Origin of the sequence: Mesorhizobium sp. B4-1-4, from assembly GCF_006439395.2 — a bacterium.
Lineage (GTDB): Bacteria > Pseudomonadota > Alphaproteobacteria > Rhizobiales > Rhizobiaceae > Mesorhizobium.
In genome coordinates this window covers 4,317,152-4,374,236 of record NZ_CP083950.1, presented here as the reverse complement: position 1 = coordinate 4,374,236, position 57,085 = coordinate 4,317,152, and the positions used below count along the sequence as shown (strand labels likewise).

Sequence of the window (57,085 nt, the reverse complement as noted above, 5' to 3'; positions counted from 1 at the left end):
AACTGGCCAGGGTGATGTACGACCAGGCGATGGCGCTGTCCTACAACACGCCCTGGTACACGATGAACGCGCCGTCGGCGGAACTTGCCATGCGCATCGCCGGCCACGCGCCCGGCGATCTCAGCCACGTCTTCTACACCACTGGCGGCTCTTCGGCTGTGGAGACGGCGCTGCGCTTCATGCAGTTCTACAACAATGTGCGCGGCCGGCCGGAAAAGAAGCTGATCCTCAGCCGGGGCGGCGCCTATCATGGCTCGACCTATCTCTCGGCCTCGCTCAACGGCCGCCCGCGCGACCGCGACTGGATGGACGGCGCCGACGAGCTGGTGATCAAGCTGTCCTCGCCCGATCCGTTCCGCCGTCCGCAAGGCATGAGTCTTGCCGCCTTCACGGATTTCCTCGTCGACCAGTTCCGCAACACCGTCGCCCGCGTCGGCGCCGACAAGATCGGCGCTTTTGTCGGCGAGCCGGTGCAGGCCTCCGGCGGTGTCGTGGTGCCGCCCGACGGCTATCTCAAGCGCATCCGCGAGATCTGCCGCGACAATGACATCCTCTATGTCTCCGACGAGGTGGTGACGGGCTTTGGCCGGCTTGGCCATGTCTTCGCCTCGGGTGACGTCTTTGGCATCGATCCCGACATGATCACCTTCGCCAAGGGCGTCACCTCAGGCTATTTCCCGCTCGGCGGCGTCATCATCTCGGAACGGCTGCTGGAAGAATTGCGCCGCTCGAACCATCCCGACGCATTGTTCGGCCATGGGCTGACCTATACCAGCCATGCCGTCGGCTGCGCCGTGGCGCTGAAGAACCTCGATCTGCTGGAAGAAGGCGTGCTGGCGCATACGCGAGACGTCTCGCCTTATTTCCAGGCTCGGCTGAAGACATTGGAGGAATTGCCGCTGGTCGGCGAGGTGCGCGGCATGGGGCTGATGGGCTGCGTCGAATGCGTGGCCGACCGCGAAAGCAAGGACCCGCTGCAGCTCGACAAGGACGTTGGCAAGCGCATCGACGCCCATTGCCACGAGCTCGGCCTGCTGGTGCGGCCGCTGATCAACATGTGCGTGATGTCGCCGCCGCTGGTCATCACCCGCGAGCAGATCGACGACATGGTCGGCATCCTGCGCGAAGGCATTTCGCGGACCATGGATGATTTGCGCAGAGAAGGTGTATGGCGGGGGTGATTAGTATCTCCCCCCTTGAGGGGGGAGATCGCCAAAGGCGACAGAGGGGGTCGTCTCACGTAAATCGCCAGCGCTATCTATCGTTCCAGCGCTATCTATCGTTCCGAAGCGTTGGCGCTTCACGCGCAGCGACCTCTCTGGCCGCTTCGCGGCCATCTCCCCCTCAAGGGGGGAGATTGGCGGCTTTACCCCTCGACCTCAGCGCGTCGTTCAAATTCCACATGTCCTTCTCCTCCGGCGCGGTCTCCAGGCCGAGCACCGGCAGCATCTTGCGCAGATGGTCGTGGTGGGTGCGCACGCCATATTCGAGGTCGGAGAGATAGAATCCGCCGAAGGCTTCGGACAGCATGGATTCGTTCGACCACACCGAAAGCTGCACGTCTTCCGACATGGTGTCGCGGTCGATGCGGAAGGACAGGTAGCGGGCGGCGGCCTGCTCACGGCTTTCGTCGCGGTAGCGGTAGATGGCGCCGCGCAGCAGGGTCTCCCCCGTCGACAGCGGGAATTCCTGATAGAACTGCACCGATTCCGGCATCACCGAGAGGACGGCGTTGGGGAAGATACCGTAATAGACCCAGGCCTTCTTCAGGTGTTCGGGCAGGTGTGTCGGCTCGGGCGCGATCTTGACGTAGTTCCTGACGCTCCAGCGGCGGCCGGCATGCGGGTTGTAGGTGGCGAAGGAGCGCGACACGCCATTGATGAAGGGCTCGTCGAAATAGGTCGCGCCATAGAGGTCCTGCAGGGCGGGATGCGCCATGGCGACGTGATAGCCTTCATTGTCGACGTCGCGCACCGACTTCCAGTTGACCGGGGTCTTCTGGGTCCAGATGCCCCGGGACGGCACCATGTCGGCGGCCTTGTAATGCGCGAATTCGGTCTCGATCGGCCTCATAAGCTCGGCGACCGAAGGCTGGGGCCCGCTATTGCGGAAGCGGATGAAGATGAAGCCCATCCAAATTTCCAGATCGAGCTGCATCAGGCCGAACTCGGTCTTGTCGAGATCGGGGAAGGAGCGCGGGCGCGCGGCGCCACGCAGCGTGCCGTCGAGATTGTAGACCCAGCCATGAAAGGGGCACACCAGCGCGTTCTTGCAATTGCCCTGACTGTCGGCGACGACGCGGCTGCCGCGGTGACGGCACATATTGTTGAAGCCGCGCACGACGCCGTCCTTGCCGCGTACGATCAAGGCGCGTTCGCCCACCACGTCCATGGTCAGGTAGTCGCCGGCATTCGGGATGTCGCTGATGTGTCCGGCGATCTGCCAATGGTTGCGGAAGACATGCTCCTTCTCGAGTTCGAGAAGGGCGTCGGAATGGTAACTCCAGCCCGGCAGGCCCCGCCGGTCCCAATCGTTAGGGATCGCCACGTCACGGAGGTGCGGGGTCATAGAAGTCTCTTCTATTTGTTGAATACTCATTCAATAAAAGCGTATTTTGCATTGAAATGCAATGACTTGTGAAGATCGGTATGGTTTTGGGGCGGAATTTTCCTGTTATCCAGCGCCGTCGCCGGTCTGAAAAACCCCGGAGAATCCGGATGTTAGCCTGCGGTTTCAAAGCCGCTTCCTGGTTGCATGGTACCCGGAATGACTGATTTTGCCCGATTCTGCCCGAAGTCCTGTTTCAAAACCGTTACAAGCCTGACCTTACGTCATCGCTCTGCTGTTACAAGGCGCGATTAGGTTCACTTTATTGGAAAAAGAACATCAACGAAGGGAACTGGGATGCATGCGAAAGTTCAGATCCTCAACGGCGACCGTCGGCTCCAGGCTCCGGAGCGCGCTGACCGCCGCCCGAAACTGGCCCTGCGTCAGCGCGCCAGCGATCACCCGATGGCAATGTTCATGGCGCTGGCTGCTTGCGCCTTCGCCTGCCTGGCGTTCACGCCGGCGGCCGGCCCGGCCTTCGCTTCGCTCAATCCCCCAGCCAACATCGTCGAAGGCGCGCTGACCACCACAAGGACCGCGCGCCTGCCGATGTCGGCGGTCGACTTCGCATGCAAGGGGCAGGCCTGGGGCGCCGAGAGCGTGGATTGTCTGCGCGCCATCGCCGAGCAGTCCGGAACGCACAAGGCCCGCGCGATCCGCATGATCGCCAACGCCGCGCCTCTGACCTACACGCCGAACATCTTCTGATTTCCAGGCTTGATCCCGAAGCCGGCTTCCGGGCCGGGGTCATGCCGCGATCTCCCCGAGCGCTGCTCCAGCGCTCCCTTCGGCTCCCGCCGCACCGTCGGTCGGGAGCCTCTTTTTCAGCCTTTCAATGCCGCCTGCTCGGCGATACTCGAAAGCACGCTTCGCACATCCAGCGTGCTGAATGGCTTTTCCAGGATCTGCGGCCGCTGCTGCGCCGGCAAGGCCTCGATTTCCGCCTTCGCGCCGATCAGGTCGCCGGTGACCAGCACGAAGCGCCGCGCGAGGTCAGGCCGTTCAGCCAGCAATTCTCGGTAAATGGCGATGCCGCTGATGCCAGGCATGCGCAGGTCCGAAAAGACGATGTCCGGCGGCATGTGGCCGCTCAAGGTGGCGGCGCCCGTCTCCCAGACGGGCGCAACCCGCGACTTGATGCCCATCAACTCGAGAATGTCGGACAGCGAGCCGGCGACATCAGGTTCGTCATCGATGATCAGGGCATGACGCAGGCCGCTCGAGCGCGGCTGGGTTTCGCCGGCGGCGGCGATGCCCGCGGAGATGGCCGGCAACTGGACGACGAAACGCGCGCCTCTGGGCAGTACCTCCTCGAACCTGACATTGCCATTGTGCCGCTCGATGATCGATTTCGAGATCGACAGGCCGATACCGGTGCCGACGCCGACCGGCTTGGTGGTGAAATAGGATTCGAAAATGCGGTCGCGGATCGCTTCGGGAATGCCGGGTCCGTTGTCCTCGACCGAAAAGCCGGGATTGCCCTGATCGCCGCGGAATGTGCGCACCTTGATCAGCCGATCGCCGGCAATGCCGGCCAAAGCATGCTGGCTGTTGATCAGGAAATTGGCCGCCACCTGCGTCACGTGGTCGGCATCGGCCATGGCCAGCAGCGGACCCGGCGCGAAATCGGTGTCGATGATGATACCGCTGGAGCGGGCGCCATAGGCGGTTACCTCGAGGGCGGCGCGGATCACCTGGTTGAGATCGGTCTCAGCCTGTGCCGCGGGATGGAGGCGGACCATCGACAGGAAGCTCTTGACGATGCGGCCGCAGCGCTCGGCGGCGGCACGTACTTTCTCGGCGCGGATCTTGGTCTGCGGATCGGGCGCGAATTCATGCAGCAGCGTCGACTGGGCGACGACCACGGCCAGCGGGTTGTTGAGCTCGTGCGAGACACCCGCCAGCAGCGAGCCCATCGCCGCCATCTTTTCGTTCTGGTGCAGTTTTTCGCGCTGCCGGTTGATCTCTTCCTCGGCGCGCAGCTTGTCGCGCAGGTCGCGGATCGAGCCGAAGATCAGGCGGCGGTCGGCGACCCGCATCTCGGTGGCCGTCAGTTCGATCGGGAACACTTCCCCGGCGGCGTTCTGCGTCACCGTTTCCAGCCGCTGGCCGACCATCGGCGCGCCGCGGCCGGACATGTACTCGGCTCCCGAGGAATAGCCCTTGCGGTAGTAGATCGGCACGATGGTATCGAGCAGATCCTTGCCGAGGATGTCGCTGCGCAGGAAGCCGAACATCTTTTCCGCCGCGGGATTGAATTCGATGATCGAGCCGGTCTCGTCGATAACGACGATGGCATCGAGCGAGGCCTGCAGCATCGTGCGGCGAATGACCTCGCTGGCATGGGCGTCGGAGGGCGAGCGTTCGATGGCATCGCCAATGGCGAGCGCGATGATATGCAGCGTCGCTTCTTCCTCGTCGGTCCATTCGCGCTCCTCGACGCAATCATTGATCGCCAACGTGCCCCATAGATGGCCGTGCGCGAAGACGGATACCGACAGGAACGACTTGATGCCCTGCTTCTCGAAATCGCCTCTCAGGAAGCCTTCGAGATTGCGCGTATGGCCGGCAAAGATCTTGCCTTGCCGCTCATCCTCGGCCAGCCGCTCCAGCAGCGGATCGGAGTTGACGATCGACTGCATGATGACTGTCGGTGAGGCCAGTTCGCCGCCGAAATCGGAGTCGATCCAGTAGGCGGCGACCGACTGGGCGAACCCCTGACCGGGCAGTTCGCGCAAGCGGAACAGAATGCCGCGCTGGCAATCCATGGCGTGGCACAGCGTCGCCAGGATGCCGTCCATCTCGCGTTGCCAGTCGCCGGCCTCGCGCAATCGGCGCACGACACGCACGGCCGCCATCGCCGCGCCCTGCCGGTCTCCCTGTGTACCCGTGCCTGCTGGTTCAGCGGTCATCTTCAGCCGTCATTGCGCTGCCATGTCGAATCCCGTCCGGGCCAGGCGCCGGAAAGGAAGCCTCCTGCGCCGGCGTTCAATTGCCGTCGCGGGCCGGCAACGAGAAGATATAGCCTTCGCCGCGCACCGTGCGCAGGAATTTCGGGTTGGCCGGGTCTGTCTCGATCTTCTTCCTCAGGCGCATGATGCGGATGTCGACGGCGCGCGACGATTCCGGATCCTCGGTGAAGCCGATCGCTTCCGAGATCGCGGCGCGTGTCAGCAGCCGGTTGGCGCGGGTCAGGAAAACCTCCAGGACGTCGAACTCGCTCTTGGCCATGTCGATCACCGCGCCGTTGGCGCCGGTGACCAGCCTGCCGTCGAGATCGGCCTGGAAGGGGCCGAAAGCGACGGAGCGGCGCTCCGTCCTGGCTTTCCTGTCCCCCAGCTCCGTCGGCTGCGGAACACGGCGCAGCACGCTGCGGACCCTGGCCAGCACCTCGCGCAGCTCATATGGCTTGACGATATAGTCGTCGGCGCCGAGTTCCAGCCCGACGATGCGGTCGATCGCGGTGCCTGCGGCGGTCGCGTAGATGATGCCGATCGGCATTTTCGAGCGCAGCCAGCGGCCGAGCGACAGCCCGTCTTCGCCCGGCATGGCGATGTCGAGGATGGCCAGATGGAACGCCTGCGTTTCGACCAAGCTGCGTGCCGCGGCCGCGGTTTCGGCGGTCGCAACGTCATAGCCGGCGGCGCCAAGATATTCGGCGACCGCGTCCCTCAGGTCAGGCTCGTCCTCGACGATGACAATTCTTGCCCGCACGACGCCTTCGCTCCCACTTTCAGTGGAAAGTAGATTGGGTATAAACATGATGTCCAGCACTCATATCCGGTTGCCAGGGAACGGTTGGAGAACATGGCCGCACGAGCCGTCATCGCGCTTGTTTCCGTCGCCGACGTGGTCGCGACCGAGCTTGCCGACCATCTTGAGCGGCGGGGCCATGATGTGCGTCAGGCGCGGCAGCCCTGGGAGGTGGAATCGCTGCTGGCGGGCAAGGGCATCGATGTCGTCGTCGTCGGTGACAGTCTCAGTCAGGCGGAAGGGCGGGATCTGCTCAGGCGCCATGGGGGTGAGGATGGGCCGGATTTCATCCTGATCTGCCGGCCGGCCGATCTCGTCGACAAGGTACTGGCGCTCGAACTTGGCGCCGCCGACGTCGTCGAAAGCCCGCTCAATGTGAGGGAACTCGCAGCCCGTGTCGGCGGCCTGCTTTCGCGACGCGGCAGGGGCACCCAGGAACTGATCGTGCTGGAGAATGCGACCGTCGATCTGCGATCGGCGATCGTCATGCACCGCTCCGGTGCCGAGGAACAGCTTTCGCCCGGTCAGGTGGCGCTGCTCAGGCTGTTCCTTGCGAGCCCCCGCAAGGTGCTGACGCGTGACGACATCATCGCCGCCGCACCGGCCGAGAATGCCGACGCCTTCGATCGTTCGATCGATTCGCGCATTGTGCGGCTGCGCCGCAAGCTCGACACCGAGACCATCACCACCATACGCGGTGCAGGCTACCGGTTCGATCCGCCACGGCAATTCGCCGACTGACGACCGGGAACCCGGTCTGTCTTTCTGGCTGAGCATCGGATCTTCCATTTTCGCACCGATGCTCCGAGGTTCAGCGTACCACAAGCAGCGATGGGCCGGATGGCATGTGCTTGCCCGTGGCGAACTCACTTGCGTGGGCACGCTCCTTGAGGAGCACGGTGGCAAGGGCGGCAAAGCCGAGCAGGCCCTGCGCATAAAGCAGTGCTGAAAGCACTGAGGCTGCGAATTTCGTTTTCATCGGACCAATTCTCCAGAAATGGATGTGTCGCGGGTCGCTTCAGGAAACTCCCGAAGTGCCCGCGCCGCCCACGGAGCCCCCCGTCGCGGCGCGGGCCTTCGGTCCTCTCGGCAGCAAGTTGCCGGAGGGGCCGCGCAATGCCAGCAGCCGAGGGCCAACCCGCCAGAGGGCCCAGAGCCGGACGATGCGCGGGCTGGAAACGATCCAGACCGTGGCGGAAAACAGGGCGGCATGCAGGGTCGAGATCTCGCTCGAGGCCATTGCCGCCAGCCGTGACATGGGGCCGCCGGCAACCGGGCCGGCGCCGCCGACTGTTGCCGACGCGATGCTGATTCCGAGAAGCCAGAACCGCGTGTTCGTTTTCGTTCCCATGGCCATTGCCGTCTGCTTTCGTTGCGTCAACTTTGCTGGCGGCCTGTATCCGTATCATGCCGCCTGGGGCCGCGCTTTGTTGCAGATCGGTTTCGAAATCAGTGAAATTTCTTTCATATAGGGATAATACGCGCTTTCGTTTCGGGAATCAGGCGTATAGGCCGACAGCATATCATCGTGGTAGCGAAGTGGTGGGCAGCTGCGCGCCCTTATTGGGAAACATTACCGAAGCATAATCACGCGCATAACGAAATTAATCCGAAACAGTGAACGACGATAAGCCCCTGCATCAAATTGGAGCCGGCTGGACCGGCAGAGAGAGGGGATGTCATGCACACCGCCATTGCCGCCAAGTTGATCAATATCACCGCAGCCGTGCTCACGGGCATCGCGCTTCTGTTCGGTGCCAACAGTGCTCATGCCGCCAACAAGATCGTGGCGCGGGTGTCGCTTTCGCAGCAGGTCATGGAGGTCTCGGTCGATGGCCGGCCGACCTTCGCCTGGAAGGTTTCCACCGGCGACAGGGCGCATGTGACGCCGACCGGTTCGTTCAGGCCGACGCGGATGCATGAGATGTGGCATTCGAAGAAGTACGACAACGCACCGATGCCGCACTCGGTTTTCTTCAGCGGCGGCTACGCGGTGCACGCGACCTATGCCAATCAAGCGTCTCGGGCAGCCGGCCTCGCATGGCTGCGTGCGCTTGCATCCCGTTGCCGCCGCCGATTTCTATCAGTTGGTCGAGACCTTCGGGCCAATACCAGTATAGTCATCGTCAAGTAGCAGGCTGGGAACGGTTGTCGATGCGCCGCCGCGCATCCCGTCCAAGGCTCCCGCCGGAACGCTCTCCAGTGATAATGAGCTCAGCTCGACCCGGCGGTATCGAGCCCAGCCAAAAAAGAGGCCGGAAAATCTCCAGCCTTTTTCAGTTGTTTGTTTGCGCAATCCCGATCGGAAAACCGTTACACACTTTTTCCTGGAATTGCTTCAGGTCGGCAATGCCGGCATCAGCTTGGGATCAGGCTTCTCGGCAAGCTGAGGCAGATCCTTGCTGGCGATGAAGGTGTAGAACATGGGCACGACGAAGAGCGTGAACATGGTGCCGACCAGGATGCCGGTGAAAATCACCAGGCCCATCGAATAGCGGGCCGCGGCACCCGCGCCGCTGGAGACAATCAGCGGCACCACGCCGAGCGCCATCGCCGCCGTCGTCATCAGGATCGGCCGCAGGCGCACCTTGGCCGAGGCGATGATGGCGTCGCGCCGCCGCATGCCGTGGATCTCACGCTGCTGGTTGGCGAATTCCACCAGCAGGATGCCGTGCTTGGTGATCAGGCCGATCAGCGTGATCAGACCGACCTGCGTGTAGATGTTGAGCGTGCCGAGGCCCAGATTGAGCGGCACGATCGCACCGAAGATCGACAGCGGCACCGCCATCATGATGATCAGCGGGTCGCGGAAGCTTTCGAACTGCGCCGCCAGCACCAGATAGATGACGATCACGGCCGCCGCGAAGGCGATCAGGATCGTGTTGCCCTGCTCCTTCTCCTGTCTGGACTGGCCGGAATAGTCGATGAAGAACGTATCGGGCAGGCTTTCACGGGCGATGTCCTCAAGCACCTTCAGGCCGTCGCCCGTGGTGACGCCGGGCAGCGGAAGCGCTGATATTGTTGACGAGTTCAGCTGGTTGAACTGTTCGATCGCCGCCGGCGCCGCATTGTTCGAAATCTTCACCACCGCCGACAGTGGCACCATCTCGCCGGTGACGCTGCGGACGAAATATTCGCCGAGCTTTTCGGGATTGTCGCGGAATTCCTGCGGCACCTGCGGGATGATGTCGTAGCTGTTGGAGTCGCGGTCGAACTGCGCCACTTCGGCGCCGCCGACCAGCAGCGTCAGCGTTCGGCCGATATCGGCGATCGGCAGATTGAGTGCCGCGGCGCGGTCACGATCGATGGTCACCGTCACCTGCGGCGCGTCATAGGCCATCGAGTTCTGCACGACGATGAAGCGGCCGGAGGCTTGCGCCTTGTTCTTGATTTGCTCGGCCGCCTCGTAGACTTCCGCTGAGCTGCCCGTCGAGCGCACCACCATGGCGATCGGCAGGCCGCCGCCGGAGCCGGGAAGCGTCGGCGGGGCGAAGACGAAGGCCTGGACACCGGCAACCTTGGCGATGCGGGCCGTGATATCGGCCTGCAATTGCTTCGAATTGCGCTTGCGATCCGCCCAGTCCTTGAAGGCGAAGCCGACGAAGGCGCTGTTGGTCGTGCCGCCGAAGGCGACGGCGGAGAACTGCGCCCGCGTTTCGGGAATGTCCTTCACCAGGCCCAGGATCTGGTTGACGTAGGTCTCGGTGTAGTCGGAGGTCGCGTACCGCGGTCCCGTTACGAGCGAGAGCAGGAAGCCCTGATCCTCTTCCGGCGCCAGTTCCGTCGAGGTCTTGGTGAACATGAAGCCGGTCACGCCGACGAGCGCCAGCACGATGATCAGCGTCAGCGGGCGATAGTTCAGCGAACCGGTGACCGCACGCTCATAGGCATGCTCGACCCGCGAGAAGGTGCCGTCGACGATGCGCTGGAAACGGCCGGCATTGCCGGGCTTCAACAGGCGCGCCGACATCATCGGGGTGATGGTGATGGCGATGACGCCCGACAGCACAACCGACCCGGCCAGCGTCACCGCGAATTCGCGGAACAGCGAGCCGGTCAAGCCGCCGGTAAAGGCCAGCGGTGCGAACACGGCAGCCAGTGTCATGGTCATGGCGACAATGGCGGTGGCGATTTCACGCATACCGTTGAAGGCCGCCTGCATCGGCGACATGTGGTCTTCTTCCATGTGGCGATGGATGTTCTCCACCACCACGATGGCGTCGTCGACGACAAGGCCGATCGCCAGCACCATGGCCAGCAGCGACAGAAGGTTGATCGAATAGCCCACCGCGAACAACAGGAAGCAGACGCCGATCAGCGACAGCGGGATGGTGATGATCGGCATCATCACCGAACGGAACGAGCCGAGGAAGAGCAGGATGACGAGCACGACGATGGCAACGGCCTCGGCGATGGTCTTGAACACCTCGTCGATCGAGGCGCTGATCTGACCGGTGGCGTCGTAGACGATCTCGATCGTCATGCCTTTCGGCAGCGTTTCCTGGATCTGCGGCACGAGCTTGGTGAGCGCGGCCGCCGTGGTCAACGGGTTCGCGGCAGGCGTCGGGAAGATGGCGAGAAAGGTGCCGGGCTTGCCGTTGAAGCTGACCCTGGTGTCGGTGTTTTCGGCGCCGAGTTCGACGCGCGCGACGTCGCGCAGCCGCACCACATTGCCGTCGCTCGAGCGCAGCGGCAATTCGGCGAACGCCTCCGGCGTCTGCAGCGTCGAACGCACGGTGATCGAGGAGACGACATATTCGTTCTGGGTGTTGCCCGGCGCCGACAGGAAGTTGGAGTTGTTGATCGCCGTCAGAACTTCGGCGGCCGTCACGCCGCGCGCGGCAAGCCTGACCGGATCGATCCAGACGCGCATGGAATATTGCTGGGCGCCGAAAATCTGCACGTCGGCGACGCCTTCGACGGTCGACATGCGTGGCCTGATGACGCGTTCGATATACTCCGTCAGCTGCTCCTTGGTCATGTTCGGATTCTGCATCGAGATGTACATCATCGCGAACTGCTGGCCGGTGCCCTTGACGATGACGGGATCCTTGGATGCATCCGGCAAGGTGCCGCGCACGCCCTGGACCTTCGACAGCACTTCGGTCAAAGCCACGTCCGGATTGGAGCCGAGCTTCATCTGCACCGTAACCGTGCTGGAAGACGGGCGGCTCGACGAGGTGACGTAGTCGATGTTTTCGGTCGAGGCGACGGCGCGCGCGATCGGGGCGGAAATGAAGCCCTGGATCAGGTCGGCGCTGGCGCCCGGATAAGCGGTCGTGATGGTGATCGCGGTTTCGTCGACCTTCGGATACTGCCGGATCGACAGGTTGAAGATGCCCTGAAAGCCCAGGAGCAGGATCATGCAGGCAAGAACCGTCGAAAGGACGGGCCGGCGAATGAAAAGATCGGAAAGGCTCATTGCTGGTCGGCCTGCTTGTTTGCCGATTTGGTCGGGTCGACCGTGTTGTCGACGTTGACGGACATGCCGTTGAAGAGGCGGTTCTGGCCCGCGGTGACAACCTCGTCGCCGGCCTTCAGCCCTTCGACGATCTCGACCATGCCTTGATTGCGGCGGCCGGGCTTGACGAAGACCTGCGACAGCACCAGCGCGGGCTTGGCCGGGTCCGCGGCCGGCTTTTCGGGCTTCGCCGCGTCGGCCGCCTTGCTTGCATCGGCCGCCGGTTTCATCGCATCCGCCGGCTTGGCATCCGCCGCCTTGCTGTCCACCGGCTTGCTGTCCGCAGGCTTGTCGGTGGCGGCTGCCGCGGGCTTTTGCTCCGGCTTGGCAGGCTGCGTGGGTGCGGCTGCGGCGGGCTTCGCCGGCTGCACCACGAAGATGTAGTCGCCATAAAGGCTGGTGGTCAGTGCCGTCTGCGGCAGCACCAGCACGTTCTGCTCCTCGGGCAGTTCGACACGCACCCGCACGAACTGGCCCGGGGTCAGCTTGCCATCGGGATTGGCGACCTCCGCCCGAATGTTCACCAGCCGGCTGGACGGGTCGATCTTGGGATCGATGCCGCGAATGGCGCCCGCGAAGGGCATGTCTCCACCGCCGCCGAGGCCCAGCCGAACCGTCTGGCCGATCTTGAGCAGAGGGAGCTGCTGTTCGGGGACAGAGAAATCGACCCGCATAGTATCGAGATCCTGCAGCGTCACCACCGCGGTGCCGGGCGCCAGATACTGGCCGATGTCAATCTTGGGAATACCGGCCGTGCCGGCGAAAGGCGCGGTCAGCTGCTTCTGGTCGAGCACGGCCTGCAATCTGTTGACTTGCGAAGCGGATGCGCTTGCGGCCGCCCGCGCGGCATCCAGCGTCGCGTCGGTGCCGACGCCGCGCCGCTGCAATTCGATGGCGCGCGTGAAGGCAGCCTGGTCGGATACGGCCTGCGCTTTCTGCGCCTCGAGATCGGCGCGCTCGACGGCGTCGTCGAGCTGCAGCAGGACGGCGTTGTCGTCCACCTTCTGGTTGGCGTGGAAGAGGATTTCCTTGACGATGCCCGTGGTCTCGACCGTCAGGTCCACACCGCGCACGGCTCTCACCGTGCCGATCGCCTCGACGCCCGGCGTCCAGCTCGACGGCTTGGCGATGGTCGTCGATACGGTCGCCGCCGGCGGCTTCATCGTGGCGAAATACTGCTTGATGCCGTTGTCGCGCAGGAAGTTGAAGCCGACAATGCCACCGACCACGACCACGAGGACGAGCAGAACCAGGAAGACGATGACGATACGAAGTATGCGCTTGAACAAGAAAGACCCCTCAGCCGTTGTCCGGCGCGAAGCACGGACATCGGGACACATATCGACTGCAGGTCCCGATTTCAAATAGCGGCGGTCTTACTGTACCGTCTGGACGGTCTTGTCAATTGGGCCTAAGCTTGCGATGGGAGGCGCCATGAGAGCCCGAAGAACGAATTCGCGCGAGAAAATTCTCGCCGCGGCGGCTGACGTGGCACGGGAGTCCGGCCCCGGAAGCCTGTCGCTGGAAGCCGTCGCCAGCCGCGCCGGTGTATCGAAAGGCGGGCTGCTCTACAATTTCCCAACCAAGGCCAAACTGATGCAAGGGCTGGTCGAGGGCTATCTGCGTGAATTCGAGCAAGCGCTGGAGGCAGCCAACAGCAACGACAATGGCGAAAACCCGCTCGCCGTCTACATCAGGCTGTCGGCCAATGATTGCGAGGAAAAGCAGCCCTCGGCCTCCTGGATCTTTTCGGCGATCGCCGAGGATCCCGATTTCATGACGCCGATAAAGACATTCAAGCGGCAGCTCTTCGAACGGCTGAAGGGCGAGACGAACGACCTCAGATCGCTGCTGGTCTGCTATCTCGCCATCGAGGGGCTGCGCAGCATGAACCTCTTCGATTCCGATGTGCTGTCGAAAGACGAACGCGAGCTGCTGGTATCTTCGCTGCTGGAAATCGCCAAATAGATAGAGCCAAATAGATAGAGCTTGAGCGCGGCGAAAACGGAGCGAGAAAGACGATCGCTGTCTAGAGCCGGATGATTTCAGGTCGAATCGACCCGAAATCTGAATCCGCCTCTAAATCAAAGAGGTAGAGCATGATGTCGTCCGAAAACCGTTTCATACTTTTCGGCATCATGCTCTAAGAGATCACTCCACGGCGCGTTCGATATCCCTGCGCAGGACAATCGCGGTCGTCAGGTCCTCGACGCCGCCGAGCGTGGCAATGAGGTCCCGCACCGTATTCAGCCTGTCGATCGACGGCACCTCGACCTCGACGACGAGATCGAGCTGGCCGCTCACCGATGACACCCGCCGCACTTCCGGATAGCGCGCCAGCTGGTCGAGAATGCCGATGGAGGGCGTGCGGATCAGCGTGACCAGCAGGAAGGCGCAGACCAGGCCTTTGTCCATCTGACCGATATCGGCCCGGTAACCCCTGATAACGCCGCTCTTCTCCAGCGACGCCACCCGCTCGCTCGTCGCGCTGCGCGACAGACCGATGCGCCCGGCAAGCGTCTTCAGCGGGATGCGGGCCTCCTTCGACAGGATGGCCAGAATGTCCCGATCCTTGGCGTCCAGTTCCCTCATCGTGCCACGCTCCCCCGGCTCAGTTAATGTGCCGGCCAATGCGGTCATTGTGCCGGCGCAACCGACGCTTTGCCGGATGCCCGATTTTTTGACCCATGCCAAGCTTTGACAAAGCAGATGCGGATTTCAGATGACCAACGTCTCTCACCCAGCACCTCAATTCTCGCCAGGCGAGGCGGTCGATCTCGCCACGCGGCACTTCGGTATTGCCGGCAGCGTCACGCCGCTCGATAGCGAGCGCGACCAGAATTTCAAGCTGGCTGCTCCCGACCGCTCGCTGTGGATCCTGAAAATCGTCAACGCCAGCGAGCCGCTGGCCGAGAGCGAATTCCAGACGGCATTGTTCGACCACCTCGAGCGCAACAGTCCGGATCTCGCCGTACCGCATCTCAGGAAGACGGCTGAGGGCGCCTCGCTCGCGCATGCCAGGGGCACCGGCGGCGAAGATCATGCCGTGCGCATGGTGTCATGGCTCGCCGGACAGCCGCTGGCAGAGAGCCAGACCACGCCGGCGCTGCTTGAAAGCCTCGGCGGTGCGCTTGGCCGGCTTGACCGCGCCCTGCAGGGCTTCATTCATCCCGGCGCGCTGCGCTCGTTCGACTGGGACATTCGCCAGGCCGGTCGCGCGCGGCAGCGCCTTGACCACATCGGTGATGACCGGGACCGCGCCTTGGTGGAGCGGTTCCTCGATCATTTCGACGCCGAGGTGGCGCCGCGCCTGCCGGCATTGCGGGCACAGGTGATCCACAACGACGCCAATGACTGGAACGTGCTCGTCGATCCCGAAAAGCCCGAGCGTGTCGCCGGGCTGATCGATTTCGGCGATGCCTTGCACAGCGCGCTGATCGCCGAGGTCGCCGTCGCCTGCGCCTATGCCATCCTCGATGCCGAGGATCCGATTGGCGCGGCCGCACGGTTGGCCGCCGGCTTCCACGCCGAGTATCCGCTGCGCGAAGAGGAACTCGACCTGCTCTTCGACCTCATCGCGATGCGTCTCGTCACCTCGGTGACGCTGTCGGCGGCGCGCAAGGAGCGGACTGCCGACAATCCTTACCTGTCGATCTCGGAAGCGCCGGCCTGGCGGCTGCTCAATCGTCTGGGCAGGATGAACCGGCGCTTCGCCACGGCGATCCTGCGCCACGCCTGCGGCTTCGAAGCCGCTCCCGGAGCCCGCGCCGTCACAGGTTGGATCGCGGCAAACCGCGCGCATCTTGCGCCAATCCTCGACCGCCATCCGGCGACGCTTGCCAAGGCGCTTGTGCCCTACGGCGATCCGCGAAATCCGATGACGGTGACATCGGCCGCGCAACAGCCCGACAAGGCGACAGCATGGTGGGATGCCTATTGCGCCGAGCATGGCATTGCGCTCGGCATCGGTCCGTGGGGGGAGGCCCGCACGGTCTATACCAGCGACATCTTCGAGTCGCGTTTCGTGGAAGGCGCGCGGCGCGCCAACCATCTCGGCCTGGACCTTTTCATGCCGGCGGGCACAAGGCTTTACACGCCGCTCGCCGCCACGGTCAGAAGCGTCGAGATCGAGGAGGATCCACTCGGCTATGGCTGCCTGGTGGCGCTGGAGCATGCGCCGCCGGGCTGCCCGCCCTTCATCACCCTTTGGGGCCACATGGCGCAGGAGGCTGGACGGCGGCTGAAGGCCGGCGACCGCCTGGAAGCGGGCGCGCTTGTCGGCGAGATGGGCCTACCTGCGGAAAATGGCGGCTGGGTGCCGCATCTGCATTTCCAGATATCGACGGATACCAGTCTTGCCGCACGCGACATCCTTGGGGTGGGTGAAGAGCGCTATCTCGACGTGTGGAAGGAACTGTTTCCGGATGCCGCCGAACTCGCCGGCATTCCGCCCGAAACCTTCCGGCAGAGTGGCCGGTCACGCCCGGAGATCGTTGCCGCGCGCAAGGCGTCGCTGCTGCCCAATCTCTCCATCTCCTATTCCGAGCCGATCAAGTTCGTGCGCGGCGAAGGCGCCTGGCTGATCGACGATCGCGGCCGCGCCTATCTCGACTGCTTCAACAATGTCTGTCATCTCGGCCATGCCCATCCTGACGTGGTGGACGCGATCGCGAGGCAGGCGGCAAAGCTCAACACCAACACACGCTACCTGCACGACGCGATCGTCACCTATGCGGAGCGGCTGACGGCGACGTTGCCGGCCGGGCTCTCGGTGGCGTCCTTCGCCTGTTCGGGCAGCGAGGCCAACAGCCTGATGCTGCGCATGGCGCGCACCCATACCGGCCGCAGCGAGGCGATCGTGCTCGACTGGGCCTATCACGGCACGACGCAGGAGCTGATCGACCTCAGCCCCTACAAATACAAGCGCAAGGGCGGCAAGGGGCGCCCGGCGCATGTGTTCGAGGCGGCCATTCCAGACAGCTACCGTGCACCGGTCGAATGGCCTGATGACGAGCATGCGAAGCGTTTTGCCGAAAGCGTCGCCGAGCAGATCGCCGACATGGCGAGGCAAGGCCGCGCGCTCGGCCTGTTCCTGGCGGAATCGATCCCCAGCGTTGCCGGCCAGGTGTTCCTGCCCGACGGCTATCTCAAGGAAGTTTACGCGATGGTGCGCGCCGCCGGCGGCATCTGCGTCGCCGACGAGGTGCAGGTCGGCTTTGGCCGCGTCGGCAGCCATTGGTGGGCTTTCGAAACCCAGGGGGTAACGCCAGACATCGTCACCATGGGCAAGCCGATCGGCAACGGCCACCCGATGGCGGCCGTGGTGACCACCGCCGAGATCGCCGCCTCGTTCAACAACGGCATGGAGTATTTCAACACTTTCGGCGGCAATCCGGTGTCCTGCGCGGCAGGGTTAGCGGTGCTCGACGTCATCGAGCGCGATGGGCTGAGGCGCAATGCGCAGGAGATCGGCTGTTATCTCATGGCGCGCTTCAAGGCCTTGCAGGATCGTTACGAGATCATCGGCGACGTGCGCGGCCAGGGGCTCTTCCTCGGCATCGAACTGGTCGAGGACCGCAAGAGCAAGGCGCCGGCGACAGCTCTTGCCCGCCGCATCAATGACGGCGTTCGGGCACGCGGCGTGCTGATCGGCACCGAGGGACCGCATGACAATGTCCTGAAGATGCGCCCGCCGATGATCTTCAGCCGGGCCAATGCCGATCATCTTGTCGGCGTTCTCGACGAGACGCTGGCGGCGGTTCTGGCGCAAGAGGCTTAGGACAGACCAGCGCACCGCCTGGCGGTGCGTGAACTGACAGAAAACAGCGATTTTCACGAAGGTCCGGTGCTTCACGTGCCGGCGGCAGGAGAGGCTTTGCCTCATCAAGGGAGGAACCATGAGACATGCATTGATTACCGCGCTCGCGCTCATAGCGGCCACGCTGGCCGCTCCGGCGAAGGCGGACACATTCGACATCGTCAAGCAGAGGGGCTCGATCCTGTGCGGCGTCAGCCAGGGGGTGGCGGGCTTCTCAGCACCCGACGACCAGGGAAAATGGAGCGGCTTCGACATCGATTTCTGCCGCGCGGTTTCAGCCGCCGTTTTCGGCGACCCCGACAAGGTCAGCTACGTGCCGCTGTCCACCAAGGAGCGCTTCACGGCGCTGCAAGCCGGCACCGTCGATATTCTGTCGCGGCAGTCGACCTGGACCTTGTCGCGCGACACGGGCATGGGCATCCATTTCGTCGGCGCCGTCTATTATGACGGCCAGGGCTTCATGGTGCGCAAGGATCTCGGCGTGGACAGCGCGCTGAAGCTCTCTGGCGCAACGGTGTGTGCGGAACAAGGCACCACCACCGAGCAGAACGTCGCCGACTACTTCACCGCCAACAAGATCAAGTACGAGGCGGTCGTCATCGATTCCGCCGACAGCATCATCAAGGCGTTCGACAGCGGCCGCTGCGATGTCTACACCACGGACGCTTCGGCGCTTTATGCGCAGCGCCTGAAGCTGACCGATCCCGCGGCTTTCACGGTGCTGCCGCAGATCATCTCGAAGGAGCCGCTGGGTCCGGCCGTGCGCAAGGGCGACGACAAGTGGTTCGATGTCGTGCGCTGGACGCTGTTCTCGCTGATCGAGGCGGAAGAGGACGGCATCACGCAAGCCAATGCGGAAGCCTCGCTGAAGTCGCAAAACCCGACGATCCGCCGGTTCCTCGGTGTCGAGGGCGACAACGGCAAGCAGATCGGGCTCGAGCCGGCCTTCGCCTACAACATCGTCGCCAAGGTCGGCAATTATGGCGAGATCTTCGAACGCAACCTCGGCCAGTCGAGCCAGCTGAAGATCGCGCGCGGCATCAACGCGCTGTGGAATGCCGGCGGCCTGATGTATGCGCCGCCCGCGCGCTAAGGCCTGAAAGCCGAACGCCTGTTTGGTGCCGGGCCGGCAGCTGGCCTTGGGCTCCTTGCCCGGCCATTCCACTTCACGGAACGGAGCGGTGATCTGTGCCGTCGCGCATCATCGCCGCTCTTGTCCTTCGATCGATGTTCGAATCCGCGGTGTATAAAAACGTTTTTATTATTCTTGAAAACGTTTTACCCGATGTTACGGATGCTGACCTCTTGGGTTAGCAGCGGTCCATGGCAGCGAGCAAAAAATCTGAACACCGGGAACTTTCGCCGACGATCAAGACGTTGGCGGCCCATACGGGTTTTTCGATCGCCACCGTCTCGAAGGCTCTGCGCGGTTCCCCCGTGGTCGCCCAGCAGACCAGGGACGCCATCGTCGCCGCCGCGCGAAATCTGGGCTATCAGGCGAACATCCGAGGCATGGCGCTGAGGACCGGCAAGACCTATCGGGCGGCGGTGCTGATGCCGATAACGTCCGCTGCCGGCTATGAGTGGGACGGCGTTGAATACACACAGATCCTGAGCGGCATAAGCCAGGCGCTGGAAAACAGCGATTATCAGCTCTCCGTTCACGGTTTCCGGGATTTCGGCGACGCCTTCGACACAGCCCGTCGCATCGTCGACCAGAGCGCGGCCGACGGCCTGATCTTTTCCGGCGTGCAGGCCGACGATCCGCGTATCGACCTGCTGGTCGAAAGCGATTTTCCGTTCGTGTCGCTCGGCCGATGCCGCAAGCCGCTCACCTATGCCCATGTCGATGTCGACAATGAATGGGCGGCATTCACCGCCACGGCCCGGCTGATAGCGGGCGGACATCGGCGGATAGCGCTGATCAACGCGGATCGCCGTCTTTCCTATGCCCTGGACAGGATTGACGGCTTTTCGCGCGCCTTCGACGAGGCAGGGCTTGCCACATCGATGGACCTTGTGGCCGACGGCGATCTGTCCACCCGCTTCGGCCGTGACAGCGCGCTCAGACTTCTTGGCTTGCCCAGCCCGCCCACCGCCCTGGTGTGCATCAACGAATCCACCACCCTGGGCGTCCTGTCGGCGCTGGGCAGCCTCGACCGGCGCGTCGGGGTGGATGTCGACGTCATCGCCTATGACGATATCAACGTCAGCGCGTACTTCACCCCGCCGATCACGACATTCTACCAACCAATCGAACTCCTCGGCCGCAAGCTCGGGGAGTTTCTGCTGCGACGCATGGCGGGCGAGGATCCGGCAAGGCTCACCATGGTCTCGAGACCCGAGCTCATCGGCCGGCAGCCGGACAATCTCGGCGGGCGAAACCGCCGCTAATCATGACATGGGAGGAAAGAGCATGAAGAAGATTCTGATCGGACTTGCGGTGGCGCTATTGGCGGCCGGCACTGCCGGCGCCGCCGACCTCGGAGGCAAGGTCCTGAAGGTGGGTTCCGACACCACCTCGCCGCCGATGGAAAGCGTCGACGCGGCGAGCGGCCAGATCGTCGGTTTCGACGTCGATGTGATCAAGGCGGTCTGCGGCAAGATCAACTGCAAGGCTGAATTCGTCACCACCGGCTGGGATGGTATCTTCGCCGCTCTCGACCAGGGAAGTTTCGACCTGGTCGCTTCCGGCGTATCCATCACCGACGAACGCAAGAAGGCGATGGATTTCTCGGACCCCTACATCATCAACAGTCAGGCCGTCCTCATGCGCGTTGAAGACGAGGGCCTGTCGCTCGACGACTTCAAGGCGAAAGGCAAGAAGCTCTCGGCGCAAGCCAACACTACCGACTCACAGGTCGCCGAAAGCATTGTCGGCAAGGACAATGTGGTCGCGTATGACAGTTTCGCGGCCTCCGTCATAGCGCTGAAGAACAAGGACGTGGACGGCGTCGTGATCAATGGCGCCAATGCCGCCGCGTATGAAAAGGAATTCGCGGGCGAACTGGTGGTGCCGATCAGGAATCTCCAATCCGATCCCCTGGGGCTGGTCTTCCGCAAGGGTGACGAGAATGTCGCCGCCTTCAACGAAGGGCTGAAGGCCATCAAGGCCGATGGCAGCCTCGACGCGCTGATCGCCAAATACTGGGGCGTGAAATAGCCGCTTGAAAGACTTTGGCTCCGGGTGCTGGGCACCGGAGCCGCCGTGAGGGAGGGACGGGACCGGATGCAGTTTCTGATGCGCCTGCGGCCCAGCAATCTGATCATCGTCGCGGCTTTGCCGTTCATCGTCTATCTCTTCGCTTCGTCGATTAACTATCAGCGCTCGCTTCGCGCCATCCTGGGCGTGGAGAACGGCTCGTCGGTCTTCGTGCCTGGCTTTCTGGCGCTGGCTGTCGCCTTTTTCGCCGGCCTTGCCGTGGTCGGGTTCTCGCGTGCTTCGTCCAGGTCACCGCGTCTCGCGATCGTCGCGGCCGGGGTCAACCTTGCCGCCGCGATGGTGCTTGCGACAACCGGCGTGGCCTATCCCTTCGTGGCATCGGTCGTGGCGAACGCCGTCGATCCGTTCACCTCCAATCTGGTGGTTCAGGGCCTTACGCCGCGGCGATTGACGGATGCCGCCGACCTCATGGTGCGCGGCCAGGCCGCACTCCTGTTGCGAGCCTATTTCGGCCTGACGATCGTGATCCTCGGTGCATTCTTCATCGCCGCCCGCAATGGCACAGGCAACGCGACGCACGGTTGTGCCCGCTTCGCACTTGCGGCGGTGAACGGCGCCGGGTTGGCTTTCATCCTGCTTTTCGCGCATATCGCATTCGCGGCGGGTGTCGCCACGACGATCCGGGCGGCCGTCGCCGCCTATATGCTGGCGGCAATGATGGGGTTGCTCTGGGTCGGGCTCCTCAAGCTCAAATACAGCTGGCGGGCGGACCTAACCTGCATCGCGGCAACCATCCTCATGATCTGCGCTGCCGCGTGGTTCCTGCTCCAGCCGCGCGACAGCTATGTGCTTGTGGGGTCTCTCGCCGGGAAGGTCGCTGTCACGGCCGGTACCCCGTCCGGGATACTTGGTCCCGTCCGCTACGGGCAATTTCCCGGAGGTCCCGACCGCGACGTGCCGCTGCGCACCTTTCGTGGCGCGCCGGAAGCGCTCGACGCAATCGGCAAGGCTCCCGATATCAGCGCGGCACTTGTCCCCGCCGCAACGGCGCCGGGCGCATTGCCCGTGCTGTGGCAAGCGGAGGCGTTGAACGATCGCGACAAGGCGTTCGGCATTACGCTCGCGGTGCTGGCGATCGTGCTTGGGCTGCTGACCTTCGGCGGTCATATCCACCGCAGGCACCCGCTCTCCATCGGCTCGGAATTCATCGTCGACACGATCCGTGGCATCCCGATGCTGGTTATCGTTCTCTATGTCGGCCTGCCGCTCGCCGGCGCGCTCAAGGACGCGACGCAGGGCGTGGTCGATCCGCCGAACCTGGTGCGCGGCATTGCCGCCATGGCGCTGGCCTATTCGGCCTATCTCGCCGAAATATTTCGTTCCGGCATCAATGCAATCCCTGCGGGCCGGATCGAGGCAGCGCACAGTCTCGGCCTCAATGGCTGGCGTACCGCCCGGCTGGTTGTGTTGCCGCAAGCCTTCCGCATCATCATTCCGCCGCTCGGCAACGAACTGATCGCCATCCTCAAGGACACGTCCCTGCTCTCGATCCTGTCGATCCGTGACATTGCGCAGCGTATGCGGGAATTCCAGTCGGCAAGTTTCCTGCCGTTCGCGCCCTACAACTCAGCCGCCATCTTCTACATTTTCCTGACGTTGGCGGCGGCAAGCCTCGTCAGCACCATCGAGAGAAAATATGACATCAAGCATCGATAACGCACGCCGGACCCTCGAAGCCCGCGCCGCCGGACTGGTCTTTCCGCAAGGCTTCGTGTTCGGCGCCGCGACCGCAGCCTATCAGATCGAGGGTGCGCATGACGCGGACGGCAAGGGCGAAAGCATGTGGGACCGGTTCTGCCGGGTTCCCGGCGTGATCGTGGGTGGCTCGAGCGGTGACGTCGCCTGCGATCACTATCATCGCTGGAAGGAAGATATCGGTGTGCTCAAGGCGCTCGGCCTTGGCGCCTATCGCTTTTCCTTCGCCTGGACGCGGCTTCTTCCCGAAGGTCGAGGCGACGCCAACGCCAAGGGTATCGCTTTCTACGACCGGCTGGTCGACGATCTGCTTGAAGCCGGCGTCGAGCCCTATGCAACGCTCTACCACTGGGACCTTCCGCAGGCATTGCAAGACCGTGGCGGCTGGTACAGTCGCGAAACCGCCACCGCCTTTGCCGATTATGCCGGGCTTGCCGCCCGCAGCTTCGGCGATCGCGTCAAGAAATGGACGACCCTCAACGAGCCCTGGACCTTCTGCTGGTCGGGACATGCAACCGGTGAGGATGCGCCGGGATTGCGCGATGGTGTGAAAGGCGGCGTGACCGCCAGTCATCACGCATTGCTGGGGCATGGCCTGGCTGTTCCAGTCATCCGGGCCGAAGTGGCGGATGCGTCAATCGGCATCGTCTTCGATCTCAACGTCGCGGAGGCCGCTACCGATGATCCGCGCGATCTCGCGGCGACACGGCGCTTCGATGGCGCCCAGAACCGCTGGTTTCTCGATGCCGTCTTCAAGGGCACATACCCACAAGACATGCTGGAGCTCTACGGCGATCTGCTGCCGCCGATCGATGCGCGGGATAATCAGATCATCGCCGCGCCGGTGGATTATTTGGGCATCAACATCTACCGTCGCTCGGTGATCGCGGCGGGTGACGAACTCGCGCCGCTAAGCTATCGACGGGTGCAACCGGAAGGCATCTATTCGGCGGTCGACTACGAGATATGGCCGCGCTGCATGTACGACATCCTGCGTTATGTGAACGACCGCTATGCGCCGCAGGCAATCTACATTTCCGAGAACGGCGTCGCCACGACGCCGGAACAGGTTGGCGACGACGGGCGTGTCTGGGACGATCTGCGCGCCGCCTATTATGTCGATCATCTCGAGCAAGTGGCCAAGGCGGCGGTCGAGGGCGTGCCGGTGCGGGGTTATTTCGCCTGGACACTGACCGACAATTTCGAATGGGCCTATGGCTATACGACGCCCTTCGGCATCACCCATGTCGATTTCGCCACGCAGCAACGCCAGATCAAATATTCCGGCGAGGTCTACGCCATGATTGCCCGGCAGGAAACCGTGCCGGTTGCCAAGAGCGCCTGACTTGGCTGCGGAAGGGCGTGGCGGCACGGTCCTCATAACTGGCGCCGGGCGCGGGCTCGGCCACGAGCTGGCGTTGCAATACGCCCACCATGGCTGGCGTGTGATCGCTTGCGGGCGCACGCATCCGGCTCAAGGTTGCGCGGGTCGAATCGAGTTCCAGCCGCTCGATGTCGCCGATCCCGCTTCCATTTGCGACCTTGCCACGCGGCTCGCCGGCAGGCCCGTGGATGTGCTTGTCAACAACGCCGCCATCCGCAGCGAAATCCCTGGCCTGCACAGCTTTGCCCCGGATGAATTCCTGAAGGTCATGCGGACGAACACGCTCGGTCCGTTGTTGCTGGCGAGGGCGCTGCGCCCGAACCTGGTTGCGGGGCGCATGCGCGTCATCGCCAATATCGGCAGTCGGGCCGGCTCGATGGCTGAAGGGCTACTCGATGACTATGACGACGACTATGCCTACCGCTGCTCGAAGTCAGCGCTCAACATGGTCTGCGCTCAGTTGGCGCAGGATTTGCGCGTCGACGGGATAACGGTGTTGTCGCTCCATCCAGGTTGGGTAAAGACGGATATGGGAGGCGATCAGGCGGTTCTGGCGGTCGAGGACAGTGCGCGGGGCCTGCGCACCATCATCGATAGTGCGACGCCTGGAGACAGCGGCTCCTTCCAGACGTTCGACGGCGTCCCTATCGGGTGGTAGTCGAAAGCACCCGGTCTCCACGCTGGATGCCTCCGCCGGAGCCGATCGTGTCGACAACGCGGATATCGGGTGCGACGCCTCGACAAGCGCGCTATCGGGGCCAATGGCGATGGCGCCTCGCGGTCCGCGCTTGACGACGAAGGTCGCGCCTTCGCGCATGCTGGAGCGGATTTCTCGCGCGGCCTGCTCCGGGCTGGTCCGGCATAGGCGCAAAGCCGCCTCTTCGCGTCATACAGGGTTCATCGTGCGGACATAGCGTCTTTCCCAGGTCTTTGCTGCAATGCAAAAGGAGTGGGACATGGTGGACATAGTTTCTAGTGAAGCGGGCATCCCGAGGCCGGATCATCCGCTGGATCAATCGGGCGGCGCCAAGTGGTTCCTGCCTGCGTTCGGTGTGCTGGTGCTGGTTGGCATCATCTATGTCGGCTACGCGCTCAGCCAGGATCTGGCGGTGGCCAAGACCGTGCCGTGGATCCTGCTCGGCATCGCCCTGCTGATCGCGCTCGGCTTCGAATTCGTCAACGGTTTCCACGACACCGCCAATGCGGTGGCGACCGTCATCTACACGCGTTCCCTGCCGGCCGAATTCGCCGTGATGTGGTCGGGCGTTTTCAATTTCCTCGGAGTGCTCACCTCAAGCGGCGCGGTCGCCTTCGGCATCCTGTCGCTGCTCCCGGTCGAGCTTATCCTGCAGGTTGGCTCCTCCTCGGGCTTCGCCATGGTGTTCGCGCTGCTCGTCGCGGCGATCCTGTGGAACCTCGGTACCTGGTTCCTCGGCCTGCCGGCGTCGAGCTCGCACACGATGGTCGGCTCGATCATCGGCGTCGGCCTCGCCAACCAGTTCATGGCGCCAGCCGGAAGCGCCACCAGCGGCGTCGATTGGGGGCAGGCGACCAATGTCGGCACGACCTTGCTGGTGTCGCCGATTATCGGCTTCTTCGCCGCCGCCATCCTGCTCTATGTGATGAAATTGCTGGTGCGCAACCCGGCTCTTTATGAAGCGCCGAAGGGCAATGCCCCGCCGCCCTGGTGGATCCGCGCCTTGCTGATCTTCACCTGCACCGGCGTCAGCTTCGCGCACGGCTCCAATGACGGACAGAAAGGCATGGGCCTGATCATGCTCATCCTGATCGGCGTCGTGCCGACCGCCTACGCGCTCAACCGCACGCCCGACATCAACTATCTCGAGGCCTACAAGTCGGCTTCCGTCAACGTCGAGACGGCGCTGGGCAAATATGTCAAGCCCGGCGTCACCGTTGCCGATGCCAATGCTGCAAAGGCTGCCGTGCAGGAAGCCGTGCGCAGCAAGACGTGGACCGATCAGACGACCATTGCTCTGCAGACCTATATTCACAACACCACCGCCGAGCTGCAGCCCTATGCTTCGGTCGAAAAGGTGCCGACCGATCTGGTCAGCAACGCGCGCAACGACATCTACCTGATCGGTGAAGCGCTGAAGCTGATCGACAAGAAGAAGCTGCTGCCGATGAAGGACGACGACCTGAAGGCAGTCACCGACTACCACAAGGCCGTCGACAATGCGACGAAGTTCATCCCGCTCTGGGTGAAGGTGGCTGTCGCGCTGGCTCTCGGACTCGGCACGATGGTCGGCTGGAAGCGCATCGTCGTCACCGTCGGCGAAAAGATCGGCAAGAGCCACCTGACCTACGGCCAGGGCGCGGCGGCCGAACTCGTTGCAATGGTGACCATCGGCATGGCCGACCGTCTCGGACTGCCGGTATCGACCACCCACGTTCTGTCGTCGGGCGTCGCCGGTACGATGGCGGCCAACGGCTCCGGCCTGCAGTGGTCCACGGTGCGCAACCTGCTGCTCGCCTGGGTGCTGACGCTGCCGTGCTCGATCGCGCTCGCCTTCGTGCTGTTCATCGTCTTCCGCCAGGTGTTCTGAGCGGAGCCGAAAGTTCTCGAACAAAGGCAGCGCCAGCGACCGGCGCTGCCTTTTCTTTGGGCGAGGGGCAAGTCTTCAAGAGAATATGCGCATTTACGTTGAAGGGGCTCATGCCTTGGAGATTGGCGCGAAACGCCCATCGCCTCGTCGTCCTGGAGCGAAGCGGTGCGGCGTAGTCCCCAGCATCGATGCCAGGACTTCAAGGCGTGGCTACGGTGCAGAAATCTGCTCCGCCGCACTCTTGGAGCAAGGGAACGGCGTGAATCCCTGGGTCTTCGTTCCGCTACGCCCAAGGATAACGACACAAGGGAGGGCGCCGACAAATCTCGAACGCCGGCCCGCTCGATCGAGCGACTGGAATCTCGCCGACAATAGGTCTGATACCGGTGAAAAATCACCGCGCGGGTTTGGCTAGGTCGGGTCCTCGCGGTGCAGATCGTGGATGGCGACGCCCTCGACATTGGTCGGCAGGGTCAGCCACTGGCGATGGCGCAAGGTGCGCTGCGTGTCCTCCAGGCCCATCTCCCAGTGCTCGCGCATCGAGGTGCCGGAGAATTCATAGTCCTTGGCGTGTCCCTCGTAGCCCTTGTGCTGGTAGATCAGGTGGACGATGTTGACAACGCCGGCGTCGGAATAGTCGGCGATCAGCTCCTTCTCGCCGTCTTTCAGCAATTCGGGAGGCACGCGCTTCAGCGCCTCGAGCAGCTTCATCTTGAGCGCGTGGATGCGCTGGAAATTGTCGGTGTTCTGGCGCGTGCGGCTGGAATACATGATGTCCTTGTGGCGCGACAGCACGTCGGCCATGCCGCGTGGCAGGACGCCGCGGGCGCTGAACAGATCGACCTGGAATACCAGCGAGGAGCGGTCCTCTTCCTGGTCGAGCAGATATTGCAGCGGCGTGTTGGAGACGATGCCGCCGTCCCAGTAATACTCGCCCTCGATACGGACCGACGGGAAGGCGGGAGGCAGCGCGCCGCTGGCCATGATGTGCTCGGGTCCGATGCGCACCTTGTCGGTGTCGAAATAGACGAAATTGCCGGTCCGGACATTGACCGCGCCGACGCTTAGCCGCTTCCTGCCGTCATTCAGGACATCGAAGTCGATCAGGCTCTCCAGCGTATCCTTCAGTTCGGCGGTGTCGTAGAAGCTGGTGGCGCCCTCGGCGCCGGTATGCTCGAACCAGGGATTGGGATTGCGCGGCTTGAAGAAGCCGGGCTGGCCCATGGTCATCGTCATCCACGAGGAGGTGCGGTTGCGGATGTCGCGGTAGATGTCGCCCTCCGGCGTATACGACCAGATCTTGCGGCCCGAGATCGTCTGCCAGAACTGCTCCAGCCGCTGCAGCCGGCGGCTGGACTCATTGCCGGCGATGATCGCGGCGTTGATGGCGCCGATCGACACGCCGGACAGCCAGCTCGGCTCGCAGCCGGCCTCGGCCAGCGCCTGGTAGACGCCGGCCTGGTAGGCGCCGAGCGCACCGCCGCCCTGGAACACCAGAGCGATGCGGTCGTATTGCGCCGAGATCTCCTCGATGGTGGCGGCGGCTTCCTTGTTTCGGTTGCGTTCAAGCACGAATTTTCTCCGGCAGGGTTGTGCTGTTTGCGAGCTGGCTGTAACCGGCAAGATAGTCGTGGACCACCTCGCCCAACCCGAGCGTCAGATCGGCTTTGAAGTGGATGGCGGACACGATGTCGAGCACCGGCAGCTTCGCCACGTCGGCCATGACGTGGGGCCGCAGATCGAGCGCGGCCGGCGCCGTCCAGGCTTCTTTCAGCGTGATATCGGTGAGGTAATAGCGCACCAGCTCGCAAATGCGCGGCGTGCCGTCCACATGCGGGATGATCTTGATCAGGAAATTGGGCGCGGCGAGCGAGGCAAGCACGGAAACGTGGTCAGCCTCGCGGTGCTTGTAGCCCATCGTGCCGGTGGCGCACAGAACGCTGCCATAGTGCAGCGTGCCGACGATCACCTCGCCCTCATGGACGATCTTAGGGTTGGCCAGCTTCTTTGGAAACCCCCACAGCTCGCGCCCGCCGGCGATCGGTGCGTCGTCGTCGAGATACATCGAATGGACGTAGCCGCCATGCTGGCCCTTGTACCGCACCGGGATGACCTGGCCGGTCTCGGTGTAATCGCCGAAGCCGGTCGAATCGGGCATGCGGATGAATTCGTACTTGACCAGCGGCTCGTCGATCTCCAGCGGCGCCGGCACGACGGCTTCGAGCGCCTCGCGCGTCGTGCGGTAGGTGATGATGATGTATTCGCGGTCGAAGAAACGGTAGGGGCCGGGCGGAAAAGACGGGTTGGTCAGCGGCATCGCATAGGCGCGCTTCAAGACATCGGCGATTTCCAAGCTGCACCCCCAAGATTTTGTCAGGTGAAGTTTCGTCAGGCGAATTGCGTTCAGGAATGACCGCGCGCGGGCGCACCGATTATGTTGCACGGCACCATGACAGTGCCGTGTCAGCCTGACGGCCGTGGTTCCGGACCGCCAGGAGCGGTGCCGGCGCTGTCGTCTGGCTGTAATCGCACCGACACATGGCTCTGTCATTGTCATGCTGCGACGCACAATTTATATCGTCCTATTCCCCTCCCACTTCGCGAGATCATCATGGGTTTCCTGTCCTCGAAGAATGCCCTCGTTACCGGTTCGACCAGCGGTATCGGCCTGGCCATCGCCCGTGCGTTCGCCGCCGAAGGCGCCAACGTCACCATCAACGGCCTTGGCGACGCCGCCGCGATCGAGCAGGAGCGCGCCGGCATCGAGAAGGATTTCGGCGTCAAGTGCCGCTACTCCGACGCCAATATGATGGACGGCGCGGCGGTGAGCGCAATGGTGCGTGACGCCGAGGAGGCGTTCGGCAGCCTCGACATCCTGGTCAACAATGCCGGCATCCAGCATGTCGCGCCGATCGAGGAATTCCCCGATGACAAGTGGGAAGCCATCATCCGCATCAATCTGCTCGCGGCCTTCTATGCCATCAAGGCGGTGGTGCCCGGCATGAAGGCGCGCAAATGGGGCCGCATCATCAACACGGCTTCCGCGCACGCGCTAGTCGCCTCGCCATTCAAGTCGGCCTATGTGTCGGCCAAGCACGGCATATCGGGCTTGACCAAGACTGTGGCCCTGGAAGTCGCGCAGGACGGCATCACCGTCAACGCCATCGCACCTGGCTACGTCTGGACGCCGCTGGTCGAGAAGCAGATACCCGACACGATGAAGGCGCGCGGCATGACCGAGGAACAGGTCAAGCATGATGTGCTGCTCGCCGCGCAGCCGACCAAGGAATTCGTCACCGTGGAAGAACTTGCGGCGCTGACGCTGTTCCTGTGCTCGGATTCCGCCAAGCAGATCACCGGCACCACACTGCCGATGGATGGCGGCTGGACGGCGCAGTAGCGCCGTCTGACTGGATCGCCAGCAATTCCCAATCGCCGCGGGATGATTGGAGTTGTTCGGCAGCGATGCGCCGTGACGAGTGACCGGCTAAAGAAGGGAGAGAGGAGAGGCTTTCCCTTCGAGCCGTCATCAATCCGTTACCTGGACCTCCTATTCGAGATACCCGGAGAACGCCTGCCTGCGTGCGGCAATGCACAGCTGTGCAAAAAAGGGACGTCGGCATGAGCTTCGACCGATGACGGGGGACAAGACCTCGGACAAGCTTCGCTCGGTCAGCGCGCTGCATGTGGCGCGCCAGGCCGGCGTGTCGCGTTCGGCGGTGTCACGTGCCTTCACGCCGGGCGCCAGCGTTGCCACGGAGACGCGCGAGAAGATCATGCGCGCGGCCGAGGAACTCGGCTATCAGGTCAACGATCTGGCGCGCGGCTTGCTCGCCAACCAGAGCCGGCTGGTGGGGCTGGTGGTGACCAAGCCGGAAGTCGGTTTTCGCGCCCATCTCGCCGCGGCGCTCACCAAGGCCCTGATTCATCGCGGCAATGTTCCTGCGATGATCAACACCGGCCAGACCGAACAGGAGCTGATATCGGCCCAGAAGACGCTGCTCGGCCATCGCGCCGAGGCGACCATCATCCTGTCCGGCTCGCCGCCATCATCCTTCTTCGAACTGGCGCGGCGCAACGGCCAGCCGCTTGTGGTGATCGGCCGTTCAGAACCGGAGGCCGATCACATCCAGACCGACGGCCGCGCGGCTGCGAAGCTGGCAGCGGCGCTGTTCGTCGCGCGCGGCATGACGAAGCTCGGCCTGGCGGGCTCGCTGTCGGGCACGCCCACCATCACCGAGCGCGAGGATGCGTTCCGCGCCGAGGCGGCGCGCCTGGGGGCCGAGGTCGTGATCGCGCGCGGCAGGGATACGGACTATGCCGGCGGACTGCAGGCGGGCAGGGCGCTGATCGACGGCCAGAGCCGGCCACAGGCAATCTTCTGCGTCAACGACCTCATTGCCTTCGGCGTCATGGACCATGCCCGTCAGGTCGGGCTCGACATCCCCGGCGATCTCAGCGTGATCGGCTTCGACGATGTCCCCGAGGCTAGCTGGCTTGCCTATCGGCTGACCACCTTCCGTCAGGACCCGGAGACGATGGCTGCCAGGGCCGTCGCATTGCTCGACCTGCGTCAACGGAAACCGGATATGGCGCCAATTCGCGAGCGTCTGGCCGTGCCGCTGGTCGTGCGCGGCAGTTTTGTCCCGCATCATGCGGACACACTTACAGACAGTTCCTCCTGAAGTCCCCAGGTCGATGCCCATGAAGATCATCCAACTCTCCGACCCGCATCTGATGGCGCCGGGCGGCTTACTCTACGGCTCCGATCCGCTCGCCGGACTGGACGCCTGCCTGGCGGATATCGGCGAAAACCACGCCGATGCCGATCTGGTGGTGATATCAGGCGACCTGACCAATGATGGCGAGCGCGCCGCCTATGCGGCGTTGCATGAGAGGCTGGCGCAATTTTCTCCGCCCTGCCGGCTGATGCTCGGCAACCACGACGACCGCGCGGTTTTCCTTGAAATGTTCCCCCATGCCGCCGAGCAAGGGTTCGTGCAGAGCGTTTTCGACGGCAGCGAAGGTCGGCTGATCCTGCTTGATACGCTGGACAGTGGCCAAGTCGAGGGCAGGCTGTGCGCCGCGCGTCTCGGCTGGCTCGACGAACGTCTGCAAGAGGCGCATGACCGGCCGGTCTTCCTGTTCATGCACCACCCGCCGTTCCGGATACACATGCCGGTGCTCGACGCGGTCAAGCTCGCCGACGCCGATACATTCCACGATCTCCTAGTCACCTGAATCTGAAGTTCGGTTCATTGTCTTCTGGCAGAAGCGCTTGACCGACGCGAGGATTTGGTCGGCGGATTTGACCCATTTGTATGGGGTCGGGTTCTCGTTGTGGGTTTCGATGAAGGCGTCGATATCAGCTTCCAGTTCTGCGGTGGAACGGTGTACGCCGCGCTGCAACTGCTTTCGCGTCAGCTCTGCGAACCACCGCTCGACCTGATTGATCCAGGATGCCGACGTTGGCGTGAAGTGAACATGCCAGTGTGGACGGCGCGCGAGCCAAGCCTTGATCCTCGGCGTCTTGTGGGTCGCATAGTTGTCCATCACCAGATGCACGTCCGGGCCATTGGGCATTTCGGTGTCGATCCGCTTCAGGAAGTCGAGGAATTCGGTGGCCCGGTGACGCTTGTAGCAATGACCTATCACCGCCCCCCAGTGGCAACATCGAGCGCGGCGAACAGAGAAGTCGTGCCGTTGCGAACATAAGTATGAGTACGCCGTTCGGCGACGCCCGGTGCCATAGGCAGAACCGGCTGCTCGCGATCCAATGCCTGGATTTGCGATTTCTCATCCACGCATAGCACGATCGCCCGGTCCGGTGGTGACATATAGAGGCCGACGATGTCCTGCACCTTATCAACGAAGAGCGGATCGGAGGAAAGCTTGAATGTCTCGGTACGATGCGGCTGCAGGCCAAACGCGGTCCAGATCCGACGGATGGTGGTATGAGAAAGGCCGCGGTCGGCTGCCATCGAACGGATGGACCAGTGCGTGGCATCCTTGGGAGTGGTGTTCAACGTACGCTCGACGACCTGAGCAACCTGGGCATCGGAGACAGTTCGCGGTCGACCGGTACGATATTCATCTGTCAGCCCTTCAATACCATCCTGTACGAACCGACGGCGCCACTTGCCAACCGTGTGCTCGTGAACACCCAGGCGTTCGGCAACGTCTTTGCTTTGCAAACCCTGCGCGCACAGCAAGACCATCCGGCATCGATCCGACAAGGAGCGCGGCGCCTTATGCCGGCGCACCTGAGATTCGAGGAAACCTCTATCCGCGTCGCTTAGAACGACAAGGTCCGCCTGCCTGCCAGCCATGAATCAAACTCCTGCTCTTGTGACAGAAGCCAAACAAAATGAAGCTTACTTTTGTTCCAGGGGACTAGCGCGCCATGGCAATGTCCGCCACATCTTCGCCGGCCATGTCCACCGGCTGATCGCCGGCAGCTGGCGCGGCATACCGGTCAGCACGCTGCGCAGCACCAACCACCAGACCGCGCTCGATTTTTCAGACAGCTGGCGGCTGGGCGAAGAAGCGCCCGCCTATGCCGTGATTTTCATCGATGCGGACGGGGTGATCGTGCATTTCCGAGAATTTCCGATAGCCGGACAACGCATGCCGCCAACAGGATCGGACGCCGACGGGTCAAACCCGTGGCATCCGGTTTTCCCGAGTGCCATTCCACACCTGCCGCAAGCCTCCGGAAGCCTAGGAAAGTCGCGTAATTCTGGACATTAGTCTTGACAGAAATACAGATGTTCAATACCCGTCAGGTGATTGAACAAGCCTGCAATGTGGGAGGAACGAGCGGTATGGCTTCCAATGTTTCATTGACGGGCCTTGCCCGTGATCTCGAAGAACGCGGCAAGTCGGGCAAGCCCATCCGTATCGGCCTGATCGGTTCCGGCGAAATGGGAACCGATATCGTCACCCGCGTCGCCCACATGTCCGGCATCGAGATCGGCGCGATTTCCGAATTGAACCTGCCCGCGGCCAGCAAGGCGGTGGACATCGCTTTCCAGGAAACCGGCCACGCGCGCGAGGTGTCGAACGCTTCGGCGATGACGGCCGCCATGGAGGCCGGCAAGGTGGCGGTGACAAACGACGCCAGCCTGGTCATCAACAATGATCTGATCGACGTCGTCATCGACGCGACGGGTGTCCCCGCGGTCGGCGCCGAGATCGGGCTGCGCGCCATGGAGCACGGCAAGCATCTGGTGATGATGAATGTCGAGGCCGACGTCACGATCGGCGCCTACCTCAAGAGCGAGGCTGACCGGCTTGGCGTCACCTATTCGCTGGGCGCCGGCGACGAGCCATCCTCCTGCATGGAGCTGATCGAATTCGTTTCGGCCATGGGCCATCCGATCGTCGCCGCCGGCAAGGGCAAGAACAATCCGCTCAACATCGACGCCACGCCGCCCGACTATGAGGAAGAGGCCAGGCGCCGGCACATGAATGTGCGCATGCTGGTCGAATTCGTCGACGGTTCGAAGACGATGGTCGAGATGGCGGCGATCGCCAATGCCACGGGGCTGGTGCCCGACAAGGCCGGCATGCATGGCCCGGCGGCAACGCTCGGCGAACTGAACAAGGTGCTGGTGCCGCAGAAGGATGGCGGCGTGCTGTCCAGGGTCGGCGTCGTCGACTACTCGATCGGCAAGGGCGTCGCGCCCGGCGTCTTCGTCGTCGCCGACATGTCGCATCCGCGTATCTCGGAGCGCATGGAAGATCTGAAGATGGGCAAGGGCCCATACTTCACCTTCCATCGCCCCTATCATTTGACGTCGCTGGAAGTGCCGCTGACCTGCGCTCGCGTCGTGCTCTACGGCAAGGCCGACATGGTGCCGCTGGCCAAGCCGGTGGCCGAGGTCTGCGCGGTGGCCAAGAAGGACATGCAGCCGGGCGAGAAGCTGGATGCGATCGGCGAATATTGCTACCGCGCCTGGATCATGACGGCGTCCGAGGCGCATGCCGCCAAGGCCATTCCGTGCGGCCTGCTGCAGGGCGGTTCGGTGACGGCGCCGATCAAGAAGGGCGAGCTCATCACCTACGCGAATGCCGCCCCGGCCGCAGGCTCCAAGATCGCCGAACTGCGCGCCCGCCAGGACAAGCTTGTCTACGGAACCGTGGGAGCCTGATCATGGCCGGAGCCAGCAAAGCCGTCGCGGACAGCCGCGCCAACCTGCCGTTCGTCTATCGCCAGTACAGCGCCGAACAGCTCAAGCAGGTGCTCTACAAGATGTACCTTATCCGCCGCTTCGAAGAGGGCGCCGAGGAAAGCTACATGCGTGGCCTGATCCACGGCACCATGCACCTGTCGATCGGCCAGGAAGCCAGCGCCATGGGCATCTGCATGCCGCTCGGCGAGGATGACCAGATCACCTCGACGCATCGCGGCCATGGCCACTGCATTGCCAAGGGTGCGGAGGTCAAGCGCATGTTCGCCGAGTTCTTCGGCAAGACCACCGGCTACTGCAAGGGGCGCGGCGGTTCGATGCATATTGCCGATGTCGCCAAGGGCAATCTCGGCGCCAACGGCATCGTCGGCGGCGGTATTCCGATTGCCGTCGGGGCGGCGCTCTCATCCAAGATGATGAAGACGGGCAAGGTCGTCGTCTCCTTCTTCGGGGACGGCGCCAACAATGAGGGCGCCTTCCACGAGGCGCTGAACATGGCGGCGGTGTGGAAGCTGCCAGTGATCTTCGTCTGCGAGAACAATGGCTACGGCATGTCGACATCGACGGCCCGCTCCACCGCGGTCAAGAACATCGCCGAACGCGCCGCCGCCTATTCGATGCCTGGCGTCATCGTCAACGGCAACATCTTCTCCGAAGTCGCCGAGGCATCGCACAAGGCCGTCGAGCGGGCGCGGGCGGGCGAGGGGCCGACGCTGATCGAATCCAAGACCTACCGCTATCGCGGCCATTCCAAGAGCGACCGCAACCGCTATCGCACCAAGGAGGAGATCGAGGACTGGATGTCGAACCGCGACCCGATCACGCTGTTCGAGAACGAGCTGCGCGAATTCGGCTTCATCGACGACAAGGGCATCGAGGCCATTCGCGAGGCGGTGGCGCGGGAAATCGCCGATGGCATCGAGTTCGCCAAGGTGAGCCCGTCGCCGGATGTGCGCGAGACCGGAAATTACGTGTATACGGAGCAGGCGTGATGGACGCGATGGTGCGTGAACTGAGCTACGCCCAGGCGATCCAGGAGGCGATGGCGATCGCCATGGACATGGACGAACGCGTCTTCCTGATGGGCGAGGACATCGGCGTCTATGGCGGCGCCTTCCAGGTGACGGGCGATCTTGTCGATCGCTTTGGCACCGAGCGGGTGATCGACACACCGATTTCGGAGCTGGGTGGCGCTGGCGTCGCGGTCGGTGCGGCGCTTACCGGCATGCGGCCGATCTTCGAGTTCCAGTTCTCCGATTTCGCCACGCTCGCCATGGAGCAGATCGTCAACCAGGCAGCCAAGATGCGTTTCATGCTGGGTGGTGAGGTTTCGGTGCCCGTGGTGATGCGCTTTCCCGCCGGCTCGGGTACGGGTGCCGCGGCACAGCACAGCCAGAGCCTCGAGGCCTGGCTCGGCCATGTGCCGGGCCTGAAGGTCATCCAGCCGGCGACACCCTATGATGCCAAGGGCATGCTCTTGGCGGCGGTCGCCGATCCCGATCCGGTGATGATCTTCGAGCACAAGCTGCTCTACAAGGCGAAAGGGCCGGTTCCCGAAGGCTATTACACGGTGCCGATCGGCAAGGCCGACATCCGACGCGAGGGCCGGGACCTGACCATCGTCGCCACTTCCATCATGGTGCAGAAGGCGCTCCACGCCGCCGTGACGCTGGAAGCTGAAGGCATTGACGTCGAAGTCGTCGACCTGAGGACCATCCGGCCGATGGACAAGCAGACCGTCATCGACAGCGTCAAGAAGACGTCGCGGCTGATGTGCGTCTACGAGGCGGTCAAGACGCTGGGCATCGGCGCCGAGGTCAGCGCCATAATCGCCGAAAGCGAGGCGTTCGACTATCTCGACGCGCCGATCGTGCGGCTGGGCGGCGCCGAGACGCCGATCCCCTACAATCCGGAGCTGGAAAAGGCCACGGTGCCGCAGGTTCCTGACATCATCACCGCCGCGCGCGACCTGGTGAAAGGGGTTCGCTGAGAAATGGCGACCGAAGTCATTCTTCCCAAGGTCGACATGGACATGGCGACCGGACAGATCTCGCGTTGGTTCGCTACGGAAGGCCAGCAGGTCAAGAAGGGCGACGTGCTGTTCGAGATCGAGACTGACAAGGCGGCGATGGAGATCGACGCGCCGGCCAGCGGCATCCTGCGCGATGTCACCGGCCGGGAAGGCGTCGATATTCCGGTCGGCGCGCCGGTGGCCTGGATCTATGCCGACGGCGAGGCTTATGGGGACAAGCAGGACGTGGCGGCAGTCTCCCCCCTCGTGGGGGAGATGTCGACGAAGTCGATAGAGGGGGTCGCTTCAGGAGGCTCCTCCATGGCGTCGAGCACTGCCATTGTGCCGAGTCCGGTCGAACCGACCCCACCCGACCGGCCTGCGGCCGGCCACCCTCCCCTCGAGGGGGAGGGGAGAACCCGCGCTACGCCTCTTGCCCGCCGCCTTGCCCGTGAGGCGGGTTTGAGCCTCTCCGCCATATCAGGCTCGGGTCCCTATGGCCGCGTAACGAAGGCCGATGTCGAAGCGGCGATCTCCTCCCCCCTCGAGGGGGAGGTGTCCGCGAAGCGGACGGAGGGGGTCGCCGCAGAAGGCACCGCCCCTTCATCGAGCGCCGCCTTTGCGCCGAGCCCGGTCGGGTCGACCCCACCCGACCGGCCTTTGGCCGGCCACCCTCCCCTCAAGGGAGAGGGGGACGTGCTGCGTCTCTTCGAGGAAGGCTCCTACGAACTCGTCCCGCATGACAATATGCGCAAGACCATCGCGCGGCGGCTGGTCGAGGCCAAGACCACCATCCCGCATTTCTACCTGACGCTCGATTGCGAACTCGACGCGCTGCTGGCGCTACGCTCGCAGCTCAATGCGGCGGCACCGACAAGGAAGACCGATAAGGGTGAAGCACCCGCCTACAAGCTCTCGGTCAACGACATGGTGATCAAGGCCATGGCCATGGCCTTGAAGGCGGTGCCGGATGCCAATGCCTCGTGGACCGAGAGCGCCATGGTCAAGCACAGGCATGCCGATGTCGGCGTTGCCGTGTCGATCCCGGGCGGGCTGATCACGCCGATCATCCGCAGGGCCGACGAAAAGACGCTGTCCACCATCTCCAACGAGATGAAGGATCTGGCCAGCCGTGCCCGCAGCCGCAAGCTGAAGCCCGAAGAGTATCAGGGCGGCACCACGGCGGTGTCGAACCTCGGCATGTTCGGCATCAAGGACTTCGCCGCAGTGATCAACCCGCCGCATGCGACGATCCTGGCGGTGGGTGCCGGCGAGGAGCGGGCGGTGGTCAGGAATGGCGAGATCAAAATCGCCACGGTGATGTCGGTGACGCTGTCGACCGACCATCGGGCCGTCGATGGAGCGCTGGGTGCGGAACTGCTCGTCGCCTTCAAACGGCTGATCGAAAACCCGATGGGCATGCTGGTCTAGCAATTCCAGGAAAAGGCGCAGCGGTTTTCCTGGAATTGCGCGCGTCGCCGGCCAGGCGGCGTCAGTTGCAACGGATCGTCGAGCCGCGCCTGTCTCCGGGGCGCGGCCCTGCCAGTGCCCATCCAGATCACCAAGCTGTCAGCGGTTAAATTAAACCAATCCGATGGCTATGCTTGAAGCCGCCGCTATTTCATTCCACATCGGTCAGCATGAAGGACGAGACACGAGAGTGGCGTCGGAATTTGCTATGGGGCTTGTCCGCATCGCTGGTCCTGCATGCGCTCATCGCAGCGCTCCTGGTCTACAGCCTGCCGAGGCCTCCCCAACAGCCGCAGCAGGAGCAACCGGTAAACATCGCGATCGTCCCTCCGCCCGATCAGCCCAAACCGAAACCTGCCCCTGCGCCGTCGCCAAAGGAAAAGCCGCCGGAACCGAAGGTTGAAAAGCCGCCCGAGCAGAAGGTCGATAAGCCGCCTCCGCCGGAACAGCAGCCGCGCAAGCCCTCGCCAATCGAGGTGCTGAAACCTGTTTTTCAGTTCGGCGCCAAGGACACCGGCCCCAGGAAATCCCTGGACGGGGCCAGCGCTCAGGACAACTCGCCGTCGCCGGCCGAGGATTCGAAGCCGCCTGTCGCGCCGAAGGATGCAGAGAACAAATCCGCCGCGTCGGCAGCCCCCGAAGAGCGGACAGATTCAGCCAAGGCCAGCGAGAAGTCGATAACCGCGCCGAAGGATGCTGAGCCCGCACAGGAGAAGCAGGCAACTTCAACCCAGGACCCAGCTAAACAGCAGGCTGACAAGCAAGAGACGGAAGCACACGATGCCGGCAAGCAGACAGCGACGGCACCAACGCCGTTGGCTGCCGCTGGCGGCGACGGCGAGATCGAGCTTCCCACATCGGCGGAAGCGCCTACGCCCAAACCCGCAGACGCGCCGAAGCCCAATCCGGCAAAGGTTTCGAAGTCCCGAAGCGGGAGCGCCGGGAGGCCAAGTTCCAAGGACGCAGCCGTTGCTGCATCGCCGAGTTACTCGGGTCTTCCGGGTGTTCGCAGCCTCTATTCGCAGGGCGCGACCGGTGATGCGCTGGCCATGACCGCAATGGATGGCATGCCTCGCGGTCAGCGTGCTGCCAGACTTTGCGCCAGCGCGTTGGACCAGCAATTGGTGGACGCCTCTTATTTTCCCGACTTGATCCCAAGTGTTCCGCTGAAGGCCGGCAATATTCTCGACGCCCCGGATGTCGCTTTCCGCACACCTACAAAATGGTACCATCTGAGCTTCCGGTGCGAGGTCGACCCCGATGCGACGAGGGTCTTGTCCTTCACCTTCCGTGTCGGGCCTGCGATCCCGCCCGAAGAATGGACCCGCCTTGGACTGCCTAACCGGTAACGGATCAGGCCGGCACACCGAGCCCGGATAGTTGCCGGCTAACTTCCTGCCAGTCGGCGCAGACGAAGTCGGCTCCGGCCGCTTTCAGTCGCGCGCCGTGCTCGGCATAGGTGTGGCCGCCACCGGTGTAGCCGATCGCCGTCATGCCGGCGGCGACCGCGCCCTGGATGCCGAAGGGCGAATCCTCGATGACGATGCAATCGGCCGGGTTGGCGCCCATTTTTGCCGCGGCGAACAAGAAGATGTCCGGCGCAGGCTTGCCGTTCTTGACCATCGAGGAACTGTAGATCGCATCGCCGAAGAAGCGGGCCAGTCCGGTCACCGCGAGGCTGTGGTTTATGCGCTCGACCGAAGACGACGATGCCACGCAGCGATCGCCGGTGAGCGCCGTGAGAAAGGCGGAAATTCCGGACGTTGGTTTCAACTCCTCGGAAAACAGGACCTTGGTTTCGGCCCAGATGTCGCCGTCAGCCGCCGCCGGAAATTGATGGCCGGTCAATTCCTTGATCCTGACGATGATGTCCGACTGCTTCATGCCGATGCACTGGGCGATGATGCCGCCGTGGACACCGGGCATGCCGTGCTTTTCATAGACCCGCTTATAAGCTTGGGCCGCCAGCGGCTCGCTATCGACGAGAACGCCGTCGCAATCGAAAATGATAGGCCTTGGTCGCGCCACGCGCTTGTCTCCTCAAGTCAGATTCGCACATCGCTATCGGCAAAAAGTCAAATGTTCAATAGCGCGGTGGTTTGAGGCGTTTGAGAACGAAACCGGAGGGCGGTCAAAGCCGGCGCAACGCATCGCTGGCGCGGGAGGAGCCGAGCGCCCGTTGCATGGCTTGCCGTGACTGTGCGCGGTCCGGCGTGATCCAGTTCGGCTCGGCGCCGAGGAAGCGGTCGAGGAAAGCCACCGCATAGGCCGGCATCTCGGTCACGTTCTCGCGATAGGACCACCAGGTGCGCAGATCGTCGGCGCATTTGTCGATGCTGGGTGCTGAGCCGAACTCCTGCTCGTAGATGGCTGAAATCGCAGAGACGCAATAGTTGGTGTAGACGAAGCCCTCCGGCCAGAAGCGGATGATCTCCAGCGTGCTGGCATTCTGCTCTGTTTCGGTCAGTTCCGCGAGGCCGGAGATTTCCCTGGCCGGCGCCTGCTTTATCAGTTCGCGCAACACGAGGCCGGCGGCAAAGACGATAAAGTCGGCGCGGTCGACTTCGGCGAAGCGCTTTTGCGCTTCCATGATCTCGACCCAATCGAGAAAGGCCCGGGTAAGCTTCGCCTCGTCGATCTCGAAACGCACGCCGAACGTGTCCGAAACCACCTTGGCGCTGCCGCGGAAGGTGGCGCGGAACCAGCGCAACTGCCGCAACCTGTGGCGCAGGTCGGGCATAAGGGCCAGTTCGTCCCTGAAGGGCAGTTCCATTGCATGCATCCCGTTTGGTTACAGGCTAGCACAGCCGTGCCGCCGCCGAAATCGGCCTGCGGCCCTGTGGATGAGCTGATGCGGTCAATATCATACATATTGACATTCGCGGAAACAAATGTTCTCACTTTGCTGTTGTCGCACATCGGTCCAAGGTGCGCTTCGACGAAGACTTCGGGAGGAGAACCGAATGGCGATTTGGCAGTGGGGACTGCTTCTGCTGGTTATTGTGTGGGCGCTGCAGTCGCTCGGCGTCTGGCTGCAGATGCGGCACTATTCGGATGTCTTCCGCGGTGTCACCGACCAATACAAGGATGGCTTCGTCGGCGCCGGCAATTTTCGCGGCCGGTTGGCCAAGGGGACCATCGCGCTCGTCGTGGTGACGCCCGACCTGATCGTGCGCCGCATGATGGTGATGAGCGGGCGATCCGTCTTCACGAAATTCAAGCGACATGAAGAATTCGAGGGTGCTCCCCTCGATCGACTCCGGTCCAACCCTGCGATCATGGGGGAGGGGGAACCCGGTGTGGCCGAGGCCGTGAAACGGGCGATCGAACAGATCGACAAAGCACGGTCAGAGCCGGGGAAGAAGCCGGGCCTGTCCGGCTTGAATGTAGCAAGGGCTTAGTAGCAAGGACTTAGAGGACGCCGCGCACCGACTGGGCTCAACCGGCGGGCGGCATAAGGAGGAGAAATGTCTGTATTTTCGTTGTTGGCGCAGCATGCCGACATGGCCGTGCACAATCTGCATGTCGCGGGTGCCATGGTCTCGGATGCTGCTTTGCATGGCAAGCTCGCCGTCGAGCATGCTTCCGACCATCTCGTAGTTCTGGCGCAGGCGCAGACCGACAGCGCGCCGGTCACCGCCGATCAGCTGAAGGAACAGCTGAAAAACGTGCAGCAGGAGGAGCAGCTTGGCTGGCTGACTGCCATCGGCAAGTACTTCATCGGCATCTTCCAGAAGGGCGGCGAGGTTTTCGCCGGGTTCGTCACCGGCATCATCCCGACACTTGTCGTGCTGATGACGGCCTTCTACGCCGTCACCGAACTGGTCGGCGAAGAGCGTGTCCACGGCCTGGCGCGCGGCGCCGGCCGCATCGCGCTGACCCGCTATACCGTGCTGCCGCTGCTAGCGGTGTTCTTCCTCACCAACCCGATGGCCTACACCTTCGGCTCGTTCCTGGAAGAAAAGCACAAGCCCGCCTTCTACGACGCTGCCGTATCCTACGTGCACCCGCCGCTCGGCCTTTTCCCGCACATCAACCCTGGCGAATATTTCGTCTGGGGCGGCATGCTCGTGGCCTTGCTCGACCTTGAGAAACGGGGCGTCGTCGTCGCCGGCTACCACGTCAAGGTGGCGATCTGGTACGCCATCGTCGGCCTCGTCGTCATCCTGCTCAAGGGCATGCTGACCGAGCGCATCACCGCCATAATGGCACGCCGCCAGGGCGTCGAGCTGTAAGGGCGGGGAGGACATCATGGCCAAGACATACAAAGCCGTAAAGATCTCCCGGGGCTCCACAGGTTGGGGCGGTCCGCTCGTCATCGAGCCGACCGAGCAGCGCAACAAGGTCGTCTCCGTCACCGGCGGCGGCATCCACCCGGTGGCGCAGCTCATCGCCGATATGACCGGCGCAGAGGCCGTCGACGGCTTCAAGGCACCGCCGATCGAAGGCGAGATGGCTGTCGTCGTCGTCGACTGCGGCGGCACCGCCCGGTGCGGCGTCTATCCGCGCAAGCGCATCCCGACCGTCAATCTGACGCCGGTCGGACAGGCTGGGCCGCTCGCCCAGTTCATCACGGAGGACATCTACGTTTCGGGCGTGAAGCCGGCCAACGTCACAATGGCGGACGGATCCGAGGCGGTCACCACTGCGGGGGGAGCAGCATCGATGAGTTCAAGCAACACCAAAGCGGCCGCGACGCAGCCGCTGCCGAGCGAAGGCGGGTTGATCGGCTTCATCAGCACGATCGGCCGCGCCATGGGCCGTGTGGTCGGCATCTTCTTCAATGCCGGCCGCCGCACGATCGACCAGGTGGTGCGCAACGTGCTGCCGTTCATGGCCTTCGTGACCATGCTCATCGGCCTGATCCTCTACACCGGCATCGGCGACGTGCTGGCGCAGCCGATGGGTCCGCTGGCCAACAACATCGTCGGCCTGCTGGTCATATCGGCCATCTGCGGCCTGCCGTTCCTGTCGCCCATCCTCGGGCCAGGCGCTGTCATCGCGCAGGTCATCGGTGTTGCCATCATCGGCCCGCAGATCGCCAACGGCACGATTTCGCCGGCAATGGCCCTGCCGGCGCTGTTTGCCTACAACACCCAGGTGGGCTGCGACTTCGTGCCCGTCGGCCTGGCGCTCGGTGAAGCCAAGCCGAAGACGATCGAAATCGGCGTGCCGGCGGTGCTCATCAGCCGCCAGATCATGGGCCCGGTCTCGGTGTTGATTGCCTGGGTCGTCAGCCTGATCGTGTTTTAAAGAGAGTAAGGAAATGAGGTTCGCCACATGACGGTTCTGTTGAGAACACGGGTCACTTCCATCGGGCCCGAAGTGGCGGACCTTGCCGAAGGGGGCGTGGTCATCCTGTTCGCGGATGGCTCGCCGCCGGAGCTTGCCGAAGTCTCCGTCCTGCACAAGACGGAGCAGGAACCAAGTGACGGGGCGCCTCCCAAGGGCGCTTCGATCACCGTCGGTCCGGTTTCAGCCGTTATAACAGCGGTTGGCTCCAGCGCCTGGAGCAAGGTGCTCGAAATGGGCCACGTCGTCATCTCGTTCAACGGCGCCACCGAGGCCGAGAGGCCGGGCGAGATCTGCGCTTCGCAAGTCGACACTGAAGCGCTCGTGGCCGCCCTGAAGACAGGCGCGATCATCACCATCGCCGCCTGACAGCACGCGCCGCGGCCTATCTGGTCTCAGCGCCAGAGCAATTCCGGGAAAAGTGTGAAAAGGTTTTCCGTCCGGATTCGCGTCAAAACAAAGAGTTAGAGCAGTTCGCCGTTCCCTTGAAACGCCGAAACTGCTCTAGAAAAAGCAGAGTATTTGCCATGGAACGCTCGACCATCGTCAGAGTGCATGAAGGTTTACACGCCCGTCCCGCCACGCGGTTCGTCAAGCTCGCCAAGGGTTTCGAATCCGATGTCGAGCTGGTCAAGGACGGCAAGGCGGTCAGCGCCAAGAGTTCGGTCAAGCTGATGCTGCTGGCGGTCAAGGAAAACCAGGAAGTTACCGTGCGGGCGAACGGCGCCGACGCCATCGAAGCTATCGAGGCGCTGATCGGCTATCTCGAGAACCCCAAGGCGGGTCTTGACGATGAAGCGGAAACGCAGAGCCCGGCGAATGATGCCGGGCAGGAAGCGGCACCCGCGCCAGCGCCCCAATCGGCAACTTCCGCACCTGGCCAGACAAATGGCCTGCGCGGTGTCGCCGCAAGCGAGGGCGTCGCGATCGGCCCGGCCTTCGCGCATTTCCCGCCGGAGATCGCCGGGCAGGGCCGCATGCTGCAGGCCGACGAGATCGCCGCTGAGATCGACAGGTTCCGCGCCGCCGTCGCCGCCGTCCAGGCGCGTATGGACCGGGCCCTGGCGCAGGACAGCCTGTCGGCCGGCGACCGAGGCATCGTCGCGGCGCTTCGCGATATCGCCGCCGACGATAGCCTGACCGGCGAGGCCGAGAAGGCGATCAAGGGCGGTAATGACGCGGTCTCGGCCGTTATCACCGCCGCGTCCACCATCGCCGCCGATTTCAGCGCCGTCGATGATCACTATCTCAATGCGCGGGCGGACGATGTCCATGCGGTCGGACGGCAGATCTGCCTGGTGCTGCTCGGGCAGGACGATGTCAGCCTCGAAAACATCCCCGAGGGCGCCATTCTCATCGCCGACGACATCGGCGCCTGGGACCTGGCGCGCGCTCCCTTGAAACGCATCGGCGGCGTTGTGTGCGGCCATGGCGGCGCCACTTCGCATATCGCCATCATCGCCCGCTCACACGGCATCCCGGCGGTGCTGGGCCTTGGCGACCAGGTCAATGCCTTGCGTTCGGCACATGAAGTGGCGCTCGACGGCAACACCGGGCATGTGATCATCGATCCCGACGCGGCGACGCGCGCCGACTTCGCCGGCCGCGTCGAAGCGGCTGCAAAGGAGCGTGCCGGCCTGACCGCCTTCAAGACGGTGACGCCGAAACGCGCCGACGGAAGGGTTATCGAGGTCGCGGCCAATATCGGCTCGCTCGAGGAAATCGAGGCGGCCCAGGAGGCCGGCGCCATGGGTGTCGGCCTTTTCCGCACCGAGCTTCTGTTCATGCGCCATATGCACCTTCCCTCGGAAGATATGCAGGCTGAGACTTATGCGGCGCTGGCCAAGGCCTTCGCGCCCTATCCTGTCATCGTGCGCACGCTCGACATCGGCGGTGACAAGCCGATCGCCGGCATCGAGTTTCCCGACGAGGAGAACCCCTTCCTCGGCTGGCGCGGCATCCGCATGTGCCTCGACCGGCCCGATATCTTCAAGCGCCAGCTCAGGGCGCTGCTGCGGGCAGCCGCGCATGGCAACGTCAAGGTGATGCTGCCGATGGTCGCCGACATTGACGAGGTGAGGCGGACAAGGGTGCTGATCGATGAATGCGCCGCCGAACTGAAGGCGGAAGGCGTGCCATATGCGACGTTCGATCTCGGCGTGATGATCGAGACCCCGGCGGCGGTGCTGATCGCGCCGGCGCTGGCCAAGGAGGTGGCTTTCTTCTCGATCGGCACCAATGACCTGACCCAATACATCATGGCCGCCGACCGGCTCAATCCGACAGTGGCGAAGCTCAACGACGTCACCAATCCGGCCGTCATGTCGGCGATCGAGCTGACGGCAAAAGCCGGTATTTCGGCAGGCATCATGGTGGGTATGTGCGGCGAGGCGGCGGGCCGGCCGGATCTGATCCCGGCCTTCATCAAGATGGGCCTGACCGAGCTTTCGATGAGCCCGGCCTCGATCCAGCGCGCCAAGAAAACGATCACGGCCATGGTGGCCGGGGAATAGAGTTCCGGAACCGCTGCTGGAGCTTACGGCAAGTGGGCAAGCAAGGTGGCGAAGACAGGTGTCAGTTCCTCGACCGGGCTTGCCTTGGCGCAGGCCTGGACGATCCGGTCGTGACGGATATCGGCGGCCAGGATCGCGATCTCAAGTATGTCCGGCTCCGGCGCGCCGTCGCGGCCGGTTGTCGCCAGGCCGCAGGCCAGAACGACCGGCGCCAGGCAGCTGATCTCGAGTGCCCGGCCGCCGACCGCAGCCGTTTCCGGCGCGGCTTCGCCAAAGTGGACCGGATGCTGGTTGAGCAACGCGACCAGCAGCGCAGCGCAGGTCGATGCAATTGCTTGCAGTCCCGCACCCGGGGCGGCCAGGGCGGTCAACAGATCGCCATGGCGTTTGCGCATGGCGGCGTGGGCAGCGGCAAAATCGGCTTCATGGATGCGGGCATGGTCTATTTTCAACCCGGCGAGCACCGCCTTGGTCAGATAGTACATGTCGCGCCGGAACATGCGCTCGGCGCCCAGCTGCCGCTCTTCGTTCCCGGTCGGGAAATAGGTGCCAAGGCCCTTTACGGTCGTGCCGTCCACATTGATCGGACGCTCATGCGGGACAAAGGATTCGGCGATCGACAGCGCTTCGTCGAAGGCGCTCGCGGCATGGCTGAGCAGGCCTTCGATGCCCTTGCCCGGAAACGGCGGCAAATGGCTGGTGGCTTCGCGCAGGATGCTGGCGTCGCCGCTGCCGTCATGACGGCTCTGGCGGATGATGTCGCGGATTTCCCGCAGCCGGTCCTTCAAGTTGACGCGGACGTCTTCGGAGATCTGGCGCAACATCGCGGTTTGCCTCGAAAGTGCAGTGGAGGGCCGCCAGCAAGGGCCGGCCACACACTCTACATCGTTCCTATCGATTGGTAGATCAATAGGCGATACTAGACCAGCATGCAGAATCGGCGACGGCGCATGCGCCCGGTGCCGCGCGGGAGGTTCATTTGGGCAGGCGACGACAAACCGACGAGGGGCGGGCAGGGGCCGAAGCGACCGAGCAGGTCGTCAATGAAAGCCGAACGGACCGCCTTAGGATTCGGGCCGCCTGGATGTATTTCGTCGAGCAGATGACGCAGAACGAGATCGCCGACGTGCTCGGCGTCGGCCGCGTCACCATCGTGCGCATGCTGGCGGAGGCGCGCTCGCGCAACGAGGTGAAGATCACCATCGAGAGCGAATTGTCGGAGATCGTGCGGCTGGAGCGCGCGCTGGAGCGCACGTTCGGCCTGCAGCAGGCGCTGGTGGCGCCGCTCACTGCCCCCAATGCCGATCCGATCCCCGCGATCAGCGCCAGGACCGGTATTTTCCTGTCCGACACGATGAAGTCAGGCATGCGCGTCGGCGTTGGCTGGGGCCGGACATTGTTGTCAAGCCTGCCGTTCATCAGCGCCAAATCGCTCACCGATTTCAAGGTCATTTCGCTGCTGGGCGGCGTCGGCGTCGCGCGGCGTTACAACCCGGCGGAGTTCGCCTGGCGTTTCGCCCAGGTCTTCCAGGGCGACGGCTACCTGATACCCACGCCCGCCGTCGTCGACAGTGTCGAAACCAAGATCGCGCTTGTCGAACGATGCGGCCTGCAGGAAATTTTCGAGATGGCCGACACGCTCGATGCCGTGCTGCTCTCGATCGGCGGCATTGCCTCGGCGACCACCTTCTATCGCGGTGGCTTCCTCAAGGAGGCGGAGCGCGAGGCGCTGGTGTCGCGCGGGGCTGTCGGCGATCTGTTGTTCCATTTCTTCGACCGCAATGGCGATCTGGTCGATCATCCGATCAACAGCCTGGTGATGTCGGTGGATGTCGACCGGCTGCGCAAGGCGCCGATCCGCATCCTGACCTCCGGCGGCGAGGAGAAGATCGAAGCTCTGCTCGGTGCCATGAACCTGATAGCGCCGACAATCCTGATCACCGATGAGGAGAGCGCAAGGCGCATGCTCGAGGCGGCCAGCGAGAGCTGAAGGCGCCGAGGTGCAGTCCGGCTAGTGGTTTTAGCGGTGCACGCATTGCTCCCGTCATGTGCATCGGCTATCCGACCTCTCGGACAGATGAAGCAAACGGAGCCCGGCATGACAAACAAGACGATCCTTAAATTTGGCGCGGTGGAGCACGCGGAAGCTGGCGATCTACCCGGCTGGATCGCGGTCGAAGGCAGACCGACCATGCAAACCGCCGTCCAGCACACGACAGAGGACGGCAAGGTGATGTCGGGAACCTGGCGGGCGACGCCCGGCACCTATCACGCGACCTACACCGACTATGAGTTCGTGCATATGATCGCCGGCCGCGTCATCATCACCCCCGACGGCGGCACGCCCGTCGAGGTCGGCCCCGGCGACGCCTTCGTCGTGGAAGCCGATTTCAAGGGTACCTGGAAGATCATCGAACCGGTGACCAAGCACTTCGTGGTCAGGGTCGGCTGAGGCGGCCCGATCGGCTTCGAGACATGAAGAAGCCCGTCATGGTTTGCCATAGCGGGCTTTTTCTTTGCCTCATTCGTTTCGAGAGGTTGCTTCAGTGCCCCGTTCAACGACCGGATGCTCGCGTTGAAGCCAAGTCTGACTCCTGGTCGCGTTCAGTAGGTTGATAACGCCTCCTCCGTTTCCGTGGTTCAGGAAGAACGGACTGCATTCGGAGGCCGCGAGCAGACATGAGGAGGCGCCGCCGCGGCGGGACGCACCGGACGCAGCAAGTAAACGCTCGGTCGAGCGATTGTAGCAGGTCAACTGAAGGGACTATGGCGCCGGTTGGTGCGGCCATCAGACCGGCCTGTCGACCTGCTTTGTCTCAACTCCTGAACAGGGCTCTAAGCTTGGCAAAGACACCGTCATTCATGGCGGCCCGCACACCAAGTGCGACCCATCCGGCCTTCATCGTCGCACCGACATGACAATGGCAAACGATGCGATGCAATTGCCAGTTGGACAGTTCAAAAAAACGCCGCGCCGCGCCGTAGGTGTCGTCTTCAAGGCCCTGCGCCCGCAGGATCGGATCTTCGAACGCAATGCTGATCGGCGATGCCAGGCAATGCGCTTCGTTGCGCTCCCTGGCACTCATGTATTCGGTGCCGGGAAGCGCGCTCAGGCATCGTTCCGGTTGGCGCTCGAGGAGATTTGCCCAGCGCTCCAGGCGCTGTCTGCGCGTCATTGTTGGAAATTCCGCGTTCACCTCTGCGATAACGTTCAGTTGTTCGAGTGTCTGGTGTTTCATGGTCAAGCTCCTGTTGAGCCAGATTGTCCTCATTTTCCGAGATAACGACAGGCCCGGTCGCCATCGCCACGCTTCTGAACCCCGCTTTCTCGCCAAAGTTCCATGGTGTCGATAAAATGAATGTCACTGCGGCCAGGTCTGGGGGATTCCCCTGGCACGAAAGGCTGTCGACGCCTGGATCATCGCGCCACAAGTTCTGGAACGGCGGGGCTCAACTGCCTCTCCTGCGACAGCCTTGGAGGCAAAATTCAGCGATCGCCGTTCGGTTCGTTGGCCGCTGCTGAATCGCCGTTGGGATCAGGCAAAGCTCGCCTTGTTGGCGAGACCGAGGTCTTCCGCGAAACGAAAACCCAGCTTGCGGAAATCTTGGGTGAGTGGTCCTGATTGCCGCCTTCCGAGGAGTTTCTTGACGAGCATAGCTCGCCGACTGACGGCAGAATTCGCCGTACTAACTCGCGGAAAAGTACGGCAGCACTTCATAAGCAGCTGAAATTGCGTGGTGATCCCGACAGGAATCGAACCTGTGACCTACAGATTAGGAATCTGCCGCTCTATCCTACTGAGCTACGGGACCACGCGGCCCGACACATAGCCGCTTCGGACCGTTTCGCCAAGAGGCCGGCCGAAGGCAATTCGGCCGGCACCCGCAGGCCAGCCGTCAGGCGGCCAGCGCCGTTTCCGCCAGCTTCACCCAGTAGCTCATGCCGTGGGGGATGGCTTCGTCGTTGAAGTCGTAGGCCGGGTTGTGGAGACCGGCCGTATCGCCATTGCCGATGAAGATGAAGGCGCCGGGCCGGGCTTCCAGCATGTAGGAGAAATCCTCGCCGCCCATCACCGGCTGGATGCCCCGGTGGACATGGGCGTCGCCCGCCACGTCGGCCGCAACGTCGCTGGCGAAGACGGTCTCTTCCGCGTGGTTGAACGTCACCGGGTAGTTGGCATCGTAGTCGACTTCGATCCTGGCGCCGAAGGCGGTCGCCAGGCCCTCGCAGATGGCACGGATGCGCTCTTCCGACTTCCTGGCGACCTCCTTGCGCAAGGTGCGCACGGTGCCGGCGATCTCGGCCGATTCGGGAATGATGTTGTAGGCGTCGCCGGCATGAAACTTGGTCACCGAGACAACCACGGCTTCGACTGGATCGGTGCTGCGCGAGGCGATCGTCTGGAGCGCGCCGACCAACTGGCTGGCGATGACGATCGGATCGATCGTGCCATGCGGCATCGCGGCATGGCCGCCCCGGCCCTTCACGGTGATGGTGAATTCGGCCGTCGCCGCCATGATCGGGCCTGGGCGGATGGCGAACTGTCCGACAGGCAGGCCCGGCATGTTGTGCATGCCGAACACCCTGGAGATGTCGAAGCGCTCCATCATGCCGTCCTTGACCATCTCGTGGCCGCCGCCGCCGCCTTCCTCCGCCGGCTGGAAGATCACCGCCACCGAGCCGGCGAAATTGCGTGTCTCGGCAAGGTATTTCGCGGCACCGAGCAGCATCGCGGTATGGCCGTCATGGCCGCAGGCATGCATCTTGCCGGGAACGGTCGAAGCGTAGGGTTTGCCCGGTATCTCGTTGAGCGGGAGCGCATCCATGTCGGCGCGCAGGCCGATTGTGGTGCCTTCGCCCTGACGGCCGCGGATGATGCCGACGACGCCGGTCTTGCCAAGGCCGGTCACCACGTCGTCGCAACCGAACTCCTTCAGCTTTTCGGCGACGAAGGCCGCCGTCTTGAAGACATCGAAGTTCAGCTCCGGCGTCTGGTGCAGATGCCGGCGCCAGCCGGCAACTTCGTCCTGCATTTCGGCGGCGCGGTTCAGGATTGGCATGATGGTTCCATTTCGTTGTTGGAGCGGCCGGTTTCAGCCGGGTATTTTGCAATTGTGCCCGGTGTTCTGCAATTGTGATTGTCAGGCACTTTGCCATGTTGGCGTCACATAGGGTAAATAGCACCGCGACGATGCGGTCCGTTTTTGAGGGGCGGACCCATTATGCTGGCGGTCACGTAACGAAATCTTACGGAGCCAGGGGCAATCAGGGCAAGAGGCGATTTCGGATTAGATCATGCGGCACAGGCATTTCCTCAGACTATTCTCGGCCGGCGCAATCGTGCTGTCGGTCCTGGCCGGGCCGGCGCTGGCCAATCCGGTGGTTGTCTTCGACCTGAAAAGCGGCCAGATCCTGCAGCAGCAGGATGCGTTCAAGCGCTGGTATCCGGCCTCGCTCAGCAAGCTGATGACCGCTTACGTGACCTTCCGGGCGATCGCGGCCGGTGAAGTCCAGCTTGATTCGCCGATCAAGGTGACGAAACATTCCGCCGCCGAGCCGCCGAGCAAGATGGGCTTCAAGCCGGGTTCGGTGATGCGGCTCGACAATGCGCTGAAGATGATGCTGGTCAAGTCGGCCAACGACATCGCCATGGCTGTCGGCGAGAATGTCGGCGGCTCGCAAGCCGCCTTCGCCGAACGCATGAACGCCGAAGCGGCCCGGCTCGGTATGAACGGCACCCATTTCGTCAATCCGAACGGCCTCTACTCGCCCGACCAGTACACGACGGCGCGCGACCTTTCGATCCTGGTGATGGCGATCCGCCGCGAGTTTCCGCAATATGCGCCGTGGTTCTCTATCGAGGGGCTTGCGGTCGGCAAGAAGGCGATCCCGAACTACAATCTCCTGATCGGCCGCTATCCCGGCGCCGATGGCATGAAGACAGGCTTTGTCTGCTCTTCCGGATTCAACATGATCGGCTCGGCGACCCGCAACGGCCGCACGCTGGTGGCGGTTGTGCTCGGCGAGAAATCGGCGGTCAGCCGTGCCCAAGCCGCGGCCAGGCTGCTCGACCAGGGTTTTGACACGCCGGACGCCGGCTCTACGACAATCACGACGCTGGCGCCTTACGGCGACACCGTCTCTCCCAACGACATGCATGACGAGATCTGCAAGAAGAGGAAGCGGGAGGAGCAGTCCGAGGCGCCGCCAGCGGCCGCCAAGGACGGGTCGAAATCGCCTTATCGGGAGAAGCTCGATCATGTGCCGACGCTGGTTGCCGTCGGCCTCGGCGGCGCCACCGGTCCGGCACCGAAGGCGATGCTCGACGAGGGCGAGCAGCAGTATGCCGACGTGCCGATCCCAAGCTGGCGGCCTGACATGCCGGTGCCGGCCGGCGCCGGTCCGACCATGGCGGGTTCGGCTGCCCAGGGCGACCAGCCGGTCAAAGCCGCGAATTAGCCAATGAGCGGCTTCCCCGTTCCCGTCTCGGTGCTGACCGGCTTTCTCGGCGCCGGCAAGACGACGCTGCTCAACCGGCTCCTGAAGGATCCGGCGCTGGCCGACACGGCGGTCATCATCAATGAATATGGCGAGGTGGCGATCGACCATCTGCTGGTGGAGCAGGCGTCCGACGGCATCATCCAGCTTTCGGACGGCTGCCTGTGCTGCACGGTGCGCGGCGAACTGGTCGACACGCTGGCCGACCTGGTCGACCGGCTGCAGACCGGCCGCCTCGCCCGGCTCGCGCGCGTCATCGTCGAGACCACGGGGCTTGCCGATCCGGCGCCGGTGCTGCAGTCGGTCATGGCGCATCCGGCGCTGGTCCAGGCCTTCCGGCTCGACGGCGTCATCACTTTGGTCGATGCCGTCAATGGCAATGCCACGTTCGACGCCCATGTCGAGGCGGTCAAGCAGGTCGCGGTCGCCGACCGCATCGTCTTGAGCAAGGCCGAGCTGGTGACCGATCCCGCTGACCTCGACAGGTTGCGGGCACGCCTGCGGCAGATCAACCCGGGTGCCGAACTGCTTGATGCCGCCGATACTGGGACAGGCGTCGCGGCGCTGTTTGACTGCGGCCTTTACAATCCCGCCACCAAATCCGCCGACGTGCGGCGCTGGCTCGGCGAGGAGGCGGCGCACGATCACGACCATCACCACCATGGTGACCATGATCACGGTCATGGTCATGATCATGGTCACCATCATGGCCACCGGCACGATCAGCGCGTGCGCTCCTATTCGCTGGTGCATGACGGTCCGGTGCCATTCTCGGCGATCGAGATGTTCCTCGACCTTTTGCGTTCCGCGCATGGCGAGCGCCTGCTGCGCATGAAGGGGGTCATCGAACTCAAGGAAGATCCGTCGCGGCCGCTGGTCGTACATGGCGTGCAGAAAATCCTGCATCCGCCGGCGCGGCTGCCTTCCTGGCCGGACGGCCAGCGAGGCACGCGGCTGGTGCTGATCACGCTGGACATGCCGGAAGACTATGTGCGCCGGCTGTTCGCCGCCTTCACCAACCAGCCATCGATCGACACGCCCGACCGCGCGGCGTTGGAAAACAATCCGCTGGCGATCGCCGGGCGGTAGCGCTTTCGGGTCCAATCAATTCTCATAACGTCGCGCCGCGCCTCATCTGCCGCCACCTTCTCGGCGTATAGTGACGGGGAGAAGGGAGATGGCCGCAACGCCGGTGCTTCTACAACGCTGGCGGTTGGCGAAGCGGTCGGCGGCAGCGTCTTTCTCCCCGTTACTCTACGGGAGAAATGCCCGGCGGGGTAATGAGGGCAGCGCCAACCCTGCAGAAAGCGCTCTCAGATCGTCTCGCCGCGCTCGACCAGAAAGCGGTGGCCACCGGAAATGGCTGAAGTCTCGATCAGTTGATGGCCGCTATCGGCGCAGAATGCCGGGATGTCGATGACAGCCAGCGGATCGGTGGTCTCAAGCCAGAGCCGGCCGCCCGGCTGCATCCCGGCCAGACGCTTTTTCGCTTTCAACACGGGCAGGGGGCAGTTCAGCCCCTTGAGGTCGTAGATGGCTGTCACTTCGGCCAAGGTGAAAACCTCAGCCGCCGAACATGCCGAGCAGCTTGTTCTTCAGCTTGGTAACCCGGCTCTCCTCGGCGCTCGCCGCCTGCGTTTCGGCCGGTGGCGCCTCGGTGGGGGCGGCGATGGTCGCCGTGGCGACAGGGGCTTGCTTGGCTTGCTTGGCTGCTTCCTTTTCAGCCACAGCTTGCGCCTTGGCGGCTTCCTTTTCGGCCAGAGCCTGTGCCTTGGCGGCTTCCTTGGCTTGCTTGGCCGCCTCTATGGCAGCCAGCCTCTGTTCCTCGGCCTTCTGCTTGGCGGCTTTTTCGGCATCAAGTGCCGCCATCTTGCGGCCAGCGGGCGAATCGATGCGGCCCATGCGGGTCGTCTCGGTCACCGAGCCGTCGGCGTTGACTGACGGCGGGTCGATCGGCACGCGCTCGCCGCGCGCCCGGCGCTTGGACCAGTCGGAGACGATGCTGGCTTCCTTGACGCCGGCGATGGTCGGCTTGGGGGCGGGCGTACTGGATTTCAGCGCGCTGCCGAATGCCGCGTCATAGCTTTTCTCATAATCGGCGTAGGCCGTCTTGAGAGAATCCGGCTGCGACATCGCCGGGCAGGGGCCGGTTGGATTGAAGGTCGTGCCTTCGGGGGCGACCTGGTTGAAGACATAGCGTTTCTCGCAGACATCAACCTTCGGCGGCACCTTGGTGATCTCGAAATTGTCGTAGCCGACCTTCAGCATCTTCCAGAATTCATAGTTCGGGTCGTTGCGGTAGCGCGCCATGTTGGCGGCGGTCATGCGGAACGGGAAGGCCTGAACCTGGAATTCGGTCTGGCCACCCTGGAAGGCGTCGCGGCCGAAGGCATAAATCTGCTCGATCTGCGCGTCCGTCATCGAATAGCAGCCCGACGACGAACAGGCGCCGTGCACCATCAGATTCTGGCCAGTGCGGCCGTTGGCGCGGTCATAGGCGTTGGGAAAACCGATGTTGAAGGACAGATGGTAGTTCGAGCGCGGATTCATCTGCGCCGGACGGACCGTGTAGAAGCCTTCCGGCGCCTGGCGGTCGCCTTCGGTGTATTTCGGTCCGAGCTTGCCCGACCATTTGCAGATGTCGTAGCTCGCCACCATGTCGTAGCGGCCGTTGGTCTTGGCCTTCCAGATCTCCAGCTTGCCCTCTTCCTTGAAGATACGCGCCATCACCGAAGAGGTGCGCACCATGCCCTTGGCCCTCATGTCGGCCAGGATCTTGTCGGGCAGCGGCTTGTTGGCCTCAGGCGCAAAATCCTTCATCGACGAATCATTGCAGCCGGCGATGGCTATCGAGGCGGCGACGACTCCGGTGCGGGCGAGCTTGGCAAACATGGATAGGGCTATGTCTTTTTTCCTCGGGCCAATGGCTTCGCAACAGCCAAGCCCGCATGCTGAACACCGACGGACCGTAAGCCCGTTAACCTTGAAAATTCCTTACCGCAAGCTTCGACCAACCCCTCACGGCAATTTCATTGAACCGAATCCGGCGGCATTTTTGTGGCGAAAGCGCTCATTGCCGCCACATTGCGGTGGGCAGGCAGCTTCCGATGGCCTCTTTGCGCTGTCAGGCGGTCAGAGGCTGCGGCCCATCGCCAGGTATTTCTCGCGGCGCTGTTCGCGGAAATCGGTGTTGGCGCCGGCGAATTCCTTCATCGTCTTGGCGATGAGGTCGCCAGTCGCGGCAATCACCTTCTCGGGCGCACGCTGGGCGCCGCCCATCGGCTCGGGGATGATGGCGTCGATGATCTTCAGTTCCAAAAGATCCTGCGCGGTGATCTTCATGTTGGTCGCCGCGTCCTTGGAGCGCGTGGTGTCGCGCCACAGGATCGAAGCCGCACCCTCCGGCGAAATCACCGAATAGATGGCATGTTCGAGCATATAGACGCGATTGGCGGTGGCGATGGCGATGGCGCCGCCCGAGCCGCCTTCGCCGATGACCACGGAGATCGAAGGTACCTTGAGCGCAAGGCAGGCCGAGGTCGAGCGGGCAATGGCTTCGGCCTGGCCGCGCTCTTCGGCACCGACGCCGGGATAGGCGCCCGCGGTGTCGACCAGCGTCAGGAGCGGAATCTTGAAGCGGTCGGCAAGCTCCATCAGCCGCACGGCCTTGCGATAACCCTCGGGGCGCACAGAACCGAAATTGTGCTTCAGGCGGCTTGTCGTGTCCGAACCCTTTTCCTGGCCGATGATCGCCACCGGCTCGCCGCGGAAACGGGCGAAACCGCCGACGATCGCCTGGTCCTCGCCGAAATTGCGGTCGCCGGCGAGCGGCGTGAAGTCACTGAACAGGCCCTTGATGTAGTCGACGCAATGCGGCCTGTCGGAGTGGCGCGCCACCTGCACCTTCTGCCACGGCGTCAGCGCCTTGTAGAGATCGCGCAAGGCATCGCGCGACCGCTTTTCCAACCGGGTGATCTCATCGGCGACATCGACCGCCTCGCCGTTCTCGGCAAGCTTCTTCAGCTCGAGGATCTTGAGCTCAAGATCCTGCACCGGCTTTTCGAAATCGAGGTAATTGTACATGCTTGAGCGGACCGATACGTCGGAAGGCAAGGACCGCGGAACCCTTGAAACCAAGGCTCCGGGCAGTGAAATGTCGTCCTCACATAGCGATATGAGGCCTAGTCGGCAAGCGGGTGATGATCGTTGACCAGCCGCACCAGCCGCTCTTCCAGCACATGGGTGTAAATCTGTGTCGTCGATATGTCGGCATGGCCAAGCAGCTGCTGCACGGCCCTGAGGTCGGCGCCGTTCTGCAGGAGATGACTGGCGAAAGCATGGCGCAGCACATGCGGCGATATCTTGGCCGAGGCGATGCCGGCGCGCGCCGCCAGTCCTTTGAGGTTGCGGGCAAAGACCTGGCGCGAGAGATAGCCGCTGTCGGATGCTGCCGGAAACAGGAACGGGCTTTCGGCGAAAGCGGGCACCCCGGCCCGGGCGGCAAGCCAGGCACGCATGGCCGCGCGCGCCTTGCCCGACAGCGGCACCATGCGCTCCTTGTCGCCCTTGCCGCGCACCATGAAGAAACGGTCATCCCGCT

Annotated in this window: 50 protein-coding genes, 1 tRNA gene and 3 pseudogenes (2 of these 54 cut by a window edge); 32 read left to right on the top strand and 22 right to left on the bottom strand. The window is 63.3% G+C overall.

Features of this window, described 5'->3' with window-relative positions:
• A protein-coding gene (locus FJW03_RS20960) for an aminotransferase (RefSeq protein WP_140765920.1) crosses the window boundary here: on the top strand, nt 1–1,181 show its 3' portion. 238 nt of this gene lie to the left of the window's left edge; only the last 1,181 of its 1,419 coding nucleotides appear in the window; its start codon lies beyond the left edge, outside the window; the stop codon is at nt 1,179–1,181.
• A 163-nt stretch (nt 1,182–1,344) separates the two neighbouring features.
• On the opposite strand, the gene FJW03_RS20955 is transcribed toward FJW03_RS20960, so the two are convergent.
• Nucleotides 1,345–2,568 (bottom strand): aromatic ring-hydroxylating oxygenase subunit alpha, encoded by a 1,224-nt coding sequence (locus FJW03_RS20955; protein WP_140765918.1) that lies wholly within the window; start codon nt 2,566–2,568, stop codon nt 1,345–1,347.
• A gap of 336 nt (nt 2,569–2,904) precedes the next feature.
• Here FJW03_RS20955 and FJW03_RS20950 point away from each other — a divergent pair, with 336 nt between their 5' ends.
• Nucleotides 2,905–3,315: a hypothetical protein gene (locus FJW03_RS20950; protein WP_140698558.1), complete on the top strand. Its 411-nt coding sequence runs from the start codon at nt 2,905–2,907 to the stop codon at nt 3,313–3,315.
• A 116-nt stretch (nt 3,316–3,431) separates the two neighbouring features.
• Here the strand turns inward: FJW03_RS20950 and FJW03_RS20945 are convergent, their stop codons facing one another.
• Together FJW03_RS20945 and FJW03_RS20940 are read right to left on the bottom strand one after the other, a co-directional pair.
• Nucleotides 3,432–5,519: a sensor histidine kinase gene (locus FJW03_RS20945; protein ID WP_226890420.1), complete on the bottom strand. Its 2,088-nt coding sequence runs from the start codon at nt 5,517–5,519 to the stop codon at nt 3,432–3,434.
• Nucleotides 5,520–5,595: 76 nt separating this feature from the next.
• The gene (locus FJW03_RS20940; RefSeq protein ID WP_181173296.1) at nt 5,596–6,369 is read right to left on the bottom strand and encodes a response regulator; all 774 of its coding nucleotides are present in this window, start codon (nt 6,367–6,369) and stop codon (nt 5,596–5,598) included.
• A gap of 45 nt (nt 6,370–6,414) precedes the next feature.
• On the opposite strand from FJW03_RS20940, the gene FJW03_RS20935 reads away from it, so the two are divergent.
• Nucleotides 6,415–7,101, top strand: coding sequence for a response regulator transcription factor (locus FJW03_RS20935; protein ID WP_140765916.1), 687 nt, complete (start codon nt 6,415–6,417; stop codon nt 7,099–7,101).
• Nucleotides 7,102–7,171: 70 nt separating this feature from the next.
• Here the strand turns inward: FJW03_RS20935 and FJW03_RS20930 are convergent, their stop codons facing one another.
• The gene (locus tag FJW03_RS20930; RefSeq protein WP_140765914.1) at nt 7,172–7,339 is read right to left on the bottom strand and encodes a hypothetical protein; all 168 of its coding nucleotides are present in this window, start codon (nt 7,337–7,339) and stop codon (nt 7,172–7,174) included.
• 184 nt (nt 7,340–7,523) lie between these two features.
• Between FJW03_RS20930 and FJW03_RS20925 the strand changes: the two genes are divergently transcribed.
• Nucleotides 7,524–7,832, top strand: a complete 309-nt coding sequence (locus FJW03_RS20925) for a hypothetical protein (RefSeq protein ID WP_181173295.1) — start codon at nt 7,524–7,526, stop codon at nt 7,830–7,832.
• A 209-nt stretch (nt 7,833–8,041) separates the two neighbouring features.
• Nucleotides 8,042–8,480: pseudogene (locus FJW03_RS20920) on the top strand (L,D-transpeptidase).
• Nucleotides 8,481–8,698: 218 nt separating this feature from the next.
• On the opposite strand, the gene FJW03_RS20915 reads toward FJW03_RS20920, so the two are convergent.
• Both FJW03_RS20915 and FJW03_RS20910 read right to left on the bottom strand, forming a co-directional pair.
• Nucleotides 8,699–11,782, bottom strand: a complete 3,084-nt coding sequence (locus tag FJW03_RS20915) for an efflux RND transporter permease subunit (protein WP_140765910.1) — start codon at nt 11,780–11,782, stop codon at nt 8,699–8,701.
• Nucleotides 11,779–13,110 carry an efflux RND transporter periplasmic adaptor subunit gene (locus FJW03_RS20910; RefSeq protein ID WP_140765908.1) on the bottom strand — a complete coding sequence of 444 codons (1,332 nt, stop codon included), beginning with the start codon at nt 13,108–13,110 and terminating at the stop codon, nt 11,779–11,781. The genes FJW03_RS20915 and FJW03_RS20910 overlap by 4 nt, the downstream gene beginning before the upstream one ends.
• Nucleotides 13,111–13,255: 145 nt before the next feature.
• Between FJW03_RS20910 and FJW03_RS20905 the strand changes: the two genes are divergently transcribed.
• Entirely contained in the window at nt 13,256–13,789 is a 534-nt protein-coding gene (locus FJW03_RS20905; protein WP_140765906.1) for a TetR/AcrR family transcriptional regulator, read from the top strand.
• A gap of 183 nt (nt 13,790–13,972) precedes the next feature.
• Here FJW03_RS20905 and FJW03_RS20900 read toward each other — a convergent pair whose 3' ends face one another.
• Nucleotides 13,973–14,413 carry an Lrp/AsnC family transcriptional regulator gene (locus FJW03_RS20900; protein WP_140608785.1) on the bottom strand — a complete coding sequence of 147 codons (441 nt, stop codon included), beginning with the start codon at nt 14,411–14,413 and terminating at the stop codon, nt 13,973–13,975.
• Nucleotides 14,414–14,543: 130 nt separating this feature from the next.
• Between FJW03_RS20900 and FJW03_RS20895 the strand changes: the two genes are divergently transcribed.
• From FJW03_RS20895 to FJW03_RS20865, 7 genes are all read left to right on the top strand, one after another.
• The gene (locus FJW03_RS20895; protein WP_140765904.1) at nt 14,544–17,600 is read left to right on the top strand and encodes an aminotransferase class III-fold pyridoxal phosphate-dependent enzyme; all 3,057 of its coding nucleotides are present in this window, start codon (nt 14,544–14,546) and stop codon (nt 17,598–17,600) included.
• A gap of 118 nt (nt 17,601–17,718) precedes the next feature.
• Nucleotides 17,719–18,732, top strand: a complete 1,014-nt coding sequence (locus tag FJW03_RS20890) for an amino acid ABC transporter substrate-binding protein (RefSeq protein WP_140765902.1) — start codon at nt 17,719–17,721, stop codon at nt 18,730–18,732.
• A 230-nt stretch (nt 18,733–18,962) separates the two neighbouring features.
• The gene (locus FJW03_RS20885; protein ID WP_140699789.1) at nt 18,963–20,033 is read left to right on the top strand and encodes a LacI family DNA-binding transcriptional regulator; all 1,071 of its coding nucleotides are present in this window, start codon (nt 18,963–18,965) and stop codon (nt 20,031–20,033) included.
• Between the two features lie 22 nt (nt 20,034–20,055).
• On the top strand, nt 20,056–20,802 hold the full coding sequence (locus FJW03_RS20880) for a transporter substrate-binding domain-containing protein (protein ID WP_140699791.1): 747 nt from the start codon (nt 20,056–20,058) through the stop codon (nt 20,800–20,802).
• Between the two features lie 66 nt (nt 20,803–20,868).
• Nucleotides 20,869–22,518: an amino acid ABC transporter permease gene (locus FJW03_RS20875; protein ID WP_140765900.1), complete on the top strand. Its 1,650-nt coding sequence runs from the start codon at nt 20,869–20,871 to the stop codon at nt 22,516–22,518.
• Entirely contained in the window at nt 22,499–23,902 is a 1,404-nt protein-coding gene (locus tag FJW03_RS20870; RefSeq protein WP_140765898.1) for a GH1 family beta-glucosidase, read from the top strand. Before FJW03_RS20875 ends, FJW03_RS20870 begins: the two co-directional genes overlap by 20 nt.
• 1 nt (nt 23,903) lies before the next feature.
• A complete protein-coding gene (locus FJW03_RS20865; protein WP_140765896.1) occupies nt 23,904–24,599 on the top strand; it encodes an SDR family oxidoreductase in 696 nt (231 codons plus the stop codon).
• A 34-nt stretch (nt 24,600–24,633) separates the two neighbouring features.
• On the opposite strand, the pseudogene FJW03_RS20860 reads toward FJW03_RS20865, so the two are convergent.
• A pseudogene (locus FJW03_RS20860) lies at nt 24,634–24,791 on the bottom strand (carbohydrate kinase family protein); the annotation flags it as partial.
• Nucleotides 24,792–24,897: 106 nt separating this feature from the next.
• Between FJW03_RS20860 and FJW03_RS20855 the strand changes: the two are divergent.
• Entirely contained in the window at nt 24,898–26,508 is a 1,611-nt protein-coding gene (locus tag FJW03_RS20855; RefSeq protein ID WP_140608769.1) for an inorganic phosphate transporter, read from the top strand.
• A 411-nt stretch (nt 26,509–26,919) separates the two neighbouring features.
• Here the strand turns inward: FJW03_RS20855 and FJW03_RS20850 are convergent, their stop codons facing one another.
• Together FJW03_RS20850 and FJW03_RS20845 are read right to left on the bottom strand one after the other, a co-directional pair.
• Nucleotides 26,920–28,080 (bottom strand): patatin-like phospholipase family protein, encoded by a 1,161-nt coding sequence (locus FJW03_RS20850; RefSeq protein ID WP_140765894.1) that lies wholly within the window; start codon nt 28,078–28,080, stop codon nt 26,920–26,922.
• Nucleotides 28,073–28,861, bottom strand: coding sequence for an acetoacetate decarboxylase (locus FJW03_RS20845; RefSeq protein ID WP_140765892.1), 789 nt, complete (start codon nt 28,859–28,861; stop codon nt 28,073–28,075). Before FJW03_RS20845 ends, FJW03_RS20850 begins: the two co-directional genes overlap by 8 nt.
• A gap of 258 nt (nt 28,862–29,119) precedes the next feature.
• Between FJW03_RS20845 and FJW03_RS20840 the strand changes: the two genes are divergently transcribed.
• The 3 genes from FJW03_RS20840 (at nt 29,120) to FJW03_RS20830 (ending at nt 31,749) form a co-directional block, all read left to right on the top strand.
• A complete protein-coding gene (locus FJW03_RS20840; RefSeq protein WP_140765890.1) occupies nt 29,120–29,908 on the top strand; it encodes a 3-hydroxybutyrate dehydrogenase in 789 nt (262 codons plus the stop codon).
• 235 nt (nt 29,909–30,143) lie between these two features.
• Nucleotides 30,144–31,193, top strand: a complete 1,050-nt coding sequence (locus FJW03_RS20835; protein ID WP_226890419.1) for a LacI family DNA-binding transcriptional regulator — start codon at nt 30,144–30,146, stop codon at nt 31,191–31,193.
• Between the two features lie 19 nt (nt 31,194–31,212).
• Nucleotides 31,213–31,749 carry a metallophosphoesterase gene (locus FJW03_RS20830; RefSeq protein WP_226890418.1) on the top strand — a complete coding sequence of 179 codons (537 nt, stop codon included), beginning with the start codon at nt 31,213–31,215 and terminating at the stop codon, nt 31,747–31,749.
• Here the strand turns inward: FJW03_RS20830 and FJW03_RS30415 are convergent.
• The gene (locus FJW03_RS30415) at nt 31,738–32,286 is read right to left on the bottom strand and encodes an IS630 family transposase (protein WP_413466512.1); all 549 of its coding nucleotides are present in this window, start codon (nt 32,284–32,286) and stop codon (nt 31,738–31,740) included. The two genes, FJW03_RS20830 and FJW03_RS30415, sit on opposite strands and share 12 nt — an antisense overlap.
• Nucleotides 32,268–32,726: pseudogene (locus tag FJW03_RS30410) on the bottom strand (IS630 family transposase); the annotation flags it as partial. The gene FJW03_RS30415 and the pseudogene FJW03_RS30410, both read right to left, overlap by 19 nt.
• Nucleotides 32,727–32,835: 109 nt before the next feature.
• On the opposite strand from FJW03_RS30410, the gene FJW03_RS20820 reads away from it, so the two are divergent.
• The 6 genes from FJW03_RS20820 to FJW03_RS20795 all read left to right on the top strand — a co-directional run bounded on the left by FJW03_RS20820 (nt 32,836) and on the right by FJW03_RS20795 (nt 39,530).
• Entirely contained in the window at nt 32,836–33,258 is a 423-nt protein-coding gene (locus FJW03_RS20820) for a hypothetical protein (protein WP_226890417.1), read from the top strand.
• A gap of 74 nt (nt 33,259–33,332) precedes the next feature.
• Nucleotides 33,333–34,661 (top strand): NAD(P)H-dependent oxidoreductase, encoded by a 1,329-nt coding sequence (locus FJW03_RS20815; RefSeq protein ID WP_140764518.1) that lies wholly within the window; start codon nt 33,333–33,335, stop codon nt 34,659–34,661.
• Between the two features lie 2 nt (nt 34,662–34,663).
• Nucleotides 34,664–35,692: a thiamine pyrophosphate-dependent dehydrogenase E1 component subunit alpha gene (locus tag FJW03_RS20810; RefSeq protein WP_140764515.1), complete on the top strand. Its 1,029-nt coding sequence runs from the start codon at nt 34,664–34,666 to the stop codon at nt 35,690–35,692.
• The gene (locus tag FJW03_RS20805; protein WP_140764512.1) at nt 35,692–36,690 is read left to right on the top strand and encodes an alpha-ketoacid dehydrogenase subunit beta; all 999 of its coding nucleotides are present in this window, start codon (nt 35,692–35,694) and stop codon (nt 36,688–36,690) included. Before FJW03_RS20810 ends, FJW03_RS20805 begins: the two co-directional genes overlap by 1 nt.
• Before the next feature lie 3 nt (nt 36,691–36,693).
• Nucleotides 36,694–38,142, top strand: a complete 1,449-nt coding sequence (locus FJW03_RS20800) for a pyruvate dehydrogenase complex dihydrolipoamide acetyltransferase (RefSeq protein WP_140764509.1) — start codon at nt 36,694–36,696, stop codon at nt 38,140–38,142.
• Nucleotides 38,143–38,351: 209 nt separating this feature from the next.
• Nucleotides 38,352–39,530: a DUF930 domain-containing protein gene (locus FJW03_RS20795; protein WP_140764507.1), complete on the top strand. Its 1,179-nt coding sequence runs from the start codon at nt 38,352–38,354 to the stop codon at nt 39,528–39,530.
• Nucleotides 39,531–39,534: 4 nt separating this feature from the next.
• Here FJW03_RS20795 and FJW03_RS20790 read toward each other — a convergent pair whose 3' ends face one another.
• Complete coding sequence (locus FJW03_RS20790; protein ID WP_140764504.1) at nt 39,535–40,209, bottom strand: HAD family hydrolase; 675 nt, start codon at nt 40,207–40,209, stop codon at nt 39,535–39,537.
• 103 nt (nt 40,210–40,312) lie between these two features.
• On the bottom strand, nt 40,313–40,954 hold the full coding sequence (locus FJW03_RS20785) for a hypothetical protein (RefSeq protein WP_140764501.1): 642 nt from the start codon (nt 40,952–40,954) through the stop codon (nt 40,313–40,315).
• Nucleotides 40,955–41,144: 190 nt separating this feature from the next.
• Between FJW03_RS20785 and FJW03_RS20780 the strand changes: the two genes are divergently transcribed.
• The 5 genes from FJW03_RS20780 to ptsP all read left to right on the top strand — a co-directional run bounded on the left by FJW03_RS20780 (nt 41,145) and on the right by ptsP (nt 45,986).
• On the top strand, nt 41,145–41,582 hold the full coding sequence (locus tag FJW03_RS20780; RefSeq protein WP_140764498.1) for a transcriptional regulator GutM: 438 nt from the start codon (nt 41,145–41,147) through the stop codon (nt 41,580–41,582).
• 66 nt (nt 41,583–41,648) lie between these two features.
• Nucleotides 41,649–42,416, top strand: coding sequence for a PTS glucitol/sorbitol transporter subunit IIC (locus FJW03_RS20775; protein WP_140608745.1), 768 nt, complete (start codon nt 41,649–41,651; stop codon nt 42,414–42,416).
• Between the two features lie 16 nt (nt 42,417–42,432).
• The gene (locus tag FJW03_RS20770) at nt 42,433–43,434 is read left to right on the top strand and encodes a PTS glucitol/sorbitol transporter subunit IIB (protein ID WP_140691622.1); all 1,002 of its coding nucleotides are present in this window, start codon (nt 42,433–42,435) and stop codon (nt 43,432–43,434) included.
• Nucleotides 43,435–43,461: 27 nt separating this feature from the next.
• The gene (locus FJW03_RS20765; RefSeq protein WP_140764495.1) at nt 43,462–43,842 is read left to right on the top strand and encodes a PTS glucitol/sorbitol transporter subunit IIA; all 381 of its coding nucleotides are present in this window, start codon (nt 43,462–43,464) and stop codon (nt 43,840–43,842) included.
• Nucleotides 43,843–44,000: 158 nt separating this feature from the next.
• A complete protein-coding gene (ptsP, locus tag FJW03_RS20760) occupies nt 44,001–45,986 on the top strand; it encodes a phosphoenolpyruvate--protein phosphotransferase (protein WP_140764492.1) in 1,986 nt (661 codons plus the stop codon).
• A gap of 23 nt (nt 45,987–46,009) precedes the next feature.
• Here ptsP and FJW03_RS20755 read toward each other — a convergent pair whose 3' ends face one another.
• Entirely contained in the window at nt 46,010–46,810 is an 801-nt protein-coding gene (locus FJW03_RS20755) for a hypothetical protein (RefSeq protein ID WP_140764489.1), read from the bottom strand.
• 155 nt (nt 46,811–46,965) lie between these two features.
• On the opposite strand from FJW03_RS20755, the gene FJW03_RS20750 reads away from it, so the two are divergent.
• Nucleotides 46,966–47,976, top strand: coding sequence for a sugar-binding transcriptional regulator (locus tag FJW03_RS20750; RefSeq protein WP_140764486.1), 1,011 nt, complete (start codon nt 46,966–46,968; stop codon nt 47,974–47,976).
• 108 nt (nt 47,977–48,084) lie between these two features.
• Nucleotides 48,085–48,438: a cupin domain-containing protein gene (locus tag FJW03_RS20745; RefSeq protein WP_140764483.1), complete on the top strand. Its 354-nt coding sequence runs from the start codon at nt 48,085–48,087 to the stop codon at nt 48,436–48,438.
• A gap of 364 nt (nt 48,439–48,802) precedes the next feature.
• On the opposite strand, the gene FJW03_RS20740 is transcribed toward FJW03_RS20745, so the two are convergent.
• From FJW03_RS20740 to FJW03_RS20730, 3 genes are all read right to left on the bottom strand, one after another.
• On the bottom strand, nt 48,803–49,225 hold the full coding sequence (locus tag FJW03_RS20740) for a hypothetical protein (protein WP_140608731.1): 423 nt from the start codon (nt 49,223–49,225) through the stop codon (nt 48,803–48,805).
• A gap of 497 nt (nt 49,226–49,722) precedes the next feature.
• Nucleotides 49,723–49,799 (bottom strand) — tRNA-Arg (locus tag FJW03_RS20735).
• 84 nt (nt 49,800–49,883) lie between these two features.
• On the bottom strand, nt 49,884–51,047 hold the full coding sequence (locus FJW03_RS20730) for a M20 aminoacylase family protein (RefSeq protein ID WP_140691639.1): 1,164 nt from the start codon (nt 51,045–51,047) through the stop codon (nt 49,884–49,886).
• 235 nt (nt 51,048–51,282) lie between these two features.
• Between FJW03_RS20730 and FJW03_RS20725 the strand changes: the two genes are divergently transcribed.
• Together FJW03_RS20725 and FJW03_RS20720 are read left to right on the top strand one after the other, a co-directional pair.
• Complete coding sequence (locus FJW03_RS20725; protein ID WP_140691642.1) at nt 51,283–52,446, top strand: D-alanyl-D-alanine carboxypeptidase family protein; 1,164 nt, start codon at nt 51,283–51,285, stop codon at nt 52,444–52,446.
• A 3-nt stretch (nt 52,447–52,449) separates the two neighbouring features.
• A complete protein-coding gene (locus FJW03_RS20720; protein ID WP_140764480.1) occupies nt 52,450–53,574 on the top strand; it encodes a CobW family GTP-binding protein in 1,125 nt (374 codons plus the stop codon).
• Nucleotides 53,575–53,798: 224 nt separating this feature from the next.
• Here FJW03_RS20720 and FJW03_RS20715 read toward each other — a convergent pair whose 3' ends face one another.
• The 4 genes from FJW03_RS20715 to FJW03_RS20700 all read right to left on the bottom strand — a co-directional run.
• Nucleotides 53,799–54,038 carry a sulfurtransferase TusA family protein gene (locus FJW03_RS20715; RefSeq protein ID WP_140608705.1) on the bottom strand — a complete coding sequence of 80 codons (240 nt, stop codon included), beginning with the start codon at nt 54,036–54,038 and terminating at the stop codon, nt 53,799–53,801.
• A gap of 10 nt (nt 54,039–54,048) precedes the next feature.
• On the bottom strand, nt 54,049–55,377 hold the full coding sequence (locus FJW03_RS20710; RefSeq protein ID WP_140764477.1) for a L,D-transpeptidase family protein: 1,329 nt from the start codon (nt 55,375–55,377) through the stop codon (nt 54,049–54,051).
• 240 nt (nt 55,378–55,617) lie between these two features.
• A complete protein-coding gene (locus FJW03_RS20705) occupies nt 55,618–56,568 on the bottom strand; it encodes an acetyl-CoA carboxylase carboxyltransferase subunit alpha (RefSeq protein WP_140608701.1) in 951 nt (316 codons plus the stop codon).
• A 98-nt stretch (nt 56,569–56,666) separates the two neighbouring features.
• A protein-coding gene (locus FJW03_RS20700) for a site-specific tyrosine recombinase XerD (protein WP_140764474.1) crosses the window boundary here: on the bottom strand, nt 56,667–57,085 show its final stretch. It continues 499 nt past the right edge of the window; 419 of the gene's 918 nt are visible here — the last part of the coding sequence; the start codon falls outside the window, past its right edge; its stop codon occupies nt 56,667–56,669.

Coding starts and splice junctions, on each gene's coding strand:
- FJW03_RS20870 (WP_140765898.1), top strand. CDS start 22,499: ATGACATCAAGCATCGATAACGCACGCCGGACCCTCGAAGCCCGCGCC.
- ptsP (WP_140764492.1), top strand. CDS start 44,001: ATGGAACGCTCGACCATCGTCAGAGTGCATGAAGGTTTACACGCCCGT.
- FJW03_RS20755 (WP_140764489.1), bottom strand. CDS start 46,810: ATGTTGCGCCAGATCTCCGAAGACGTCCGCGTCAACTTGAAGGACCGG.
- FJW03_RS20705 (WP_140608701.1), bottom strand. CDS start 56,568: ATGTACAATTACCTCGATTTCGAAAAGCCGGTGCAGGATCTTGAGCTC.
- FJW03_RS20905 (WP_140765906.1), top strand. CDS start 13,256: ATGAGAGCCCGAAGAACGAATTCGCGCGAGAAAATTCTCGCCGCGGCG.
- FJW03_RS20745 (WP_140764483.1), top strand. CDS start 48,085: ATGACAAACAAGACGATCCTTAAATTTGGCGCGGTGGAGCACGCGGAA.
- FJW03_RS20895 (WP_140765904.1), top strand. CDS start 14,544: ATGACCAACGTCTCTCACCCAGCACCTCAATTCTCGCCAGGCGAGGCG.
- FJW03_RS20710 (WP_140764477.1), bottom strand. CDS start 55,377: ATGTTTGCCAAGCTCGCCCGCACCGGAGTCGTCGCCGCCTCGATAGCC.
- FJW03_RS20880 (WP_140699791.1), top strand. CDS start 20,056: ATGAAGAAGATTCTGATCGGACTTGCGGTGGCGCTATTGGCGGCCGGC.
- FJW03_RS20820 (WP_226890417.1), top strand. CDS start 32,836: ATGAATCAAACTCCTGCTCTTGTGACAGAAGCCAAACAAAATGAAGCT.
- FJW03_RS20885 (WP_140699789.1), top strand. CDS start 18,963: ATGGCAGCGAGCAAAAAATCTGAACACCGGGAACTTTCGCCGACGATC.
- FJW03_RS20890 (WP_140765902.1), top strand. CDS start 17,719: ATGAGACATGCATTGATTACCGCGCTCGCGCTCATAGCGGCCACGCTG.
- FJW03_RS20770 (WP_140691622.1), top strand. CDS start 42,433: ATGGCCAAGACATACAAAGCCGTAAAGATCTCCCGGGGCTCCACAGGT.
- FJW03_RS20730 (WP_140691639.1), bottom strand. CDS start 51,047: ATGCCAATCCTGAACCGCGCCGCCGAAATGCAGGACGAAGTTGCCGGC.
- FJW03_RS20930 (WP_140765914.1), bottom strand. CDS start 7,339: ATGAAAACGAAATTCGCAGCCTCAGTGCTTTCAGCACTGCTTTATGCG.
- FJW03_RS20900 (WP_140608785.1), bottom strand. CDS start 14,413: ATGAGGGAACTGGACGCCAAGGATCGGGACATTCTGGCCATCCTGTCG.
- FJW03_RS20955 (WP_140765918.1), bottom strand. CDS start 2,568: ATGACCCCGCACCTCCGTGACGTGGCGATCCCTAACGATTGGGACCGG.
- FJW03_RS20925 (WP_181173295.1), top strand. CDS start 7,524: ATGCGCGGGCTGGAAACGATCCAGACCGTGGCGGAAAACAGGGCGGCA.
- FJW03_RS20840 (WP_140765890.1), top strand. CDS start 29,120: ATGGGTTTCCTGTCCTCGAAGAATGCCCTCGTTACCGGTTCGACCAGC.
- FJW03_RS20740 (WP_140608731.1), bottom strand. CDS start 49,225: ATGAAACACCAGACACTCGAACAACTGAACGTTATCGCAGAGGTGAAC.
- FJW03_RS20830 (WP_226890418.1), top strand. CDS start 31,213: ATGAAGATCATCCAACTCTCCGACCCGCATCTGATGGCGCCGGGCGGC.
- FJW03_RS20915 (WP_140765910.1), bottom strand. CDS start 11,782: ATGAGCCTTTCCGATCTTTTCATTCGCCGGCCCGTCCTTTCGACGGTT.
- FJW03_RS20795 (WP_140764507.1), top strand. CDS start 38,352: ATGAAGGACGAGACACGAGAGTGGCGTCGGAATTTGCTATGGGGCTTG.
- FJW03_RS20935 (WP_140765916.1), top strand. CDS start 6,415: ATGGCCGCACGAGCCGTCATCGCGCTTGTTTCCGTCGCCGACGTGGTC.
- FJW03_RS20945 (WP_226890420.1), bottom strand. CDS start 5,519: ATGACCGCTGAACCAGCAGGCACGGGTACACAGGGAGACCGGCAGGGC.
- FJW03_RS20805 (WP_140764512.1), top strand. CDS start 35,692: ATGGACGCGATGGTGCGTGAACTGAGCTACGCCCAGGCGATCCAGGAG.
- FJW03_RS20835 (WP_226890419.1), top strand. CDS start 30,144: ATGACGGGGGACAAGACCTCGGACAAGCTTCGCTCGGTCAGCGCGCTG.
- FJW03_RS20855 (WP_140608769.1), top strand. CDS start 24,898: ATGGTGGACATAGTTTCTAGTGAAGCGGGCATCCCGAGGCCGGATCAT.
- FJW03_RS20765 (WP_140764495.1), top strand. CDS start 43,462: ATGACGGTTCTGTTGAGAACACGGGTCACTTCCATCGGGCCCGAAGTG.
- FJW03_RS20940 (WP_181173296.1), bottom strand. CDS start 6,369: ATGTTTATACCCAATCTACTTTCCACTGAAAGTGGGAGCGAAGGCGTC.
- FJW03_RS20810 (WP_140764515.1), top strand. CDS start 34,664: ATGGCCGGAGCCAGCAAAGCCGTCGCGGACAGCCGCGCCAACCTGCCG.
- FJW03_RS20775 (WP_140608745.1), top strand. CDS start 41,649: ATGTCTGTATTTTCGTTGTTGGCGCAGCATGCCGACATGGCCGTGCAC.
- FJW03_RS20725 (WP_140691642.1), top strand. CDS start 51,283: ATGCGGCACAGGCATTTCCTCAGACTATTCTCGGCCGGCGCAATCGTG.
- FJW03_RS20815 (WP_140764518.1), top strand. CDS start 33,333: ATGGCTTCCAATGTTTCATTGACGGGCCTTGCCCGTGATCTCGAAGAA.
- FJW03_RS20785 (WP_140764501.1), bottom strand. CDS start 40,954: ATGGAACTGCCCTTCAGGGACGAACTGGCCCTTATGCCCGACCTGCGC.
- FJW03_RS20800 (WP_140764509.1), top strand. CDS start 36,694: ATGGCGACCGAAGTCATTCTTCCCAAGGTCGACATGGACATGGCGACC.
- FJW03_RS20875 (WP_140765900.1), top strand. CDS start 20,869: ATGCAGTTTCTGATGCGCCTGCGGCCCAGCAATCTGATCATCGTCGCG.
- FJW03_RS20780 (WP_140764498.1), top strand. CDS start 41,145: ATGGCGATTTGGCAGTGGGGACTGCTTCTGCTGGTTATTGTGTGGGCG.
- FJW03_RS20950 (WP_140698558.1), top strand. CDS start 2,905: ATGCATGCGAAAGTTCAGATCCTCAACGGCGACCGTCGGCTCCAGGCT.
- FJW03_RS20720 (WP_140764480.1), top strand. CDS start 52,450: ATGAGCGGCTTCCCCGTTCCCGTCTCGGTGCTGACCGGCTTTCTCGGC.